General features: G+C 43.6%; 45 protein-coding genes, 2 tRNA genes and 1 pseudogene (2 of these 48 running past the window's edge). 28 read left to right on the plus strand and 20 right to left on the minus strand.

Annotated features, from left to right (window positions below; genetic code table 11):
- From ACTQ9S_RS10440 to rsmH, 3 genes are all read right to left on the minus strand, one after another.
- On the minus strand, nucleotides 1-82 hold the beginning of the coding sequence (locus ACTQ9S_RS10440; RefSeq protein ID WP_440454899.1) for a peptidoglycan D,D-transpeptidase FtsI family protein. The gene continues 2,018 nt to the left of window position 1, outside the view; only the first 82 of its 2,100 coding nucleotides appear in the window; its start codon is at nucleotides 80-82; its stop codon lies beyond the left edge, outside the window.
- Nucleotides 79-561 (minus strand): cell division protein FtsL, encoded by a 483-nt coding sequence (ftsL, locus tag ACTQ9S_RS10445; RefSeq protein WP_068038479.1) that lies wholly within the window; start codon nucleotides 559-561, stop codon nucleotides 79-81. The genes ACTQ9S_RS10440 and ftsL overlap by 4 nt, the downstream gene beginning before the upstream one ends.
- Nucleotides 562-810: 249 nt before the next feature.
- Nucleotides 811-1,992, minus strand: a complete 1,182-nt coding sequence (gene rsmH, locus ACTQ9S_RS10450; RefSeq protein WP_227514081.1) for a 16S rRNA (cytosine(1402)-N(4))-methyltransferase RsmH — start codon at nucleotides 1,990-1,992, stop codon at nucleotides 811-813.
- Nucleotides 1,993-2,282: 290 nt separating this feature from the next.
- Between rsmH and gltX the strand changes: the two genes are divergently transcribed.
- The 7 genes from gltX to ACTQ9S_RS10485 all read left to right on the plus strand — a co-directional run bounded on the left by gltX (nucleotide 2,283) and on the right by ACTQ9S_RS10485 (nucleotide 8,952).
- Entirely contained in the window at nucleotides 2,283-3,821 is a 1,539-nt protein-coding gene (gltX, locus tag ACTQ9S_RS10455) for a glutamate--tRNA ligase (protein ID WP_440454900.1), read from the plus strand.
- 124 nt (nucleotides 3,822-3,945) lie between these two features.
- Nucleotides 3,946-4,305, plus strand: coding sequence for a hypothetical protein (locus tag ACTQ9S_RS10460; RefSeq protein WP_350657307.1), 360 nt, complete (start codon nucleotides 3,946-3,948; stop codon nucleotides 4,303-4,305).
- Between the two features lie 122 nt (nucleotides 4,306-4,427).
- Nucleotides 4,428-4,503, plus strand: a tRNA-Ala gene (locus tag ACTQ9S_RS10465).
- A 157-nt stretch (nucleotides 4,504-4,660) separates the two neighbouring features.
- Nucleotides 4,661-4,736, plus strand: a tRNA-Glu gene (locus tag ACTQ9S_RS10470).
- A gap of 452 nt (nucleotides 4,737-5,188) precedes the next feature.
- A complete protein-coding gene (locus ACTQ9S_RS10475; protein ID WP_440454901.1) occupies nucleotides 5,189-6,247 on the plus strand; it encodes a hypothetical protein in 1,059 nt (352 codons plus the stop codon).
- Between the two features lie 565 nt (nucleotides 6,248-6,812).
- Nucleotides 6,813-8,210: a solute carrier family 23 protein gene (locus tag ACTQ9S_RS10480; protein ID WP_440454902.1), complete on the plus strand. Its 1,398-nt coding sequence runs from the start codon at nucleotides 6,813-6,815 to the stop codon at nucleotides 8,208-8,210.
- 88 nt (nucleotides 8,211-8,298) lie between these two features.
- Nucleotides 8,299-8,952 carry a LysE family translocator gene (locus ACTQ9S_RS10485; RefSeq protein WP_440454903.1) on the plus strand — a complete coding sequence of 218 codons (654 nt, stop codon included), beginning with the start codon at nucleotides 8,299-8,301 and terminating at the stop codon, nucleotides 8,950-8,952.
- A gap of 154 nt (nucleotides 8,953-9,106) precedes the next feature.
- Here the strand turns inward: ACTQ9S_RS10485 and acnA are convergent, their stop codons facing one another.
- Together acnA and ACTQ9S_RS10495 are read right to left on the minus strand one after the other, a co-directional pair.
- Nucleotides 9,107-11,914, minus strand: coding sequence for an aconitate hydratase AcnA (gene acnA, locus ACTQ9S_RS10490; protein ID WP_440454904.1), 2,808 nt, complete (start codon nucleotides 11,912-11,914; stop codon nucleotides 9,107-9,109).
- A gap of 287 nt (nucleotides 11,915-12,201) precedes the next feature.
- Nucleotides 12,202-13,254, minus strand: a complete 1,053-nt coding sequence (locus tag ACTQ9S_RS10495) for a DUF3025 domain-containing protein (RefSeq protein WP_440454905.1) — start codon at nucleotides 13,252-13,254, stop codon at nucleotides 12,202-12,204.
- A 114-nt stretch (nucleotides 13,255-13,368) separates the two neighbouring features.
- On the opposite strand from ACTQ9S_RS10495, the gene ACTQ9S_RS10500 reads away from it, so the two are divergent.
- Nucleotides 13,369-14,085 carry a metal-dependent hydrolase gene (locus ACTQ9S_RS10500; RefSeq protein WP_068038506.1) on the plus strand — a complete coding sequence of 239 codons (717 nt, stop codon included), beginning with the start codon at nucleotides 13,369-13,371 and terminating at the stop codon, nucleotides 14,083-14,085.
- A 51-nt stretch (nucleotides 14,086-14,136) separates the two neighbouring features.
- Nucleotides 14,137-14,722 (plus strand): annotated as a pseudogene (locus tag ACTQ9S_RS10505) (YchJ family protein).
- 23 nt (nucleotides 14,723-14,745) lie between these two features.
- Here ACTQ9S_RS10505 and ACTQ9S_RS10510 read toward each other — a convergent pair.
- The 3 genes from ACTQ9S_RS10510 to ACTQ9S_RS10520 are packed head-to-tail and all read right to left on the minus strand — an operon-like array spanning nucleotide 14,746 to nucleotide 17,244.
- Nucleotides 14,746-15,669, minus strand: coding sequence for a class II glutamine amidotransferase (locus ACTQ9S_RS10510; protein ID WP_068329782.1), 924 nt, complete (start codon nucleotides 15,667-15,669; stop codon nucleotides 14,746-14,748).
- Nucleotides 15,670-16,035: a hypothetical protein gene (locus ACTQ9S_RS10515; protein ID WP_228138873.1), complete on the minus strand. Its 366-nt coding sequence runs from the start codon at nucleotides 16,033-16,035 to the stop codon at nucleotides 15,670-15,672.
- A 48-nt stretch (nucleotides 16,036-16,083) separates the two neighbouring features.
- The gene (locus tag ACTQ9S_RS10520) at nucleotides 16,084-17,244 is read right to left on the minus strand and encodes a homoserine kinase (RefSeq protein WP_440454906.1); all 1,161 of its coding nucleotides are present in this window, start codon (nucleotides 17,242-17,244) and stop codon (nucleotides 16,084-16,086) included.
- Nucleotides 17,245-17,434: 190 nt separating this feature from the next.
- On the opposite strand from ACTQ9S_RS10520, the gene hisF reads away from it, so the two are divergent.
- From hisF to ACTQ9S_RS10560, 8 genes are all read left to right on the plus strand, one after another.
- Nucleotides 17,435-18,217: an imidazole glycerol phosphate synthase subunit HisF gene (hisF, locus tag ACTQ9S_RS10525; protein WP_440454907.1), complete on the plus strand. Its 783-nt coding sequence runs from the start codon at nucleotides 17,435-17,437 to the stop codon at nucleotides 18,215-18,217.
- Between the two features lie 204 nt (nucleotides 18,218-18,421).
- Nucleotides 18,422-18,943, plus strand: coding sequence for a 6,7-dimethyl-8-ribityllumazine synthase (ribH, locus tag ACTQ9S_RS10530; protein WP_010200525.1), 522 nt, complete (start codon nucleotides 18,422-18,424; stop codon nucleotides 18,941-18,943).
- 263 nt (nucleotides 18,944-19,206) lie between these two features.
- Complete coding sequence (gene nusB / locus ACTQ9S_RS10535; RefSeq protein ID WP_440454908.1) at nucleotides 19,207-20,358, plus strand: transcription antitermination factor NusB; 1,152 nt, start codon at nucleotides 19,207-19,209, stop codon at nucleotides 20,356-20,358.
- Between the two features lie 2 nt (nucleotides 20,359-20,360).
- The gene (thiL, locus tag ACTQ9S_RS10540) at nucleotides 20,361-21,416 is read left to right on the plus strand and encodes a thiamine-phosphate kinase (RefSeq protein WP_440454909.1); all 1,056 of its coding nucleotides are present in this window, start codon (nucleotides 20,361-20,363) and stop codon (nucleotides 21,414-21,416) included.
- Nucleotides 21,417-21,419: 3 nt separating this feature from the next.
- Complete coding sequence (locus ACTQ9S_RS10545; RefSeq protein ID WP_350657291.1) at nucleotides 21,420-22,001, plus strand: phosphatidylglycerophosphatase A family protein; 582 nt, start codon at nucleotides 21,420-21,422, stop codon at nucleotides 21,999-22,001.
- Between the two features lie 156 nt (nucleotides 22,002-22,157).
- Nucleotides 22,158-23,540: a bifunctional UDP-N-acetylglucosamine diphosphorylase/glucosamine-1-phosphate N-acetyltransferase GlmU gene (glmU, locus tag ACTQ9S_RS10550; RefSeq protein ID WP_440454910.1), complete on the plus strand. Its 1,383-nt coding sequence runs from the start codon at nucleotides 22,158-22,160 to the stop codon at nucleotides 23,538-23,540.
- 185 nt (nucleotides 23,541-23,725) lie between these two features.
- Nucleotides 23,726-25,570, plus strand: a complete 1,845-nt coding sequence (gene glmS, locus ACTQ9S_RS10555; protein WP_068038533.1) for a glutamine--fructose-6-phosphate transaminase (isomerizing) — start codon at nucleotides 23,726-23,728, stop codon at nucleotides 25,568-25,570.
- Between the two features lie 421 nt (nucleotides 25,571-25,991).
- Nucleotides 25,992-26,948: a GlxA family transcriptional regulator gene (locus ACTQ9S_RS10560; RefSeq protein WP_068038541.1), complete on the plus strand. Its 957-nt coding sequence runs from the start codon at nucleotides 25,992-25,994 to the stop codon at nucleotides 26,946-26,948.
- 41 nt (nucleotides 26,949-26,989) lie between these two features.
- Here the strand turns inward: ACTQ9S_RS10560 and caiE are convergent, their stop codons facing one another.
- From caiE to ACTQ9S_RS10575, 3 genes are read right to left on the minus strand one after another with little or no spacing between them, the layout of a single operon-like run.
- The gene (gene caiE, locus ACTQ9S_RS10565; RefSeq protein ID WP_350657287.1) at nucleotides 26,990-27,580 is read right to left on the minus strand and encodes a carnitine operon protein CaiE; all 591 of its coding nucleotides are present in this window, start codon (nucleotides 27,578-27,580) and stop codon (nucleotides 26,990-26,992) included.
- 16 nt (nucleotides 27,581-27,596) lie between these two features.
- Nucleotides 27,597-28,379, minus strand: a complete 783-nt coding sequence (locus tag ACTQ9S_RS10570) for an SDR family oxidoreductase (RefSeq protein WP_068038549.1) — start codon at nucleotides 28,377-28,379, stop codon at nucleotides 27,597-27,599.
- 13 nt (nucleotides 28,380-28,392) lie between these two features.
- The gene (locus tag ACTQ9S_RS10575) at nucleotides 28,393-29,178 is read right to left on the minus strand and encodes an enoyl-CoA hydratase-related protein (protein WP_068038552.1); all 786 of its coding nucleotides are present in this window, start codon (nucleotides 29,176-29,178) and stop codon (nucleotides 28,393-28,395) included.
- Nucleotides 29,179-29,459: 281 nt separating this feature from the next.
- On the opposite strand from ACTQ9S_RS10575, the gene ACTQ9S_RS10580 reads away from it, so the two are divergent.
- The 5 genes from ACTQ9S_RS10580 to ACTQ9S_RS10600 all read left to right on the plus strand — a co-directional run bounded on the left by ACTQ9S_RS10580 (nucleotide 29,460) and on the right by ACTQ9S_RS10600 (nucleotide 36,978).
- On the plus strand, nucleotides 29,460-30,626 hold the full coding sequence (locus tag ACTQ9S_RS10580; RefSeq protein WP_068038555.1) for an acyl-CoA dehydrogenase family protein: 1,167 nt from the start codon (nucleotides 29,460-29,462) through the stop codon (nucleotides 30,624-30,626).
- Nucleotides 30,627-30,688: 62 nt separating this feature from the next.
- Entirely contained in the window at nucleotides 30,689-32,782 is a 2,094-nt protein-coding gene (locus tag ACTQ9S_RS10585; RefSeq protein ID WP_440454911.1) for an acetate--CoA ligase family protein, read from the plus strand.
- A 163-nt stretch (nucleotides 32,783-32,945) separates the two neighbouring features.
- Complete coding sequence (locus ACTQ9S_RS10590; protein ID WP_068038561.1) at nucleotides 32,946-34,574, plus strand: BCCT family transporter; 1,629 nt, start codon at nucleotides 32,946-32,948, stop codon at nucleotides 34,572-34,574.
- An 805-nt stretch (nucleotides 34,575-35,379) separates the two neighbouring features.
- Nucleotides 35,380-36,153, plus strand: coding sequence for a tRNA pseudouridine(65) synthase TruC (truC, locus tag ACTQ9S_RS10595; RefSeq protein ID WP_068329804.1), 774 nt, complete (start codon nucleotides 35,380-35,382; stop codon nucleotides 36,151-36,153).
- Nucleotides 36,154-36,630: 477 nt separating this feature from the next.
- Complete coding sequence (locus ACTQ9S_RS10600) at nucleotides 36,631-36,978, plus strand: hypothetical protein (protein ID WP_068038567.1); 348 nt, start codon at nucleotides 36,631-36,633, stop codon at nucleotides 36,976-36,978.
- Between the two features lie 168 nt (nucleotides 36,979-37,146).
- On the opposite strand, the gene ACTQ9S_RS10605 is transcribed toward ACTQ9S_RS10600, so the two are convergent.
- From ACTQ9S_RS10605 to ACTQ9S_RS10620, 4 genes are all read right to left on the minus strand, one after another.
- Complete coding sequence (locus tag ACTQ9S_RS10605) at nucleotides 37,147-37,980, minus strand: sulfite exporter TauE/SafE family protein (protein ID WP_440454912.1); 834 nt, start codon at nucleotides 37,978-37,980, stop codon at nucleotides 37,147-37,149.
- 217 nt (nucleotides 37,981-38,197) lie between these two features.
- Complete coding sequence (locus ACTQ9S_RS10610; protein WP_440454928.1) at nucleotides 38,198-38,713, minus strand: flavin reductase; 516 nt, start codon at nucleotides 38,711-38,713, stop codon at nucleotides 38,198-38,200.
- A 176-nt stretch (nucleotides 38,714-38,889) separates the two neighbouring features.
- Nucleotides 38,890-39,918, minus strand: a complete 1,029-nt coding sequence (locus ACTQ9S_RS10615; protein WP_440454913.1) for a methionine synthase — start codon at nucleotides 39,916-39,918, stop codon at nucleotides 38,890-38,892.
- Nucleotides 39,919-39,979: 61 nt separating this feature from the next.
- Nucleotides 39,980-41,002 carry a DUF1852 domain-containing protein gene (locus ACTQ9S_RS10620; protein ID WP_440454914.1) on the minus strand — a complete coding sequence of 341 codons (1,023 nt, stop codon included), beginning with the start codon at nucleotides 41,000-41,002 and terminating at the stop codon, nucleotides 39,980-39,982.
- Nucleotides 41,003-41,905: 903 nt separating this feature from the next.
- Between ACTQ9S_RS10620 and ACTQ9S_RS10625 the strand changes: the two genes are divergently transcribed.
- Entirely contained in the window at nucleotides 41,906-43,000 is a 1,095-nt protein-coding gene (locus ACTQ9S_RS10625) for a sugar-transfer associated ATP-grasp domain-containing protein (RefSeq protein ID WP_350657279.1), read from the plus strand.
- A 126-nt stretch (nucleotides 43,001-43,126) separates the two neighbouring features.
- On the plus strand, nucleotides 43,127-43,849 hold the full coding sequence (locus ACTQ9S_RS10630; RefSeq protein ID WP_440454915.1) for a hypothetical protein: 723 nt from the start codon (nucleotides 43,127-43,129) through the stop codon (nucleotides 43,847-43,849).
- A gap of 128 nt (nucleotides 43,850-43,977) precedes the next feature.
- Here ACTQ9S_RS10630 and ACTQ9S_RS10635 read toward each other — a convergent pair whose 3' ends face one another.
- Both ACTQ9S_RS10635 and ACTQ9S_RS10640 read right to left on the minus strand, forming a co-directional pair.
- Entirely contained in the window at nucleotides 43,978-47,088 is a 3,111-nt protein-coding gene (locus ACTQ9S_RS10635) for an efflux RND transporter permease subunit (RefSeq protein WP_440454916.1), read from the minus strand.
- Nucleotides 47,085-48,368 (minus strand): efflux RND transporter periplasmic adaptor subunit, encoded by a 1,284-nt coding sequence (locus ACTQ9S_RS10640; RefSeq protein ID WP_440454917.1) that lies wholly within the window; start codon nucleotides 48,366-48,368, stop codon nucleotides 47,085-47,087. Before ACTQ9S_RS10640 ends, ACTQ9S_RS10635 begins: the two co-directional genes overlap by 4 nt.
- A 538-nt stretch (nucleotides 48,369-48,906) precedes the next feature.
- Between ACTQ9S_RS10640 and ACTQ9S_RS10645 the strand changes: the two genes are divergently transcribed.
- A complete protein-coding gene (locus ACTQ9S_RS10645) occupies nucleotides 48,907-49,071 on the plus strand; it encodes a hypothetical protein (RefSeq protein WP_203226480.1) in 165 nt (54 codons plus the stop codon).
- A 216-nt stretch (nucleotides 49,072-49,287) separates the two neighbouring features.
- Here ACTQ9S_RS10645 and recG read toward each other — a convergent pair whose 3' ends face one another.
- On the minus strand, nucleotides 49,288-51,594 hold the full coding sequence (recG, locus tag ACTQ9S_RS10650) for an ATP-dependent DNA helicase RecG (RefSeq protein ID WP_440454918.1): 2,307 nt from the start codon (nucleotides 51,592-51,594) through the stop codon (nucleotides 49,288-49,290).
- 268 nt (nucleotides 51,595-51,862) lie between these two features.
- Between recG and ACTQ9S_RS10655 the strand changes: the two genes are divergently transcribed.
- Nucleotides 51,863-52,915, plus strand: coding sequence for a patatin-like phospholipase family protein (locus tag ACTQ9S_RS10655; protein WP_440454919.1), 1,053 nt, complete (start codon nucleotides 51,863-51,865; stop codon nucleotides 52,913-52,915).
- A 107-nt stretch (nucleotides 52,916-53,022) separates the two neighbouring features.
- Here ACTQ9S_RS10655 and ACTQ9S_RS10660 read toward each other — a convergent pair whose 3' ends face one another.
- The gene (locus tag ACTQ9S_RS10660; protein WP_440454920.1) at nucleotides 53,023-53,613 is read right to left on the minus strand and encodes a hypothetical protein; all 591 of its coding nucleotides are present in this window, start codon (nucleotides 53,611-53,613) and stop codon (nucleotides 53,023-53,025) included.
- Nucleotides 53,614-53,956: 343 nt separating this feature from the next.
- Here ACTQ9S_RS10660 and argA point away from each other — a divergent pair, with 343 nt between their 5' ends.
- Nucleotides 53,957-55,279 carry an amino-acid N-acetyltransferase gene (gene argA, locus ACTQ9S_RS10665; RefSeq protein WP_068038605.1) on the plus strand — a complete coding sequence of 441 codons (1,323 nt, stop codon included), beginning with the start codon at nucleotides 53,957-53,959 and terminating at the stop codon, nucleotides 55,277-55,279.
- A gap of 120 nt (nucleotides 55,280-55,399) precedes the next feature.
- Here argA and ACTQ9S_RS10670 read toward each other — a convergent pair whose 3' ends face one another.
- Nucleotides 55,400-56,131 (minus strand): FKBP-type peptidyl-prolyl cis-trans isomerase, encoded by a 732-nt coding sequence (locus ACTQ9S_RS10670; RefSeq protein ID WP_068038609.1) that lies wholly within the window; start codon nucleotides 56,129-56,131, stop codon nucleotides 55,400-55,402.
- Between the two features lie 416 nt (nucleotides 56,132-56,547).
- Between ACTQ9S_RS10670 and ACTQ9S_RS10675 the strand changes: the two genes are divergently transcribed.
- A protein-coding gene (locus ACTQ9S_RS10675; RefSeq protein ID WP_068329840.1) for a mechanosensitive ion channel crosses the window boundary here: on the plus strand, nucleotides 56,548-57,671 show its 5' portion. It continues 589 nt past the right edge of the window; 1,124 of the gene's 1,713 nt are visible here — the first part of the coding sequence; it begins with the start codon at nucleotides 56,548-56,550; its stop codon lies beyond the right edge, outside the window.

Below are 57,671 nucleotides of genomic sequence, written 5' to 3' on the forward strand. Positions count from 1 at the left end.
TGATAACCTTGCCGCTAGCTGACTTTTTGCTGGTGTTTTTCGCTGAGCTTTTGCCCGTATCTGTTGGTTTTTTATCACTCATTGTCCTGCCTCCACTACTGGAACATCAGGAGACAAATCCGTAGAAGCTCGTGGTCCGTTGGCGTACGAATCATCCTCATCTGAGTCATTAGTCACCACTGGTACCAATGCGTTAGCAACCCCTGGCTGGATAATCAGTTTATCTTTAAGCGTTGGTGAATACATACCTAGCTCGGCGACAGCTCGGCTGGCAATTTGCGGAGTCGCACTAAAGGTTTGCTGCTCGATTAATAGGCGTTGGTGTTCAACTTGTAGCTTACGCTCTTGTTTTTTCATATCTTGCAAGGTTCTATAATCCTGATGATATTGCTGAACGTCTTCGGCTGTTTTGATACCGCTCCACACGATAGCACCTGCTAATAGCAATAATACGACCACATAAATACTGACGACATTAAAGCGACGCGCGAATAATTCGCCGACATCGGTAGTATTAGACATAGCGGCGCGGCGGTTTGCAGGTTTGTCAGATATTGCCATGACGATCTCAAAAAGTGAACTTAAAATGTAAAAGCGCTAATTGTCTTAGAATTACAAACAATTCATCAGCACCATCAATAAAATATAAAACCAAACACACTCATTAATTGGCTAAAAAACAACCAAATAAAAAGTTAACTGCTGAGCCTAGCAGATAATATTTACAGCTCTTTAACAGCAGCGTATTTATTAAGACATTTAGTCACATTTGATATAAAGAACAGCGACTAGATGCCTGTCATATATACTTTACTGTTCTACAGCATATATATAATCGGTATCGGTACGAGTCGCCATCCGTAACCATGCACTGCGCGAGCGTGGATTATGACTTACTTCCTCTTTGCTTGGACCGACACGTTTAGGTTTACTAAAATAGCGCGGACGATTGGGCGGCATCGGCAACTTTTCATCTTCCGGATACTGTCCTTTACTATGACGCTGCAAAAACTGCTTAATACGGCGATCTTCTAATGAGTGAAAACTGATGACTGCCAACTGTCCGCCTGATTTTAAAATCGGGATACTTTGTTCTAAAAAGTCATCAACATCGCCAAGCTCATTATTGATAAAAATACGCATGGCCTGAAAACTTTGCGTCGCAGGATGCTTACCGCGTTGCCAATTGGGATGAGCAACTTTAATGACTTCTGCTAGCTCAAGCGTCGACTTGTAGCTGTCCATCTGCTTGATAGCACGGGCGATACGGCGACTGTGGCGCTCTTCGCCAAATTCATAAAGCACGTTAGCTAAGGTTTCATCATCGACCTGTTCAAGCCATTCAGCCACTGACTGCCCGCGGCTAGTATCCATTCGCATATCGACAGCGCCATCACGCATAAAGCTAAAACCACGACTGCCATCATCAATCTGTGGTGATGAGATGCCTAAATCTGCCATAAGACCGTCGACTTGAGTGATACCCATTGCAGCTAGACTGTCCGTCAAGGTAGCAAAGCTATCATGAATCACATGCACGCGGCTATCTGCGCCTGCCAGCTCTTGGGCAACGCTAATAGCGGTTGGATCTTTATCAAAAACAATCAGCTGTGCATCATCAGCAAGCTGACTTAATAATAGCCGGCTATGCCCACCGCGCCCAAAGGTTGCGTCAACATAGATGCCACTCGCCTGTAAGCCAGCTTCACCTTCTGCTCTATTAGGTAGTGATTTGACACCCAATACCGCTGCGACCGCCTCTTGCAATAGCACTGCATCATGTACAAAGTCCAATTCGTCAGACGTAATATCGCCTTGACTAGGCTGTTGATCAATAGTTTGATCCACTTGCTCAGTGGCATCTTGAGCAGAAATATTTTCCATAGAAGACGGGCTCACCACTGACTCAATATCAGCGGTAGAAGAAGGGTTGGCTTTAGAATCTGGTTTAGATTTTGGCTTAGTTTTTGACTTAGGTTTTGATAGTGACACAAACAACTCAATAGATGACGACCAATAAGGCCATTAATTAGATGAAAATAAACAAGTTACGACTTACCTAGCGTTATTATCGCAAGGATATATCTGTAGTCAAGCACTAGAAGGCCTTTTCATTAAAAATATCACATCTCTCTGTTATACTAGCGCTATATTTTACGCTATTTTTCTAGTTTAACGTCTATTGTTTCATTCGTATTTTTCATGTAAATCTTTCATTTACATTTATCATTGCTATTTTTTGCTGCCATTTTCATTAATAACTATATTCTGAGACCTCTATCATGCAAACGTCGACTCAAACCACTACTGCTCCTCGCGGAAAACGCCCTGTTCGTACCCGTATTGCCCCATCGCCTACTGGTTTTCCTCACGTAGGGACCGCTTATATCGCGCTATTTAACTTAGCCTTTGCTAAAGCTCATGGCGGCGAATTTATTTTACGTATCGAAGACACTGATCAAACCCGCTCAACTGAACAATCTGAACAAATGATTTTGGACGCACTGCGCTGGGTCGGTCTGGATTGGAGCGAGGGTCCAGACATCGGTGGCCCGCATGCCCCTTATCGTCAAAGTGAGCGTAGTGACATTTATAAAGAACATGCTGAGAAGCTATTAGATAGCAACAATGCGTTTCGCTGTTTTTGTACTAGCGAAGAGCTAGATGTCATGCGCGCTCAGCAAATGGCCAATGGCGAGACTCCACGCTATGATGGACGCTGTGCTCATTTGGCCCCTGAGAAAACTAGTACGTTGGTCAATGAGGGCAAACCGCATGTGATTCGTATGCGCGTACCGACCGAAGGCGTCTGCCACGTTGAGGATATGCTACGCGGTACTGTTGAGATTCCTTGGACGCAAGTAGACATGCAGGTATTACTAAAAACCGACGGCATGCCGACTTACCATCTTGCCAACGTCGTCGATGACCATTTGATGGACATCAGTCACGTTATGCGCGGTGAAGAGTGGCTAAACTCTGCGCCTAAGCATCAACTACTTTATGAGTATTTTGGTTGGGAGATGCCGGTACTTTGCCACATGCCGCTACTGCGTAACCCAGATAAATCAAAACTGTCGAAACGTAAAAACCCAACTTCTATTACTTACTACCGTGATGCAGGGGTGCTACCTGAAGCGCTGCTTAACTATCTAGGTCGTATGGGCTACTCGATGCCTAATGACGCTGAGAAATTCACTTTAGATGAAATGATTGCTAGTTTTGATATTCAGCGCGTCTCACTTGGCGGCCCTATCTTTGATATCGAAAAGCTTAACTGGCTAAATGCAGAATGGCTACGTGCCTTAACGCCTGAACAGCTCAAAAATAAAATCCTCGACTGGGCAAGTAACAGCGATAAATTAACCGCTATCGCCGCCGCTATTCAGCCTCGTATTGAATTATTGTCTGATGCGGTTAATTGGAGTGGCTTTTATTTCCAAAACCTACCTGATATTAATGCTGAGAGCTTTACGCATAAATCATTGACGCCTGAGCAAATTGTAGAAATGCTACAACTGGCTCTTTGGCAGTTAGAGACCTTACCAACTTGGTCGGAAGAAAATATCTACGCCACGCTCAAAGGTCTTGCTGCCCATCTTGATATTAAGATGCGTGACTTTATGGCACCGTTCTTTATCGCTATCGCTGGCAGCACCTCATCGACGCCAGTCATGAACTCTATGGCGATTATCGGCGCTGACATGACGCTGACACGTTTGCGTCATGCGGTTGATGTACTTGGTGGCTTGGGTAAAAAGAAACTGAAAAAGCTTGAGAAACAAGCGGCAGAGTTACCAGACTTTTTGGCTGCTGAATAGTTTTTCACTTGTTAGTTGATAATATTATTAATTAGTAATACAGCTAGTTAATTTACAAGAGGGGTCAGGCTAATACTGACCCCTCTTTACATTGATATCAGCATTACGTTAATTGGAAATAAATATGGCCGCCAAAACCATCACAATAGAAAGCAAAGATTATGTCTTTAACACGCTAAAAGAAGCGCAGAAATACTATGATGCGATCGTAAAAGAGCTTTATGATGCAAAACTTACCCTTACGACAGGGCAAGACTTTGAAGACCTAAAGTGGATATATACAACTTACTGTGATTATAATAAGTCAGCGCGATTAACCGAGTCTGAGATTATAGGCTTTAAAGGCATAAGCACTGTCCGAGAAAAAGGCGGTCAATATATCCCAACTGAATGTTGCGCCATCGTTTTCTCTGATGGCAGTGAAGAAGAGTTTTTTACCGACAAAGCCCTAAAAGAGATAGCTATCAAGCAAAACCCACGTTAATTTGAACTCATAACGCTAATAAAACAGCTTTAAACGTATTTTTTAGCATATTTATGAACTATTTTTAAAATAGCTGTTGACAACACTGCCACTCTTACCTAAAATACGCACACTCTTAGCGAGGGGCTATAGCTCAGTTGGTAGAGCACTTGCATGGCATGCAAGGGGTCAACGGTTCGACTCCGTTTAGCTCCACCATACTATTTATAGCAAAGCTCAGTACTACTGAATTTTATAATAAATACTCGCTAGTAGGACGATATCAGCACCTAGGCAATGCTTGCTCTATTATTAATAGATAAGCTATCTGATATTGTGAAGTACCGTTGTAACCATTGGTTATAACACTCTATGCGTCCCCATCGTCTAGAGGCCTAGGACACCGCCCTTTCACGGCGGTAACGGGGGTTCGAATCCCCCTGGGGACGCCACTATTCGGCGTCACTTATCAGCACTTTTGCTTAGCACCTTTTAAGCATAAGATTAGACTAATAAGCGTACCACTAAAAATCCCAGTCATAATTTATTATGACTGGGATTTTTTTATGTCTGTCTTTTATCCAATAGCTTTAACTGCCTCTCTAAAAACCTCTCATTTTATATATTCGTTTTTCCGAAAGTAATAAATTTCAACTTTACAATCAATAAGTTAACCGTATTAACGACAAATCCACACAAGTTTACGCTCAACTGATTTGGTGACACAGATTAACATCTCTATACACAATGTTAGTGTTTTTCTACCTAACTGTATTATGAATATAACTACCTTTTTAATATGATTGCGTTGTACTTATCAGAGGATATTTATAAACCTCTGTATAAGAATTGATGACAGCAATATGCAAACTAGCATTTAAATAACATGTGATAAGGAATTGTTATGTTACCTACCTATACGCCCCAACGTCGCCCATCATGGCGCGGTGTGCTAGCAGGTCTCGTGATGGGACTGATTGTTGTTATGGCAATGATTGCCATCGCCTTAGTTTTAAGCTCATTTATCCCTTTTGATCTAAAAGGCACCAGTATCGCAGCTGGTATCTATGCTGCTATCACTGCATTAGTCAGTGCCTATGTAGCAGGTTTTTTTGCGATTAAATACTCAGCCCCTGAAGCCTTATTCGGCGACGGTACAGATGTCGATCCAAAAGACGCTACTCTAACGGGTATGCTTACTGCCGCTTTAATTGTATTACTAACCACGTTTTTCACTCTTAGTAGTGCCACTGGCATCCTAGCCTCAGCTGGTAATGCAGTTGGTAGTACGGTTAGTACAGTAGCAAAAACAGCAGGCGGTGTAGCAGCAGCTGGCACATCAGCAGCAAGTACGGCAGCAATTGCCGCCCCAGAAGGTACAGTCCAACAAGTTCAACAAAAAGCGCAAGAAGTTTATCAAACGGTATCTGGCAACATCAGTAAAGAAGATATCAGTGCTCTAGTCGCCAAGAATACTCAAAACTTAAACGATCAGCAAATCCAAGCAACAACCAATGTATTGGATGAGTTGGTAAACGAAACTAAAACTGAAGTTGCTGATATGGACTTCACGAGTATCGATACATGGCGTCATATTGATGAGTATGCTAAACAACGTATGGCATCTATCGAACAAACGCTACAAGGCCCTGAACTTATCAATCGCTTACAGCAAGAAGGTTTGACCAAAGCGCAGGCTACTGAAGTACGTTCAGAAGTAGTACAGTCATTCAACGAGTATAAAATGAAAACTGAGCAATACATCGCACAGGCGCAACAAACGGTAGATCAAAATTTACAACAAGCTGAAGACGTTGCGCGTAAAGCAGCATTGTACAGTGGTCTATTTTGGTTAATCAGTACTATTTTAACTTTCCTTGCAAGTATCGTTGGTGCCAAAAGTGCAGCATCGAATCATCGTTTAACTAAGCCTATCGTAACTTGGGGTGACAACGTTAAATAAGATGTTAAACAGAATAAGTGAGTTATGAGATATTTATTACTGACAAATATTATTAATATATCTTACTAATAGATGTGAGTTATAGGATATGAGTTATAAACAGGAAGCCCAGCCACAATCTATTGTGACTGGGCTTTTTTCCTTACAAGCATAATTGCTTTAATTATTTTAACCACGTATCATATTTTTCGAAAAACACCCAAAAGCAGTTTGACTATTAATTTCGCTTAATTATTTTTGATAAATCTATAACCAACCTTCAAATAAGAATTTTTTTCAAAAGGTTTAGCCAAACAGTACTTATAGTCAGTCCAATATGAAAAAGATACAGCGGGACTGGGGTGAATTTTTTGTAGCCTCTGTCGGCGTAGGCACAGCAAGCCAGAAAAATTTATACCAGTTTTGCGTTATTAAATAACGTATCCATTTTATTTAGTATCGACTATATAATTGGTCAATACTATTCAATGGGATTATTTACCCTTTATTATTTTAAGAGAAAAATTCTAACCAATTTAAATTAAAGCTAGCTCCATAAAATACTTACTTAAAAGGATTTAAGACGATGGCTATCGTTCGTAAGCACGGTGAAGAACAGCCTTATTGGCCTGCCGGTCCCTTCAAAATACGCCTACCCTTTGTACATTACCGTTGGGAAATCCCTGAGATGATTCAGGGTTTGTTCATGTTCGTGGTCAGCCTTGGCATGATTCCCTTGTTAGAGCAATATCTGGGCATGCCATATGATGCGGCACTGGCATTTTGTGTGGTCGCAGGGCTAATGTATCTATTGCCATCATTGCTTGGTGTGCCATTGGTACCGGGCTGGATTACGCCTGCTATCCCGGTCGTCCTTTTATATCTGCAAGCTTTTGAGCCTGGACCTCAAGCTGTACAAGCGATGTTTGTACTCCAGTTAGAGGTGTTTTTAATCTTCATTGTGTTAGGTCTTACCGGATTTGGTAATCGCTTAGTAAGCTTTATTCCTAACTCCTTAAAAGCCGGTATCATCATTGGCGCTGGTATTGCGGCCTTGATGGGTGAAATTAAAGTAGGTGGCCGTGTTGAAGCGACGCCAGTCTCCCTCATTATTGGTGCGATTATCTCCGCTTACGTGCTGTTTTCAGTTTCTTTTAAAGATAAGATTCAGAGCAATCGCTATGCAAAAATGCTAGCTAACCTGGGTATGATCTCAGGTATGTTGGTTGCTATGGTCGTTGGTTGGGCTATCGGTGAATATCCTCTGCCCGATATTGAATGGGGCATTACCCAGCCGAACTTTGGCCTGATGACCGACTATCTTATATTTAACGTCGGTATGCCTGATATTAGTGTCTTCTTATTGGCCTTCCCTACCGCAATGATTGCTTATGTCATCGCCTTTGGTGATATCTTGGTGGGCAAAGCGCTGAGCGAGCGTGTGGACAGTATCCGCCCTGACGAAAAAATCGAGACCAATATTACTCGTATCCACGTGGTCACAGGTATCCGTAATGGTGTACATGCTCTATTTGCACCATGGCCAGGACTTGCTGGACCTATCTGGACTGCTGCTCATGCTACGCTTGCGGAGCGCTATGCGCTAGGTCGGAAGGCGATGGACTCCATCTATAGTGGCGGCGGTACATTCTGGTGGACAGGACTGGTGGCGATATTTATGCTGCCATTGGTCACGTTGTTTAAGCCTGTGTTGCCCATCGCGTTGTCACTAACGCTATTATTGACCGCCTACATTTGTATTATGGTCGGTATTGAACAGCTCAAAAACTCTGCTGAGCGCGGTGTTGCTGGTATCGTAGCAGTGACTCTGGCCATGCCTGCAGCGCAATCGACGATTTACGCGATTGTGATTGGTATAGTGCTCTATATTTTGATTGAAAGACCGAGTGCCAGACAGCGCAAAGAGATGAAAGAAGATTCTCTTTCAGCTAATAACGTTGACTCTGTTGATAAAGATTATTAATAAAATGCTTTGATTAAGCGGGTATCAGCGGAGCATTATTTTCCGCTAATACCCGCTTTTTTTATGATATTTAAAAGGCAGGTTGGCGATGTTTGGTATTGAGAACTATCTGGGGTTTATCTTAGCAGCTATTTTACTGAACCTGACCCCAGGCACGGATAGCATGTACATTATCACGCGTAGTGTCTCACAAGGAAGACAAGCTGGTTTTTATTCTGTGTTGGGTATTACTTCTGGTATTTTAGTGCATACTTTGTTTGCAGCGCTAGGATTGTCATTATTATTGGCTCAATCTCCAATCGCATTTACGATAGTCAAATATGTTGGTGCAATCTACTTGTGTTATCTAGGCTTTAAAATGATAACCAGTAAACCTGAAGCTTCAGTAGCAAACGAATTAAACGAAGATAAAACACTCGCAAACTCCAAATCTCTAGATTATGGGCAAATATATAAACAAGGTGTATTAACCAATGTTTTTAATCCAAAAGTGGCCTTATTCTTCTTAGCGTTCTTTCCCCATTTTGTCGACTCTAATTACGCTCATGGCATGTTGTCCTTTTTAATTTTAGGACTTACTTTTGCTGTAACCGGTCTAATATGGTGCACATGTTTGGCACTATTGGCGTCACAGTTTAGTAAAAGCTTGAGAGAAAACCCAACAACCGAATCCATTTTAAATAAAATAAGTGGTGTGGTATTTATTGGCTTGGGGGTTAAGCTTTTGACTGAGAAGGGTTGAGTAAAAGAGTTTAAGTCATTAAATTGGGTGATGCTTTGCTAACTCACCCTACAGACCATGCGTCTTATTTTAAAAATAACAGCCCTAAAAAATTATCAAAAAAAAGCCCAACCATAACGATTGGGCTTTCTCTTATTCTAACTCTAATCAACCATTACGCAGCGTCTTTGCTGTCAGTAGCGAGCTGGCGTAGGACATAGTGCAATACACCGCCATGACGCACGTATTCACGCTCTTTTGGCGTCTGCAGACCGACATTCACTTCAAACACTTCTTCTGAACCATCGGCACGAGTAGCAGTGACTTTGGCGGTTTTGCTCTCGCCATTGTCCAGCCCTGTAATACTAATCACTTCTGAACCATCAAGCTTGTAAGTGTCAGCATTCTCGCCATCTTTAAAGGTCAATGGCAATACGCCCATGCCCACTAAGTTTGAACGGTGAATACGCTCGAACGAGGTCGTCAGTACTGCTTTTACACCAAGTAGAATAGTACCTTTCGCTGCCCAGTCACGGCTAGAGCCAGAACCGTACTCTGCACCGCCAAGTACTACTAGCGGACGCTTATCTTCTTTATACTTCATGGCTGCATCATAGATGGCCATTTCTTTGCCGTCTTGTAGCGTAGCTTTGTCGTCTTTGAAGTAATAAGTATAACCACCCTCTTTACCATCCATCATTGAGTTTTTGATACGGATGTTGGCAAAGGTACCACGAGTCATGACCGCGTCATTACCACGGCGCGAGCCATAGCTGTTAAAGTCAGCTTCCATTACACCGCGCTCTTGCAAGTACTTACCTGCTGGTGAGTCGGCATCGATGTTACCGGCTGGTGAGATATGGTCAGTAGTGATTGAATCACCGAATAAACCTAGGATACGCGCACCTTCGATATCTAGGATACCTTCTGGCTCCATGGTCATATCATCAAAGAACGGTGGGTTCTTAATGTAAGTAGATTCTTCACTCCATGGATACAGCTGGCTATCTGCTGAGCTAATAGCATTCCATGCTGCACTACCGTCAAATACTTCACCGTAGTTTTTGCGGAACATTTCAGCATCGATATTATTGGCAATCAGCTCGTTGATCTCTTCCGAGGTCGGCCAGATATCTTTTAAGAAGACATCATTACCCTCTAGGTCTTGACCTAGTGGATGCGTGGTCAAGTCAATATCGACCGTACCTGCTAGTGCATAAGCAACAACCAGTGGCGGTGAAGCCAAGTAGCTCGCTTTCACATGTGAGTGGATACGACCCTCAAAGTTACGGTTACCTGATAGTACGGCTGCGGCAACCAAATCACTTTCTTCGATAGCCTCTTCAATCGCATCTAACAGTGGACCTGAGTTACCGATACAAGTAGTACAACCATAACCGACCAGATAGAAACCTACTTTCTCAAGTTCATCCATTAGCTGAGACTTTTCAAGATAATCGGTCACAACTTTTGAGCCTGGTGCAAGAGAAGTTTTAACCCATGGTTTAGCGGTCAGCCCTTTAGCCGCTGCTTTTTTAGCGACTAAGCCTGCGCCAATCATAACGGCAGGGTTTGAAGTGTTGGTACAAGAGGTAATGGCCGCAATCACGACAGAACCATCACGTAACTTATACTCTTTATCTTCGATTCTGATAGTACAAGAGGTGCTACCATCCGCGCAGAACGGATTCGGTTTGGCTGCTAACTTTTTAGCCTGCTCTTGCTTACCGCCTTCTTCGTCAAAACGCACCTTGGCTTCGACATCGACTTTACGACCCTTAGTCATCTCTTTTAAGGTCTCGCCAAATTTTTCGTGCATATCAGATAGATTGATACGCTGCTGCGGTAGGTTAGGACCAGCTAGTGCAGGTTGGACAGTACTGAGATCTAACTGCAAGTTACTTGAATAAGTCGCCGCTTTAGTATCGGCATCATGCCACATGCCTTGCGCCTTGGCGTATTTTTCAACCAATTCAATTTGTGCTTCGTCACGACCTGATAGACGTAAATAATCAATCGCCATTTGGTCAATTGGGAAAATACCACAAGTCGCACCATATTCTGGAGACATATTGGCAATAGTTGCTCGGTCAGCAAGTGGCATTTGGTGTAAGCCTTCACCGTAGAATTCAACGAACTTGCCAACTACGCCATGCTTACGCAACATCTCAACCACACGTAATACTAAGTCAGTTGCCGTAACGCCTTCAGTGAGTTTGCCCGTCAGCTCAAAACCAACGACTTGTGGAATCAGCATCGATGATGGTTGACCAAGCATCGCCGCTTCCGCTTCAATACCGCCAACACCCCAACCAAGTACACCAATACCATTAATCATGGTGGTGTGACTGTCAGTACCAAATACCGTATCAGGATAAGCCGTCAGTTCACCGTCGACATCAGCAGCCATCACGACACGCGCTAGATACTCTAAGTTAACCTGATGCACGATACCTGTTGCTGGTGGTACAACGACGAAGTTTTCAAAAGCATTACGTCCCCAATGCAAGAACTCATAACGCTCATTGTTACGCTTAAATTCAATTTTTTCGTTCAAATCAAGCGAGTCTTCGCGACCATACACATCGACTTGCACCGAGTGGTCAACGACCAGTTCACTAGGAATGAACGGATTGATTTGCTCAGCTTTACCGCCAAGCTTGACCACCGCATCACGCATCGCTGCTAAATCGACGACCGATGGTACACCAGTGAAATCCTGCAGCACCACACGCGCTGGCATAAAGGCGATTTCTTTTGAGGCCTCTGCTGCTGCATCCCAGTTGGCAACCGCTTCGATATGGTTTTTGCCGACAGACTGCCCGCCATCTTCGTTACGTAATAGGTTTTCTAGTACTACCTTCATACAAAATGGTAGCTTGCTAATATTTTCATAAGTTTTGGTCAGCTCTGGCAAGCTGTAGTAGGCGTGCTCCTTGCCATCGACCGAAATGGTGTCTTTTACATTAAAGATATCACTCATGGTAGCTTCCTTATCGTTGTTATAGATCCTGAGCATAAACTATTATAAATTTATGCTTATGACTGGTGGCTAGATAGTTTATTTATTGTTTTATCAAAAATTATAATTTTATGAAACAGTCTGAATGAGCTAAAGATATTAAGTATATCTTTAGGGTTAACAATATGTTCCTTTTACCATAACAAATAAACGACGCTTTGTTAACCGCCTAGACGTTATCAAATCGTGGCACAATCGTAACCGCAACAGTAGCTTAGCGGTTTATTGGCAAGGTATACCATCGCATGTCATTTTTTACGGCGGCGACCGCTGCGAAACACGTAGCTATCATCGTAAAAGCCAAGATTGGCATTCTCTGACCAAAAGTGTGGTACGCCCAAAATAGGCAAGGGTGCAAGTTGACGTGGTATAACCTTATCTTGTGATAATAAGTTATCCATATGTTCGGCAACTGCATTATCCAAATATTGCATACGCTCAGATAGTGCCAAGGCGAAGAAATCTTGCGCTACATTTATCACGATACTATGGGCACATAGAGGTTTGCGCGGTTGTATCAGCTGCTCAAGCAAGGCGTGTCCAAAAATATAGACCGCTGCTTGAGAATTGATATTAATTTGTTTAGGGTCATCCCATTTCGAACGCGTACTTACCAAACTCCCCTGCCAGTCAAAATCAATGAGCGCCTCGCCAATACTAGGGTCAGCTGTGACTAGCACTGCGCCATTTTCATCAAATACCGTAATGGTATCGCGGACGCGCCCTCGACTAGCTCTAATACCTTGCTGCTCGATTTCAAGCATATGATAATAATTGAGCAAGGCTTTAGTCTTGGGAAAAGTTAACCAAATACTGCCGTTAAATAAATCATGCAAGTTGTCACGCGTCGGAATATTGCCAGTCGTGGCGATAAAACTCTCGTAAGCCTCGCCCTCCGGTAATGCATTTTGCGAGACAAATTTTATAGTTTGGGCTTCATTGTTATGCGCAGGTTTGGTTTGCGGCAATGGCTGTTGTAAACCATCAGCCTGTTGCTGCAACGCTGTATTTAACACTTTTGCGATAATATCAGGCATATTTTCGATTATATCTGTATTAAAAGATTTAATATCAGAAGGTTTTGCATTAAAGTGCTCAGCATTTAGGTCATTTAAGCCACTTAGCTGAGTGATAGTTTTACTGATGTAGTTCAACCGGTTCAAATGACATAGCCATGGTGCTTGCCAGTTAATTTCTGCAAAGCTGTCATCGAGCCTGCTGTCGCATACAGCTGGGTTATTAGTAGAAGCATCAGAAGAAGCAGTTGGATAAGGTTTGACAGGTAAATCAGTGGCGGTCATGTTCACTATCTCTATTAGACGACTGGCATGTCTATGATATCATGGAGCGCTTTTTTACTGCTAGACGAGCGGCTCGAAATGAACGTTTCGCGCGCTATTTATTGATGAGTTTTTATGGCAAATTTTAACACCCACTTAAATGTTGCATTCATGGTCAGTGGTACGCTCAGTTTGACAGTTTACAAAGCGGGACTGATTGATGACTCAGGGTTTTTGATGTGCGTGGCGCTTGGCACCATTGGTGGGCTGCTACCTGATTTAGATTCTGATAACTCGACACCGATTAAGCTTGGGTTCAATATCACCTCCTTTATCTTTGCCTTTGGACTGGTGATGCATTGGCGCAGTGAGCTGAGTTTGCTGGCATTGATAGCATTATGGCTAGCGGGCTATGGTTTTATGCGTTACGTGGTGTTCACTATTTTTACTAATATGACTGTGCATCGTGGTGTCATCCACTCCGTACCTTATATGGCTATATTGGGGCTTGGAATGACCTATGTCAGCTACGATGTTTTAAACTTACCGTTAACGGTTAGCTGGTTTTACGGCTTGTTTTTATTCGGCGGTGCGATGGTACATTTGGCTTTGGATGAGTTATATAGCGTTAATTTATCAAATATGAAAATGAAGCGCTCATCGGGCACGGCGATGAAATTTTATCAGCATAAAGATAAATGGTGGTATCTGCTACTGTACGTCATCCTTGCGCTCTTGGTATATTTTGCACCACCGTTTGATGCATTTTGGCAGCAGCTACGTGACCCAGCACCTTGGGCACAGCTAAAAGTTGGCATCTTGCCAGAAATGTTGGAAAACTGGCTGAATTAAAATTCATAGAACCGCTAAAAATGTAAATAACAACTTGAGTAAATAATGTCAATTTCCGCACAGACCTGCCCTTGCAAAATTAATCCGTCATCAGATGACATCAGCGCGCCCCTACCTTATAAGGATTGCTGTCAGCCTTATCACGATGGCATATGTAATAAAGAAGCTAATGAAGAAAATGATAATGCAGACGATATAAAAGCGGACACTGCTGAGCGATTAATGCGCACGCGTTATAGTGCCTTTGTATTGGTCAAGCCAGAATATATCGTCAAAACCACGCTATCTATCCGCGCAGCAAAACTTGTTAGATATCAAGGCGATTGAGTCTTGGGCAAAAGAGACAGATTGGGCAGGTTTAGAAATCGTAGCACACACGCCAAAACTCAGTAAACGGCATGCGCAAGTTGAATTTAAGGCTTACTTCCATACAACAGATAGTGCGGCTGATAGTGTAGAAGAAATGATACAAGCGCATCATGAACTGTCTGCCTTTGTAAAGGTAAAAGACAAAGCGAATAATGATGCGCACTGGTACTTTTTAGATCCTACGGTCGCAATGACTGTCAGCCAAAAGCAGCCATGTATTTGTGGTTCAGGTGAGAAGTTTAAACGGTGTTGTGGAATGTATATCTAATCAACATTAAATATTCGCCAGCACTAAACACTCGCCCCAACCGACCGTGCAATCGCAATCCCTTCATCAATCGTCAAAAACTTACGCTGACTTGGGCTGTCTTTATAAATGACGTCACCATCTTGGAATATTAGACATTCATTGACCGCTAACTGTTGCCATTTTTCATTTTCAGTCAGTGGCACAGTCACTAGAATCGTCACTTTATCAGTGTCTGTGGTCACATCACCAAAATTAATCGCCAAATCATCATCTGCCAATTTCGCCTCACCAAACGGTGCTTTACGCGTAAGATAAAACAACAAGCTACCAGCATAAGCCATTTGCCATCGACCGTTTGATATAAGGCAGTTAAACAGACCGTTAGCTGATAAATAACGACATTGGGTGGTCAAAAAGTTAAACAGCGTTTGATCATCAGGACGGGTTTTAAAGCTGCTTTTAAGACGATTGACCAAATAACAAAACGCCATTTCAGAATCGGTTGAACCGACTGGCTGGCAATGTGAGGCATTGCCATTATCTTGCAGACGCTGACAGCGTTTAATAAACTCGCTATTCATCTGTCCGTTATGAGCAAATACCCACTGCTCACCCCAGACTTCACGGACGAATGGATGCGTATTCGCTAGGCAATTCTGTCCTTGGGTAGCTTTACGAATATGAGCTATGACGTTCATGGCTTTGATTGGATAATTATTAACCAAGTCTGCAACTGGCGATAAGTGGCTTGGGCGATTGTCATGGAACAAGCGCAGTCCGGTTGAAGCATTGGCCGCGCCATCACCATTAAAGTTGCCGTTATTAAAACAGTCACTACGCTCAAAGAATGCAATACCAAAGCCATCCTCATGACTGTCTGTCATGCCGCCGCGACGACGAAACCCTGCAAAGCTAAAACCGATATCGGTTGGAGTATTACAGTTCATTCCTAAAAGCTGACACATTTATAAGTTACCGCCGTTATCAGTTTGATTGTCTAAGCTATCTGGATTGTCTTGACTATTTTGAGTGCCTTGAGAGTCTTGATCAACCTGAGTATCTGATATGATACCAAGGTCTGTGTCGCTCATATTGTCTAGCAGCACTTCACCACTAGTATCTGTATCAATATTACTTAAGATATCCTGTGCTTGCGCCAAATCCTCATCTTGCACCCAAAGTACGATACCAGAGTTCATACCCGGGATAGCGCTTAGCGGCTGCAAGGACACGGTAATGCCGTTATTACGTAGCAGGTTGGCGTGCAGCTCACCTTGCATATTGGTATCGTAGCGCGCTAGTTTGTGCCAGTTGTCGACTTGATTGGTCATGAGATCACCTTTGAGGTTTTGGTACATGAATAATTGAACAAAAATGGCTTATGCTAATGCATCTAACTTGTATTCTTTGATTTCAAACTCGCTGTCAGACTTTAGATTTTCACGTGCTTGCTCAGCTTGCTTAATATTGCTAAAAATGCCAGCTATTTGATTGTCTTTACTGGCATTTAAACTAGTATTTAACAGTACAAAAACGATGTTTTGCGCTTTTTCTACATGCGACCAATGATAAGCGGCAAGACGTTTCATTAGGTCAGGATTTTTGACCATGATGTTATCGCCAGTCCGCCCTTCGGTGCGATTGTAGTGAATGACGTTGAGACGTAATAGCCAAAAAATAACAGCCGCTTTTGCCAGCATAACAGGTAAAGCACGTTTTTCATCGTTATTAAGCGGACGTTTTGACTCGTAGCCTTGTAAAAAGGCAGTCATTTTACTACGGTCAAAGTGAACTCGCTCGCCTTGCTCTGCATCGCCCCAAGTGGTACAAAAGTCATTGATAGTAATAGCGATATCCATCACATAGTGCTCGACGCTGACTTCGGTAAAGTCTAACAGACCAGTCAGACGCTCTTCACCCTTCTGTAGATTCCATAGTGTATTGTCCGCAAACATATCTAAATGACATAGTCCTTTTGGCAAGCTGGCAAGCGGTAATGTGCTATATGACTGCCAAATATCGCTCATTAGCTTGGCTTCGTCACCGGGCATAAACTGCATTTCACGATCGCGTACATCGCTCCATGGATATAAAGGTACGCCGTATTCTTGCGCAGGTTGCAGCGCTTGCAGGGTCTCATGCAGCATCGCCAAAGCGCCACCAATCTCATGACACATGGCTTGCGTGGTTTGCTGTGGATGCGCGCCAGCCAGACAAGGCACCAAGGTAATCGCTTTATTATCATACTGAATGACATAGCATTTTTCTTCGCTATCAACCAATGATAACGGCGCAGCGACCGGTAATTTACCATCTAATTGATTTAAAATGACCGCCATTTTTTCGATGTCTTCTGGTGGACGCTCTTCAAATAAAGTAAATACGTAAGAGTGCGCGCCATCTACATCATCAGTTGTCTGAATAAACCAGTTAGAGTTTTTGATACCTTGGGTAATCGGAATGGCACGCACGAAAGATACGCCAAAACTTTGGCAAAAGGCGGCAAACTGATCATTGGTTAACTGGGTATAGACGGACATGACATCTCACTTTTGGCAATGGAATAATAAGTTAAATAGGGCGAATGTGGACGGTAATGACAGTAATTGTACCGCGCATGAGCAAACTATAATGAAAAGCGTAATAATCTTACGAAAACCTGCCTGATATGGCAGTGATTTTGCTAGACTAGCGCTTACAGAATGAATTGATTATAAGGTGAAAGACCCTATGTTAGCAAAGCGTATCATTCCTTGTTTGGACGTTGATAATGGACGCGTGGTCAAAGGCGTGCAGTTTGTCGATATTAAAGACGCAGGCGACCCAGTTGAAGTAGCAAAGCGCTACAACGAACAAGGCGCTGATGAGATTACCTTTTTGGACATTACGGCTACTAACGATGAGCGCGATACTACTTATCATACCGTTGAGCGTATGGCAGAAACGGTATTTGTGCCATTAACCGTCGGTGGCGGCGTGCGTAAAATTACCGATATTCGTAACTTGCTCAATGCTGGCGCGGATAAAGTCGCGATTAATTCGGCAGCAGTGTTTACGCCTGAATTCGTCGGTGAGGCATCGCAGAAGTTTGGCAATCAATGTATCGTCGTGGCGATCGATGCCAAACGCGTCGCTGACATTGAAGTTGATGGCATCATCATGCCGCGTTGGGAAATTTTTACCCATGGTGGTCGCAAGCCAACCGGTATTGATGCGGTTGCTTGGGCGAGCAAAATGGCTGAGCTGGGTGCTGGCGAACTACTAGTCACGTCAATGGACGGTGATGGCACCAAAAAAGGTTATGATTTAGCCTTGATGCAACAGATTACTAGCCGAGTTAATGTACCCGTTATCGCCTCAGGCGGTGTCGGTAATTTACAACATTTAGCAGAAGGTATATTACAAGGCGGCGTAGATGCGGTACTCGCCGCCAGTATTTTTCACTTTGGTGAGTATACGGTTCAAGAAGCCAAAGAATACATGGCAGCACAAGGTATACAGATGCGCCTGTAATACGTTTGTAAAATGCAAATGCATCTGCAAAAAATGTTATCATAGTGCTAACCACTTATTTTCGTTCATTTAACTACTAGTTCATTTAATAATTAACTAGATAGTCGAACATATAGTCGACCAAGCTATTTGAACCAATAATTATATTTAGCTACTAACTTACTCCTATATTTTAATTAAACTTTATTAAGCAAAGGATTTTTTATGTCGAATTTACAACAGCAACGCAATGACGTGACCCATATCGATGGCAACCTACACCAAAATGAAGATGCCCGCATTGGTATCGTCGTTGGTCGTTTTAATGGATTCGTCGTGGAGTCATTAGTTGATGGTGCAATTGATGCCCTACTCCGTCATGGCGTATTGGGTAGCAATATTACCGTTATCCGTGTACCTGGTGCATTTGAATTACCATTGGTTGCCCAGCGCGCTGCTGAGTCAGATCGCTTTGACGCTATCATTGCTTTAGGCGCGATTATTCGTGGTAGCACGCCGCATTTTGACTTTGTGGCTAGCGAGTCTGCAAAAGGCTTAAGCAGTGTTGCTATTGATTATAATATTCCAGTTGCCAATGGGGTATTGACGACCGATAGCATTGAGCAAGCTATTGAACGCTCTGGCACGAAAGCTGGTAATAAAGGCTCTGAAGCGGCGATGGTTGTGCTAGAGATGATTGCGGTTCTATCACAGTTAGATATTGACGATGATAGTGATGACGCTTAAGCTTTATTAACTCAGACTTTATTAAAAAGTGACCGTTTTTAAAGATATGATTAAATGATTAGCGTTGTTTAATCCCATTGTTTGATTGGTGCTGTTACTTAATGATAGCAGCACCTAAATAGTATTAGCCTGCTAAAAATTGGCTATTTTTTGAATTTTCGCCGTATTTCTATACTATTTTCAAAAAATAAAGTAGCAAATTTAATAATGCTCATTTATTTTTTGGATAGGTATCATCTCAAAAATTTAGGTACAGACCCCCTATGACTGACCAACTCAAGCGCGCTATTAGCGCTGCGAAAACCGCACAAACCGATGCTGAAAAGGCTGAAGCTACCAGTATAGCGAGCAGCAGTGCGGGTGATCAAAACTTCGATATGAGTGAGTCTTCTTATAAGACCAGTCACACCGCTGTCCGTAAGGCACGGCGCTTTGCTATGCAAGGTCTATACGAATGGCTCGTTACAGATCGTCGCTTCGATATAGATGGTAAGCTTGGCTGGAAGGCCAATGCGCCGCATGATATCGCTGCACGTACGCGCGCAACCAATGCTATGCATACGGTACATATTGGCTATTATCATGAAATGATGCGTGATATCCCAGAACAGATTGAAGCGCTAGATGCGCTTATTAGTCAGCATCTCGATCGTGAAATCGATAAGCTCGATACCGTTGAGCATGCCATCTTACTTATCGGTGCTTATGAGCTACAGAATCGCCTAGAGATTCCTTATAAAGTAGTGCTTGATGAAGCAATGAAGCTAAATAATCACTTTGGTGCGACTGATGCCCATAAATTAATTAACGCCGTACTAGATAAAATGGCAGTTGAGCTACGCGACGTTGAAGTGCAAGCAGATATCAAAGCCAATCTACGCACCTCACAAAAAACGGCTGCTAAACCTGCAGTAAAAACTGATACGAATACAGATAATAATGCCGATACACATGGCATTGAAGAAAAACCAACTGTTTCAAATAAGCCACGTATCAGTGCTAACAATGCCACTATCAAACGCACTAGCGTTAGTAAAGCCAGTGCAAACATTAGTGACTTTAAGGCGAGTAAAAAAGACGATGCTGAAAACACGGTTGAAAAAGAGAGCATTAAACCAGCTGTGACTGATAACGTGAATGACGCTGCTGCTAGTACCGAAAGTGTCGTCAATGAAAAACCTGTAGAAGAAGACGTAGTTGCTAATTATGACAGCAACGAAAGCAACGAAAGCAACGAAAGCAACGAAAGCAACGAAAGCAACGAAAGCAACGAAAGCAACGAAAGCAACGAAAGCAACGACAATACTGCAGCAGATATTGGTCTAAGCGATTCTAATATGGTTAGTGTTGATGCAAAAGATACTGTACTAGATAGCACTGAACTAGACGATGCTGATGCAAAAAGCCAAGACTAACCATGAATGAATTTGAGCTGATTGAGCGTATATTCTCACAAATGCAAGCAGCACATCCTTTGCCTTATGATGTCGAAAAGGGCATTGGCGATGATGCTGCAGTAATGTCATTGCCGTCAGAAGCGCGCTTAGTTAGCTGCATCGATACCTTAGTTCAAGGTCGACATTTTAGTGCCGATTGGGATCAAGTTAACGAGCTGGCATTTGCCATTGGTTATAAAGCAGTGGCAGTCAATGTCTCAGATATCGCTGCTATGGGCGCGACACCGCATAGCATTCTACTAGCATTGGCATTACCAGAACGATTAGCCAATCAGCAATGGCTTACTGAATTTGCCAAAGGCTTATTTCATGCTTGTCAATTATTCGGTGTCACCCTTATTGGTGGTGATACCACGCGCAGCGATAATTTAATACTTAGTGTCAGCGCGCAAGGACTACTAGCCGCAGACACGCCAGCAGTCTACCGCTCAGGCGCGCAAGTTGGCGATAAAGTCTATGTATCAGGGTCACTTGGCGATGCCGCCTATGCCTTAAAGTATCCTGACAACGCTCAAGGCGTGGAGCTGGCGCATCGTCTGCACATGCCGACCCCGCGTATTGCATTAGGTGCAGCATTAGCCAAAATTGGCGCCACCGCGATGATAGATATCTCTGATGGTCTTTATCAAGATCTTGGACATATTTGTCAGCAGAGCAGCGTTAGTATGCGGATTAATCTAGAGCAGCTACCTACTAGCAAACCGTTAGCAAGCGTTGATTTATCTGAGCGCTTATTATGTCAGCTGGCTGGTGGTGATGATTACGAATTGGCCTTTACCCTACCTGCTCATATTGAGCCCCCTGTTAATAATAGCGGCAACACTCCAGTCACCTGTATTGGCGAGGTTATAGCAATGGTAGATAAGATAGACGCTGGCACAGATGCATCAACCAATCTATCTCCAAAAAAGTCACGTCCAGAAATTTTCTATCAAAACCAGCCAGTAACACCGACTCATCCCGCACCATTCTCTACATGGCCCAATCTTACTGGTTACCAACATTTTGCAGGTTAATCCATGACCGATCATGACCTATCTAAGCCTGATATCAGCAAAGCCAATGACTGCCCACCTCTACCAGCAAATGCTAGCATGCTTGATCGTGTGGTTTATTGGCTTGGTATTGGTTTAGGTAGTGGTCTGCCCCGCCGTGCCCCTGGTACTTGGGGAACGGTTGGTGGATTAATCGTCGCCATACCGCTATTAAGCTTAGGGTTTGTCCCATTTTTGATTATTACCATTTTATCCTGCATTATAGGTATTTGGATATGCGGTCGCACATCTGAGCTGATGCAAGGTCATGATGATCCGCATATTGTTTGGGATGAATGGGCAGGTATTTGGATTACCTTATTACCTTTCTCTTATATGGGTCTCACGGCAGCAAACTTTTGGCAAGATATATCGCAAAGTTTATCTATCATCGCCCTTATCGTCGCATTTGTGCTTTTCCGTTTTTTTGATATTATTAAACCTCCACCGATTGGTTGGGCAGATAAGAAGGTCGCAGGCGGTCTTGGTATTATGCTTGATGACATCATCGCTGGTATTATGGCCGCTGTCGTATGGATATTTGTTATGCTCGGCATGTTAGCGTAGATAGTTGCTGTTTAGAATAATAATGTTACAGACTACCTCATCATACTAAACTCAACGATAACAAAGCTCCATAATATTCACTTAAATGAATATGTAATTTCCCGACATTTGCGTTATAATATCCTTATATTTTGTTACACCTACTATAGAGTAATTATGACAAATTCCCTTTCTGTAATTATCCTTGCTGCCGGAAAAGGCACGCGCATGCAGTCTGCAAAGCCAAAAGTCTTACAGACATTGGCAGGCAAACCTTTACTTGGTCATGTTCTAGATACTTGCGATGAATTAACCGTAGCCAAGACTATCGTCGTATATGGCTTTGGTGGCGATCAAGTACAAACTGCGATGGATGATAAGTATGCGCACCTACCAATTACGTGGGTCGCACAGACTGAACAGTTAGGAACTGGCCATGCCGTTAAAGTTGCTTTAGAGCAACTACCAAAAGACGGTCAAAGCCTTATTTTATATGGTGATGTACCATTAGTAAGCTGCCAGACCTTGGCGACATTACAAGCGGCCAATACTGCCGGTATGTCTATGCTGACATTAACCGTAGATAACCCATTTGGGCTTGGTCGTATCAAGCGTGATGCATCAGGAAACATCGAAGCTATTGTCGAGCAAAAAGATGCTAGTACAGATGAACAGAGCATTCAAGAAATCAATAGTGGAATTTACTGCGTTGATAACGCATTGTTGCATAAATATTTGCCTGAACTGTCAAACGACAATGCACAACAAGAATATTATCTGACTGATATTGTCAAAATGGCAGTCGCTGATGGCGTTACGATTGCTGCCATTGAGCCTGAGCATACGTTTGAGATTGAAGGCGTCAATAACCGTCAACAGCTTGCCAGCTTAGAGCGCACATGGCAGAACAAGCTAGTAGCTGACTTGCAAGAAGCTGGTGTACAGTTTGCCGACCCTACTCGTGTCGACATCCGTGGCACATTGACAGCAGGTCAGGACGTATTCGTCGATGTTGGTGTGGTATTCGAGGGTGATTGTACATTAGGTGACAATGTCTATATCGAAGCCGGCTGTATCATCAAAAACGCGCAAATTGGTAATGCTTGCCATCTTAAACCTTATTGCGTCATTGATCGTGCTGAAGTCGGTGCTGGCGTTGACATTGGGCCTTTTGCAAACTTGCGTCCTGAAACAGTATTGTCCGATAACAGTAAAGTGGGTAATTTCGTAGAAATCAAAAAATCAACGATTGGTCATGGCAGTAAAATTAATCATCTCAGCTATGTTGGTGATGCAACCGTAGGCGCTGACGTTAATGTCGGTGCTGGTGTTATTACTTGTAATTACGATGGCGTCAATAAATCGCAAACCATCATTAAAGATAATGCTTTTATAGGCTCGAATGCTAGTTTAGTGGCACCAGTAACGATCGGTGATACCGCTACTATTGCTGCTGGTTCTGTGATTACCAATGATGTTGATAGTAATGCTCTAGGCTTAGGCCGTGCTCGTCAGGTTCAAAAGGCTGACTTCCAACGTCCGACTAAAAAGTCAAAATAGTTAAGCTACTGACAGCGATGTTTGGGCAAACTTAGGCAGCGCGGCAATTTTTGTGGTGCTGCTTACTAATTTTAGGGCGTATTGATAAACCAACATCTAAATCAATATTGTCACCCTTATTACTTATTAATTTAATTTAATTTAATTTACCTAATATCATCATACATCTAAATTAAGGAATAGCTATGTGCGGAATTGTAGGCGCAGTTGCTGAGCGTAATATCGCTAATATTTTACTCGAAGGTCTCAAACGTCTAGAATATAGAGGTTATGATTCCGCTGGTCTGACTGTCATTCGTAACGGTGAATTACATCGCGAACGTCAAGTCGGCAAAGTATTGGCATTAGTCAATGCGGTCGCTGATGATCCAGCAAATTTTGACGGTCATATCGGTATTGCACATACGCGCTGGGCGACTCATGGTGAGCCTGCTCAACGTAATGCTCACCCGCATGTCTCAGGTAAAATCGCGGTAGTCCACAACGGTATCGTCGAAAACTATGCTGAGCTAAAAGAAGACTTGATCGCCAAAGGCTATGTGTTTACTTCTCAAACAGATACTGAAGTAGTCGCCCATCTAGTTAATGATATCTATCAAGAGACGTCTGACTTACTAGAAGCCGTTCGCGCTGTTATTCCACTATTACATGGCGCATTCGCTCTTGGTATTGTTCATGTCGATAGCCCAGAAGAGCTGATTGCAGTACGTTTGGGTTCTCCATTAGTGATTGGCGTGGGTATCGGTGAGAACTTTATTGCTTCGGATCAGTTAGCGTTATTGCCAGTCACCAACCGCTTTATGTATCTAGAAGAAGGCGATATTGCTAACATTACTCGTGATCGTATTCGTGTTTATGCGGACGGCGTAGAAGTCAGTCGCAAAATTCATGAGATAGATGCCAAGCAGCATAATGCAGATAAAGGCGAATTTAAGCATTATATGCTTAAAGAAATCTATGAGCAGCCAGACGCAGTTGCCCGTACGGTTGAGATGGCGGTAGATAACGGTGAAACAACTAAGCTACGTGATGACTTTTTACAGCGTCATGAAACAAAGCTCGCTGGTATTCAACACATCCAAGTACTCGCTTGTGGTACCAGCTATCACGCGGGTATGGTTGCAAAATATTGGTTTGAGAATTTAACACGTCTGCCATGCTCGGTCGAAATTGCTAGTGAGTTCCGCTATCGTAATCCTGTCGTCGTTGATAACTCGCTAGTTGTTTGTATCTCACAATCTGGCGAAACCGCTGATACCTTATCGGCGCTACGCGAGATCCAAAAGCATAGTCCAACAGGTTTAGTGAGCTTAGCACTATGTAACGTGCCAACGTCATCGCTAGTACGTGAAACTGATATTTTCTTGCCGACGCTTGCAGGGCCTGAAATTGGTGTTGCTTCTACCAAAGCCTTCACTACCCAGCTCGTAGCACTAGTACTACTATTATTGAAGATTGGGGTCGTACAAAATCGTATCGATAATGAGCGTTTATCATCGCTGCTAGAAAACTTGCATAAGCTACCTGGTCAGCTTCATGCCAGCTTAAAGCTTGATGCGCCTATTAAAATAATGAGTGAAAGCTTTGAAGAGAAAAAGAGCTGTTTGTTCTTGGGTCGTGGTTTGCAGTTCCCAATTGCCTTGGAAGGGGCGCTTAAGCTGAAAGAAATCTCTTATATCCATGCAGAAGGTTACGCAGCAGGCGAGCTTAAGCACGGTCCATTGGCATTGGTAGATAAAGACATGCCAATCGTCGTACTTGCACCGAAAGACAGTATGTTTGATAAGCTCAAAGCCAATATGCAAGAGGTACATGCGCGCCATGGTGAACTGTTTGTATTCGCCAGTGAAGCCAGCCAAATGGTTGCAGAAGATCGCTTGCACGTGGTCTATGTACCGGATGTCTGCGAAATACTAGCACCGATCGTTTATAGTGTCCCTGTACAGCTGTTGTCGTATCATGTAGCTGTTATGCGTGGCACCGACGTCGATCAGCCACGTAACTTGGCAAAATCGGTTACTGTTGAGTAGGTTTATCGTTCACTAAAAAGCATATGTACGCGAGTAATAAAGTATCATACTAAGTAATAAAGATTCATACTGAATCCTCCGCCATCTTATATAAATTAGATGGCGGAGGATTTTTTTGTGAATAACAAGAGTAGAAAGAACCCGATGTAACTTGAAGATTATTTTTGCTATTCTCCCACTATCCGCTGTGCTGATAGCTGGCTGTGCCACAAACTCCGTTTCGACTATACCCTCTGAACAAAGAGCTGTGCTCATTTCTGAATTCCAATCATCACTGCTTTCTGGCAAGCAAGCTAGATGAGAAATAACTGAATGGATTTAGCCTAAAAAACTGAATTCGGGGGCAAATAAATTTATCTGATGTAAATACTTACATGTTCCGTTGTCTGTTATAGTATTCAGTAAAACTTGGCTTATCACTATGATCCTAAATCCTGATAACGATGGCGCCTTTACCATTTCCTTTCTGCTTTTACCTGAATATGCAATGGTAGCCCTGATGTCTGCCATTGAGCCAATGCGAGTAGCCAACCGCCTTGCCGGCCGCGAGATTTTTCGCTGGCAACTGCTTTCCGAGGACGGCCCACCGGTGGCAGCGAGCAACCTACTGGCATTGCAACAAACGGTTGCTATCCGGGATGCCGCAACCCCCCTTAATCTTTTTGTCTGCTCCAGCTTTAATCCGAAAGATTATATCCGGGACGACACCGTGGCCTGGCTCAGAAAACTCCACCGCGTGGGTTCTTTAATCGGTGCCATAGACACCGGCTGCTACCTTCTGGCTGCAGCCGGGCTTCTGAAAAAGCACAGAATAGCCCTGCACTGGGAAGCAGCACCTTCCTTTCAGGAAGATCATCCCGAACTGGAACTCACCAACGAGCTGTTTGAAGTGGAGCACAATCTGATCACCTGTGCCGGCGGAACCTCTGCCATCGATATGATGCTTTATATCATTCAGACAGAGCTCGGCCATGCTCTCGCAATCAAGGTTTGTGAACAGTTTATAAAAAGTGGTATCCGTCAGAAATCGGACAAGCAACGCATCGACTTATCCGCACGGCTCAAAATATACCATCCACGCCTTCTGCGCGTGTTGGAGAAGATGGAAGCAAATCTGGAGTCGCCCTTGTCCACCAAAGAGCTGGCAAAATACGCCCACATTTCCGTTCGGCAGATGGAACGCCTGTTTCGCAGTTTTCTGAACGATTCACCTTCTGGCTATTACATGAAGTTGCGGCTAGAACGATCTCGACAGTTGCTGAAAGAGTCCAGCTTGAGCATTTCTGAAATCAGAATCATCTGCGGATTCAATTCAGCTCCCCATTTCACCCGAAGCTACCGCAAACAGTTCGCTCGCAGCCCGAGTGAAGACCGTTGACATGCATCAAAAAATCTTGAATATATCGCTTTGATTCTGTCTCATACTTTGGGTTGTACGACGGTCACTCCTTTGAGTCTAGGGCGATCCGCTTCCATCTCCAGCAGTGGCGAAACCACGTTCATGCTCGCGGCTGAGCGCCAGACCAGCGCCTGATATTCTTTTGTATTGAGGCCTTTCCAATGCAAGTCCTGTTCGCTAACCTCACGAATTACTTTGGCAGGCGAACCTACCAACAACTGGCGGGGTGCCCCTTTAAAGCCGGCCTTAACAAAACTGCCGGCGGCAACTATGCTGTCCTCACCAATAATGGCACCGTCCATCACTACCGCATTCATACCCACTAGCGCATTACGCTTTACTATGCAGCCATGAAGAATTGCGCCGTGCCCAATATGGCCGTTAGCCTCAACAACGGTGTCGGTGTCGCAATATCCATGCATCACACAACTGTCCTGAAGATTGGAACCATCCTCTAAGATTAAGCGGCCATAGTCTCCACGCAGAGATGCTAGCGGGGCAATGTAAACATTAGGGCCAACAATCACATCACCGATTAGCACTGCTGTGGGGTGAACATAAGCACTGGGATGCACCACCGGAATCAAACCTTCAAACTCATAACAGGGCATAGAATTCATCCTTTGATTAGCGTTGCGGAGACGCGCCTGTCAAGTGTTCACCACCATCCAGGGCGAGACATGTGCCGGTGATAAAACTAGCAGCAGGTGATGCCAAATAAGCTACTGATTGAGCAACTTCTTCGGGTAAGCCCATGCGCTTTATCAGTAGCTTATTGATGCCATCCTGCAGCGCAACTGGGTCATACTGATCCAATGCTTCAGTCTTAATAGTGCCCGGTGCCACGGCATTCACTCGAATACCAAGATTTGACCACTCCCAAGCTAAAGTTCGGGTTAAGTTGACGACACCTTCTCTGGCAGCACCCGCGTGCGCCATACCGGGCAGCCCGTTGGCCTGGCACAAAACAATATTAATGATACATCCGGGTAGCTTACGGTTCATACAGTGCCGGGCAAAAGCCTGACACATAAGAAAAGTGCCGGTGAGGTTAAGGTCAACAACCGACCGAAAGCCATTGGCAGAGAGCTCTAGGGCAGGCGCAGCAAATTGTCCACCAGCGTTATTAACCAATACATCAATACCAATTCCCTGTAGCTCCAGCTGTTCTATTAGACCTGCCACAGAGTCGCTATCGCGGATATTGACTGCCAGTTCGATCGCATCGACACCAGCCTCACGCAGGCTCTGTCCCGCTTCAATCAATCGCTCCTGGTCTCGAGCCGCAATCACCACCCGAGCCCCCAAAGTGCCGAAATTACGAGCTATTGCCAAGCCAATGCCGCTCCCGCCACCGGTTATCAAAACCGTTTTACCGGCAAACAAATCAGTTCTAAATATATTTTCCATAACCTATCTCCTTTTAACACCCTTTCCAGATTGGGGGGCGGCCTTCCGCAAAAGCATTGCTGCCTTCTTCGGCATCCTGTGATTGAAGCATGCGTTTGTAAGCCGGCAGCGATCCACTACGCTGAAGTTCAAACGCTTGCTGCACGGAAATTGATTCTCCGGCGGAGACTAGTTCCATGATTGCCTGTTGAGCTAAGGGAGCACTTGCAGCGACTCGTCCGGCCAGCGCCAGTGCCGTCGCTATCAATTCGTCCGGGGCAACAACAGCGTTCACTAATCCCCACCGCAGAGCCTCCTCTGCACTCAGGCGACTACCCGTTAGTAGCATCTCCATAGCAACTGCTCGAGGCAACCGCTTGGGCAGACGAAACACGCCACCTGAATCGGGAACAATACCAATCTGAGCTTCGGGTAGGAAGAACTGAGCATGGTCAGCTGCCACGATTAAATCGCAGGCCAAAACCAGTTCAAAACCACCACCAACTGCCATGCCGTTAACGGCGGCAATAACAGGCTTGGTCAGACTGAAAAGTTCGGTCAGCCCGGCAAAACCACCAGGGCCGTGGTGAGCATCTACCGCTTCCCCCGCGGCGGCGCCTTTAAGATCCCAGCCCGCTGAAAAGAAGCGTTGGCCGGCTCCAGTAATAATCGCAACCTGAAGAGAAGGGTTCTGCTCAAATTCAGCCAAGGCCTCGTAAAGCTCAAAACTTGTGGCGCAGTCTATCGCATTAGCTTTGGGGCGATTCAAGGTGATTAATAACGCTGAGCCCCTGTGTTCGGTATGTACAGACACTGACATGTTGTTCAATCCCTCTGTTGTTTTTGTATTGGTTGTTCCATTGCCACCACCTTAGCGCAAAGCCCGATATACCCATTGCACAAAATCGTCATAAAAATGCACCAAAACGACAGAACAGATTTTACGCCACAAAACGACACCGTTCATTGTCGTATTTCACGATAAATACGTCGTTTTTGGTCAACCACACCCTTGCACTCCTGCGTAGAGTAAATAATAGTTTAGGCCCGTAAACAAACGGCACATCATCATCAACACTAACATTCCCTGGAGACTTTACAATGGATTTTAATCTTTCCAAAGAGCATCTTGAACTGCAGGCAAAAGCCAAAGAATTTACCGAAACCGTTCTCTTCCCCCATGAAATGGAGTGTGAAGAAAATGACGGCATCAGCCGTGAAACTCACCAAAAGATTATCGATGCCACATTGGCGTGGGGCTTTAACGCACCAAACCATAGCAAGGAAGATGGCGGCCAAGGCTTTAGTATCTTTGAACAGACCATTCTCAACGAGCAACTAGGCAAAGCCACTGGCGCCATCTGGGACGCGCTTTGGTATCCCTCTTATCCCATGCGCTTCGCTACTCAGGCGCAAAAAGAAGAATATTTAATCCCGACTTGTCAGGGCAAACGTCGCGACGCCTATGCCATTACTGAAGCCGATGCAGGCTCTGACCCGACTCAGTGCATGACACGTGCAGACAAGGTCGAGGGTGGCTGGAAAATCAACGGTGAGAAGTGGTTCGTAACCATCGGAGACATTGCCGATTATATTCTGGTACACGCTCACGTAGATGGTGATTCAACCAAACCCACCGTATTTTTTGTTGAAAAGAACTTGCCTGGTGTAGAGCTCAAACGTACACCGCTTTATACCCACCATTTTGCGTTCAAGCACCCTGAGTACATCTTCAACGACGTGATTGTTGGAGAAGACAAAATTCTGGGCGAAATCGGCCAAGGCTACGATATGACCAAGGATTGGTTTGTTGAAGCGCGCCTAGGAATAGCAGCCCGTTGCGTTGGTGGCGCCATTCGAGCCGCTGAAGAAGCAAACAAGTTTGCCGCCGAACGCATCCAATTCGGCCAGCCAATTAATAACTTTCAAGCGATCGAATTCATGCTGGCTGATATGGGCGTCGAAATCATGGCCGCCAAGTCTATGCTCTACCGACTGAGCTGGGAAATCGACCAGACCAGCGACCGCAAGCTTAATCACGCCAGAGCGGCAGCATTGAAGCTGTATTGTTCCGAAATGGTGGGCCGAGTTTGCGACAAGGCTGTACAAATTCTGGGTGGTCGCGGTTATATGCGTGAACAAGCAGTTGAGCGTTTGTGGCGTGACACCCGAGTCGACCGAATCTGGGAAGGCACTTCAGAAATCCAACGTGTCATTATCAGCGGCCAAATTAAGAAGCGTGGCCTCGATATTTACACTGGTTGGTAAGTCCCCTAGGGCTCGCACGAGCGCGCCCTAACTCTTTTTTTGGGCTTATAAGGTTTCTAATCATGACAAAACATGAAAATCTTCAACGACTGCTTTCACCGCGCAGTATTGTATTTATTGGCGGTTCCAACTTGGCACTTCCTATCCAAAACACTCGAGACATCGGCTTTGATGGCGAAATATGGGTGGTTAATCCCAAGTACGATGAAATCGCTGATATACCCTGTTTCGCCAGCATTGATGATTTACCTGGCACTCCTGACGCGGCGTTCGTATCCATCAATGCTAAGCTGACGGTTCAAGCCGTCGCCGACCTGAATAAAAGTGGGTGCGGCGGCGTGGTTTGTTACGCCGCTGGCTTTGCTGAGGTAGGCAACAATGGCGATGAACTGCAAGACTCACTGATAGAAGCGGCCGGAGATATGGCATTAGTAGGCCCCAATTGCTATGGCTTGCTAAATTTTACCAACGGCGTCGCGTTATGGCCGGACCGCCTTTGTGGTGAGCGTACCGATAAAGGCGTCGCTATCATCAGCCAAAGTGGTAACGTAGCGCTGAATCTGACCATGCACGGCCGCTCACTTTCAATCACCCATGTAATCAGCGTTGGCAATCAGGCAGTATTAGGCGCAGGCGACTATATCGAGCCACTGCTCGAAGACGATCGTGTAACCGCCATCGGTTTTTATATCGAGGGGTTAAAAGATATTGAAACGTTCAGCCGTGCGGCCTTGAAGGCTTTAGAGAAAGGCGTTCCTCTGGTAGTGCTCAAGGCAGGCACTTCGGAGATCGGCACCCAGCTGACCATGAGTCATACCAGCTCCTTAGCGGGCTCTGATGATATGTATCAGGCAATGTTTGATAGGCTGGGCATCCTTCGTGTGCACTCTTTGTCTGAGCTGCTTGAAACCCTGAAGATTGCCTCTCTGTGCGAACTTCCCAAAGGGGATCGTATCGGCGTGCTGACCTGCTCCGGCGGTGATAGCGCCATGCTAGCCGATAGTCTGGATCATTATAAGCTTCAGCTACCAAGCTTATCCAAGGTACAGGAACAAAAACTAGGTGAATGGTTGCCCGATTTTGCCAGTCTTTCCAACCCCTTAGACTACAACACCTCGATTTGGGGCAACCTTGAAGCCTGTACCGAGGTATTTGGCATTATGATGGAGGGCGACTGTGACGCTACCGTATTAGCGTTAGACTTCCCCAAACAGGGCATTGGTGACGATCACGAATGGCAAGTGGCGGTTGATTCTTTAATTGCCGCTCACGCCAACCACCCCAAGACCTGCGCCGTGATCTCTAACCTCAGCGAACTAATGCCGGAGAACGCCCGCCAGCGGTTAGCGAAAGCTGGTATTGCACCATTGCAAAGCCTGAAAGACGGTGTTGCAGCGTTGGCACGGCTTGTGCGTTATGGCGAGCGCCGCCGTCAAGTGGCCGCAATGGATGACCCTGAGCAATTACTTCTGCGCGGGCCTTTATTGGTGGAAGGCGAGAGCAAGATGCTAGATGAGTGGGCCTCTAAGCAACTGGTTGGCCGCTATGGCCTGCAACTACCCGGCGGTCGCTGTGTAAACAAAGCAGATGTGGTAGAAGCAGCGGACGAAGTTGGCTACCCTGTGGTGATGAAAGGGGTCAGCGACAGGCTGGCTCACAAGACCGAGGCTGGGGCCGTCATGCTCAATCTTAAAGATGGCAGCGCCGTGGCCAGCGCTGTTGAGGTAATGGCGGGCCGCCTAGCCGAACAGGGGCTCGCCGATGCCCGCTTTCTGATCGAACCTATGATTTCAGACTTTGTTGGCGAGCTGATCATTGGCCTCAAACGAGATGAACAGTTCGGACTGGCACTGATTGTTGGTACGGGCGGCATTCTGGTCAACCTGCTCAACGACAGTGCAATTATGCTGCTGCCAATTACCCGCGAAGCCGCTAGTACGGCTGTTCTATCACTCAAAGGCAGCGCGTTGCTGCGGGGTTTTCGAGGCCACCCGGAAGGCGACTTGGAAGCCGTAGTAGATGCCATTATGGCCGTAGCTGATTTTGCTATGGATCACTGGAACAGTGTTACCGAACTGGATATCAACCCCTTGATGGTCAGGCCTAAAGGTAAAGGTGCAGTCGCTGCCGATGCCTTGGTTCGATTACAACAGTAGCTTCTTTCTACCGGTTCACACACACTTTTATTGAAACGATTTTTTAAACATTAGAAAAATATAAGGCACCAATAATTGACAGTGCTAGTAATAATTACCTCAAGCAATAACAAATAAAACTTGAGGTACCCCTCCCTAAAGGACTACGTGCGAGGTAAAGGTAATGAATACCGTTCAAAAAAACAATAAATTAACGATCGACCCGGGAATTTTCTGGTCTTCGATAATTGCTATTTTAGCTGCAAGCATTCCTCTTGCTTTATATCCGGAGGCGGGAAAAGCCGCTGTTGATGGACTTTTAAGTTCGTTCACCGGCACCTTCGGTTGGCTTTACTTGCTAACCGGAATCGGCAGTTTCTTTTTTATGGTCTGGCTTGCATACGGCCCTCTGGGGCGGATCAAAATGGGCGCACCCGACGAGCAGCCGGAGTTCAGGACCGTTCCTTGGATTGCCATGCTGTTCTGTGCAGGAATCGGCATCTCAATCTGCAACTGGGCCTTTGTAGAACCGCTCTACCTCTTCTCAGGCCCGCCTTTGGGTATCGAAGGCGGCACCACTGAGGCAGCCGAATGGGCAGCCATGTATCCGATGTTCCATTGGGGCGTAGTGCCTTGGGCGCTGTATCTGATGCCTGCCCTGCCTATGGCGTATGTTCTGTACGTACGCAAGGTCAATGTATTGCGCCTCAGCGAAGCCTGCCGCGGTATACTCGGAAAAGCGGTGGACGGCCCTATCGGTAAGCTGATCGACGTCATTGTGATCTTTTCGATAGTCGGTGGTGTGGGAACCTCTCTGGGACTTTCCGTGCCTTTGGTGTCCGCCCTCTTTCAGGAGATGTTCGGACTGGCAGATTCGTTTGGATTGCAGATGGGGATCCTGACCGCCTGGACCGCGATGATAGCCTGGAGTGTTTATAACGGTCTGAACAAGGGAATTCAGACGCTATCAAATATCAATGCGGCGCTAGGTTTTCTGCTGCTGTTTTTTGTCTTGATTGTGGGGCCAACGATCTTTCTGTTGAACCTTTGGACTAACAGTGTAGGATTGTTCTTAGATAATTTTTTCCGCATTAACTTCTGGACTGATCCAGTGGCAAAGGGTGGCTTCCCCGAGAGCTGGACCATCTTCTACTGGGCTTGGTGGATCGCTTACGCGCCTATGATGGGGTTGTTTGTAGCACGTATCTCGCGCGGTCGTACCATTAAGAACATAATCGTTAATGGCGTAGTCTGGGGTACCCTCGGCTGCTGGGCCTTCTTTGCAATCTGGGGCGGTTATGCTATTGACCTGCAGCTTAGTGGAGCAGTCGATCTGCAGACGATTCTGAGCAGCGATGGCATACCGGCAACAGTCGTAGCGATCTTGAAAACCTTGCCAGTAGCATGGTTGGTAATCCCGTTATTCACACTGCTATGCTTTGTATTTCTGGCCACAACTGTAGATTCTTCCGCCTACATGCTGGCATCGATCTGCACCAAGGAACTCACCGGTTATGAAGAGCCCGCCAGATGGAATCGTATCTTGTGGACCCTTATGCTTGCCTTGGTTGGTGTAGGGCTCCTATCCGTTGGCGGCCTCAAAGCGGTTCAGACCTCCACTATCCTGGTAGCGCTACCGATGATACCAGTACTCATTATCATGTCTGCATCCTTGGTTCGCTGGGCCTACCGTGACTTTGGGGCCGAACTCTCTCCATACGCCATCGCCCGCTGCCAGGTTCAGGGAAAGACTGTAGTAGTACAACAGTACGACGATGGCAAGAAAGTGACGCTCGACGACGGCAAAGAATAGGTGTTCAATTCTAATTCGGATGACTTCGCCAACGCCGAGCTAGAACTGAAGCCTTAAACTCAATGCAACAAGACTGACAGTTCAGCCCGCTTTTTAAATTCTTCCCGAGTTCAGAGGGCCCTAAGCGGATCATTCTTCACAAGTACGCTCTCGGTAATATTGGAATTGGAGATAGCTCGATTAATCTAAAAAATAGATCCTGCATCTTGATACCCAACGTATCAAATATAGCGCCGCATTTAAAATAGAAGCCGTCAATAATATTGGAACATCAGTATGATAGCTAATTACTAAATATTAAGCTCAATAAGTAAGATTAACTAAACTAGAATGATAGTTAATTATTATTAGCCATTTACAGCTTCTATATTTATCAAGGATTTAGAACATTTCTAGTATGATAGATAATTACCTATCATACTGAATCCTCCGCCACCTTACATAAACTAGATGGCGGAGGATTTTTTTTGAATAAAAAAAATGGAAAATCTCAATAATTTGGGGATACTTCAATATAACCATTATATTAAGCTGGCAAGCACATTGAAAAAGATTAAAATACTAACGTCTAAATCCATTTACCATAACGTCTCTTATGGAAATAAGAAGCTGTCTTTGAGAGTGTATTTACGATCGTCAAACTTACTTACATATGGTTGATTCTAATCACTACTCATTGGTGTACCGCGTATTTTCTCTGAATCACAGTCCAAATTTATTATGGCACTACAGATGCGATAAAAAGGATATGTATAAAAGATAGTAGATATATAATGACAGTATTTAAAGTAATAGTATCTAAAGTATGGGCACTGAAAACATGGATATCGAAAGCGATACCGCTAACCAAATAGAAATTATCTATGAAGATGAGTTTCTGGTGGCGATTAATAAAGAAGCTGGTCTATTAGTGCATCGTAGTTGGCTGGATAAAGGCGAGACGCGCTTTGCCTTGCAACTCACCCGTGATGCGGTAGGTTGCCATGTATTTCCGGTGCATAGATTAGACAAGCCTACCTCAGGCGTGTTGTTGTTTGCCAAGAGCTCAGCTGTGGCGCGCAGTCTTACCGAGGCTTTTACTGAACACAAAGTTACCAAGCAATATCTAGCCGTGGTGCGCGGCTTTATGCCAGAGCAGGGCACCGTTGATTATGCGTTGAGCTTTAAGCCCGATGCCATCGCTGATAAGTTTGCCAACTTGGACAAACCCGCTCAAGAGGCGGTGACCCATTGGCGACGTTTGGCACAAGTTGAGCTGCCATTTGCTGTGTCAAAAAAGCATGACACTAGCCGCTATAGTCTAATGCGCTTAACACCCGAGACCGGGCGCAAGCATCAGCTGCGTCGGCACATGAGACATTTATTCCATCACATAGTGGGTGATACCAGCCACGGCGACGGACGGCACAATCGATTTTTTCGTAGTCAATATGGTTGCACGCGCATGCTACTGCATGCCCAGAGTTTAGCGCTTAGTCATCCTGTTACTGGTGAGCCCTTGTTGCTAAAAGCAGAATTGGATGAGCAATGGATGAACATTTTAAAAGAATTTTCTTGGGTAGAGAGTGCTGAGGTTTAAGCAGTGTTAGGTTTAGGGTTGATCTTGGAGAGTTATATCAAAGCAGTCGAAATACTGGATTTACAGTGGTTAGCAAGTTTTAAAATAAGAAAGACTGCAAATACTGGCGCTATTGTTGAGGGTTTGAGTCCCTAGTGAGGACTTGAAAGCTTGGTTGTACGCTACGTAATTCAATGCATTGACCTACTGAAATAGCGATAGTGTACTTTGTGGTGTACATGCATCGAGATTTTTAAATATCAATTGAGAAGTTTGCGTGCCTTTGATAATAGTTATTTGGTCGCGCCGACATTTGCACTAAAGAATTAATATGTCGCTTTCAATGTATGGCGCTTCTGTCATGGAATGCATGAAATACAGCCAGCTTTTAGCTTGCTACAAACATTGTCCAATAGGTAAATTGATTACTCACTCAAAGAGTTAGCTAAGAAACATCATAGCTGTCTCTTTGAGTTTATTTTAAACAAGGAAATTAAGATGCAAGTAAAAATAGGTTTGTTATTAGCTGCTGTGTTGGCGTCAGGGTCAAGCTTTGCTGCTGATTCCTATAAGGTTTCTACTTCTGTATTTAAAGATGGTGAGTTAATTGCTTCACCTGTGATGCTTGTAAATGCTGAGGAGATGGCATCAATCGCTGTTGACACTGAGTTTCAGTATAACCTGATAGTAAAGCCATATAATGAGCATACTGCTAAAGTCATTACGGCTCTTAAAGTTGGTGACGAGCTTACTGAACAAGAAACGACCGTCGCTTATGATAAGGAAGCTACAGTTGATAATGGTAAAGACAAACTTACTCTACTAGTTCGTAAGATTGCTAGTTAAGGTATACCCCAAGGGAACCAGTCTGATATGCCTGTAGGTACATTTATAGACTACTCAAAGTAGACCGTTGTCATGGAACTACTTATATTAGACTAGGCACGATTTTCGGTACTAAGCAATACAATTCCGTTCGTGAACTTTGCATCTTGAATACATCGATATAAATGCTCAAACCAGCCCCTTGTAAAGGAAGTAAAATCCCACGACGGTTAACAATACCGAAAAGCATTTCTTCAAAATTTCTGGCGATAGTATATGAGCAACTTTTGCACCTAGCTTAGCGGTGAAAAAACTCATAATGCTAATACCTAAAAAAGCATAAATATGGACAAAGCCAATAGTATTAGGGACATCGACTTGCTGTTGCATTCCAAAGAACATAAACCCTAACGCACCCGCAATGGCAATCGGCAGTCCACACGCAGCTGATGTACCGACTGCTTTTTGCATGACCACACCGTAGCGCGTGAGATAAGGCACCGTTAAGCTGCCGCCGCCGATACCGAAAATGGCCGAAGCAACGCCAATAACTCCGCCTGCCGCTAATTGCTTGGGTTTTGAAGGCAGTTCTATATTAGTATGGTTGGCATTATTGACATCATTAGCCTGACTAGCGACCTGTTTTTTGCCACCAAAAAACATCTTATAAGCGACCCAAAGCAAAAACACACCCACAATGAGCTGAAGATATAGCCCAGATATTTGTCCTGCTATTCCCGCGCCCAAAAAGCAACCAATCGCTAAGCCTGGTGCTAAATTCTTAAAAATAGGCCACATGACGGCGCCCTTTTTATTATGTGCCATTAACGAGCTGATAGAAGTGACAATGATGGTCGCCAATGAAGTGCCTAAGGCCAAATGCATGATGTTGTCAGGACTGTAGCCCATTTGCGTAAAGACAATAAATAATAACGGTACGATGATCGTGCCACCGCCCACGCCAAACAGCCCCGCAGCAAATCCTGCTAGAGCACCTATTATTAAGAAAATGATTAATTCCACAGGATAGTTACTTCTCGGTTAAATGATAGTTTTATAGTCGATGCTAAATAACATGGATACGTTATCTTACAACGTGAAACTAGAATGAATTTTTTGTAGCCTCTGTCGGCGTAGGCACAGCAAGCTAGAAAAATTTGTACCAGTTTCACTGTATCTTCTTTATATTGAGCTGACTATAGTTAGATGACAATTAAATAATCAATGTCAGAAAGTCAGCTTAAACAATTTCTACTTGACCTACTTGATGGTAAGCGCGGTTGAAATACACCAAGCTTTCACTAGCTCCGCTCTGTTGGTCGCTGTCTTGATAACCATTTTTGATGGCAACGACTCGGCACATAAATACACTATGCGTACCCACTTCTTGAATGTCTTCAATTTCGCAATCAAAACTGATCAACGCATCTTCTAAAACAGGGGCACCTGTGGCTAACTCAGTCCAAGAACCATATTCAAATCGTTCTTCTGAGCATAATTTAGAAGCGAAGGCATTGGATATGGATTCATGCTGTGCGCCTAACACATTGACACTTAATGTTTTGTTTTCAAGAAAATGTGCATGTGACCGAGCTGCCTGATTCATACAAACTAGCAAGGTTGGCGGGCTATCAGTGACGCTACATACCGCAGATGCGGTAAAGCCATGAGTGCCAGACGCCCCTCTTGTGGTGACAACATTGACCGCAGTCGTTAATAGAGACATGGCATCTCTAAAATCGTTGGCTTCAATCATATCTTTAATCATTGCTGTAATCCTGAGAAACGTTAAAAAATTGTGCTTCAATTTTAGTTTCGCAAGGGAAATTCTTTAAATGTAATTTCCTCAACGACTGAACTTCAATAAGCATCATTCAATTTAAAAACTCAGCCTAGAAGAATTAAATTTTGCATAAGCTGAGTTAATAAACTCTAAGCCGTCAGTTCTTGACGCACGATTGCAGTGCCTGCACTTAACGCCTTTAGTTTGCCTTGTGCCACTTGGCGCGACAAAGGTGCCATGCCGCAGTTGGTCGAAGGATAAAGCTTATCCGCATCGACAAATTGCAAGGCTTTGCGTAGTGTATCGGCTACCTGCTCAGGTGTCTCAATGGTATTGGTTGCCACATCAATGGCACCAATCATCACTTTTTTACCACGAATCAATTCAATCAAATCCATCGGTACATGTGAGTTTTGGCATTCAAGTGAGACAATATCGATATTAGATTGTTGCAGTTTAGGAAAGGCTTGCTCATATTGACGCCATTCTGAACCCAGTGTCTTTTTCCAATCATTATTAGCTTTGATGCCGTAGCCATAGCAAATATGTACTGCCGTTTCACACTTTAGACCTTCTATTGCACGCTCTAATGTGGCAATACCCCAGTCGTTGACGTCATCAAAGAACACGTTAAAGGCTGGCTCATCGAATTGGATTATATCCACCCCAGTTGCCTCCAACTCTTTGGCTTCTTGATTGAGGATTTTAGCAAATTCCCAAGCCAATTTTTCACGGCTTTTATAATGACCATCATATAGCGTATCAATCATCGTCATAGGACCGGGCAGCGCCCATTTGATTGGCTGGTCGGTTTGCTGACGTAAAAATTTAGCATCGTCCACAAATACTGGTTTTTGACGGCTGACAGCACCAACGACTGACGGCACACTGGCCTCATAACGATCACGAATTTTAACGGTTTTACGATTCTCAAAATCTACGCCATCTAAATGTTCAATAAAGGTGGTCACAAAATGCTGACGGGTCTGCTCGCCATCACTGACAATATCTATCCCAGCATGTTTTTGTTCTTGCAATGTCAAACGTAGCGCATCTTGTTTGGCTTCAAGCAGTTGCTCCCCTTCTAATGCCCAAGGTGACCAGATTTTCTCAGGTTCTGCCAACCAAGAAGGTTTCGGTAAGCTGCCCGCGGTTGAGGTCGGTAATAATAATTCCATATTGGTTACTCTTTTATATTTTAGTCTTTTAGTTTTTTATATGTCGGTTGATAAAGGTCTATTAAGCCGCGTGTTTTTTTACCGCTTCTTTTTGCACAGTTTCACTTGTCACAACATAGTTTGCCGCCCACTCATCAAGAATAGCCTGATACGGTTTAATGAACTCATCTTCCGTAAATTTGCCTTGCGTCACCGCCATTTGGCTGCGCTCTTCGCGGTCATAGACAATTTGAGTCAGTGAATAATCTTGGTACTTCAAACTTGGCTGATATACGTGACCCGCGGTTGAGTTGGCATTATAAATTTCAGGGCGGTAAATCTTTTGGAAGGTCTCCATCGTACTGATAGCACTGATTAACTCAAGGTCGGTGTAATCACTCAGCAAGTCACCGGCGAAGTAAAATGCTAAAGGCGCAACACTACCTGCAGGCATGAAGTAGCGCACCGTTAAGCCCATTTTATGGAAATAGTCATCGGTTAAGGAGTACTCATCTTGCTTGTATTCAACCCCTAATACAGGATGCTGATTGCCAGTACGCTGATAGACTTTACTGCTTGACACACTCAGACAAATCACAGGTTGTTTGTTAAAGTTGGCTTTGTAGGCCTCTGAGTTCAATAAGTGTTGAAACAGTTTGCCGTGCAAATCGCCAAAATCGGCTGCTGGTGGCGATTTTGGGTTTTTCTCAAAATGTTCTGGCAATACGATGCTAAAGTCATAATCGCGCACATAAGATGAGAAGCTGTTGCCAATCATACCGTCAATACGCTTGTTTTCTTTATGATCGATAATTGTTGTTTTTAACGTCTCAATGACTGGAAATGTATGGCCATTGCCTTCGATATCTAAGTCTGCAGAGATGATATCAACTTCAACGGAATAACGGTCAGCGGTTGGGTTATCCCAATGCGCGAGATCATTAAAACGGTTATTTATCATAGTCAGCGTTTTGCGTAAGTTCTCTTGACGTCTCTCGCCACGCGCCAAATTCGCAAAGTTAGTCGTCAGACGTGTGCTGTCTGCAGGCTGATAGTTTTCATCAAAACGAATGCTCGAGATGGAATATGTAAACTGTTTACTCATGATAATCCGCTACCCTAATCTACTCTCATTATTTGAGATAAAGCCAAATTTCTGTATGAGATGAATCATACCTAAACCATTACATGAATAAAAACGATACTATTTAAACATAAGATGAATAAAATTCATGTTTATAGGATTATAGTATGAGATGAGATTGGATAACAGAGATTTTAACAACTTACTTGCTGGAAAATCAGACCTGTAAAAGCATGAGCGATGCTAACGAAAGCCTAGAGAAAAACTTGGTAGATATTTTTGCCTTTACTAATTTGAAATAGGTCAGTGCTAACAAAGTATACGCCTCTACACTAAGCTCGTTTGAACGCTCTGATCTAGTACAAAACCACGTCTTGTTACTACCTAGAAAATTAACTCTCCTCCAAGAAAAGCTGACTATTTTGGATATTTCTTATTATATAAAAACGTATATATTCTAATATCCGAATATATATTGCGGTATATTATACTTTATGTTATATCTATAATAACCCTTGCAACAATGGTGTTATTTTTCTTAGTTGACGTATTGCAACAAGTCTCAAATAAAATATTAGAAAGAGATAAGTTACTAACAGTCCATATAAAGCTGTGCCGGAAAAAGAATGGCACGACCAGTTAAAGATAGGCTTTTATATGTTTGAAAATAAACCTAATCATAAAAAGGAAAATAAGACCAAGAAGTCATTGATTTGAATCAGTATTTTTAATTAGGTTATCCCATAATATCTATAGTTTGGTAGACATTCTCTTAATCTATTGTTCTTTGCGAGTGTCTTTAATATTAACAATCACCTGTACTGTTAGCGTTTTTTCATCATAGTTAGCGTCAGTCTTATCTAGCCTGTTCACTAATTTATTAACCGTTACTTTGAGATCTTAATAAAAAACCCAGAGGATTATATGAAACTAAAAAAGATATACAACCGTATTAAATTCATATCCAGAACACCAGCAGACATATCAAAAATAGTGCGAGGACAAAGCTATTATCCTGAAAAAGAAAGGAAATCCAGTCCTACAATTTTTTTAGATAATCTGTTATGGATCATCAAAAATAAAGAGGTGAATTATTTTTATAACTCTAATGGTCTAGATATCAAAAAATGGAGAAGTCCGGAAGAATTTTTACCAGATATGAAATTTAGAAGAGAAAGAGAATCTGGTAACTCATGTAAAAATGAGAAATTCAACTACAATTATATAGCTATGCTAAGAGACAAATACGTATTTGCAAGTTATCTATCATACGTCATCGGAGAGGACAAAGTAGTTCCTACGATAGCTCTGTACAACAATGGAGAGGTTTACCTACTTAGTGAACGTAAATATATTAGCTTAGAAGATTTTTTTCAAGAAGACATTAAAGTATTTTGTAAGATTATTAACGGGGAAGGTTCAGAAGAAGTCTTTATCCTTGAAAAGAAAGAGGATAGTTATTTTTTAAATAATCAAAAAACCACTTTGTCAGAATTAAAGTCAAAAATGAAAGATTCTAAATTTATTTTTCAGAATGTTATTGAGCAACATGAACGTTTAAATAAAATAAATGATTCAAGTGTTAATACTATCAGGATAACAACGGTACGAGGAGTATCAGGGAAAATCAATATTCTTAATTCCTTCTTAAGACTCGGATCAACCAAAGACTCTTTTGTTGATAATGTTAAGACAGGTGGACTAGCGGTTGGTATCGACGATAGTGGATTATTGAGAAAATATGGTTTCTATGATGTACCTTTTGGTACTAAGGTAGAAAAACATCCGATTAGCAATACGGTATTTGAAGGGTATCAACTTCCCTATTGGGATGAGGTTAAGGACTTAGTAGAAAAAGCACATAAACAATTTTACTATGTGCAATCGATAGGTTGGGATGTCGCTATTACACCTAATGGCCCAATCTTGATTGAAGGTAACGACAACTGGGGCTCTATTCCATCACAGATTGTAGAAGGTGGTTTAAAAGAAAAATGGTATGAACTCAAAAATGGCTAGTGCTTGAATATTCTAGTCAATGTTTGCTTTTTGCAATAGATAAAATCATCAAAAATTACTTATGTTAGGTTTTTTCAAACTTATTTAATTAAAACAGTATGGACACTTTTTATTTGGAGCTTCGTCATGGTAGACACAACTATTTCAGATACAAACAGTAAGCAACCGGTCAATATACTATGGACAGGGGGATGGGACTCAACCTTTAGAATGATACAACTTGCAGTTTCAGGGGCAGTGATTCAGCCTTATTATGTTATTGATACTGCTCGTATTTCGTCTCTAACCGAAATTAGACAAATGTATATCATTAAAGATGATCTTTCTCGCAAGTACAAAGACTGTGAAATTAAAGATATTAAACTTATAGAGCTTTCACGAATTGATATCCCTGATAAGTATGTGAAGACCCATAAAAAGCTGCTCAAAGACAGTTATATAGGGAGTCAGTATATATGGTTAGCGGCTTTATCAGAGCAGATTGCAGATTTGGAGCTCAGTATTCATAAAGATGATACGGCTGAGTACTTCGTAAGAAAGCTAGTAAATAAAGAGAAAGGCCCAGAGTCTGATGAATTTACTATTTTTGGTCGTTTAAAATTTCCTATTTTGGATTATACCAAGCCTGAAATGGAGGAAGAAGCCAAAACTACAGGTGATTTGGACATACTTTATAAATCTTGGTTCTGTCATAAGCCAATTAACAACACTCCATGTGGGATATGCAATCCCTGTAAATATACTATAGCCGAAGGAATGGCTAATCGTTTTACGATTCGAGGGAAAATATATAATAAAGCACCACGTCTGTTTTCATTGACACGCAAGGTCGTTCATAGACTTATATAATTGGTTAGCATCATAGGTATCCAAAAAATTGTAGATCTCTAAAAGTAATAGTCAGTATGATAGATAGTTACTTTCTACCAATAAAGAAAAGGCCAAGACTTATTCAGTCTTGGCCTTTTTTGTGCTTACTATAACTTATCAGCAGCTGGACTGTCGTTATCTTTACCGTGCGGAATCAACCATTTAGCAAACCATCCTGACAAGTCATCCATCAAAGTATATACGACTGGAATCACGACCAAACTTAATAGCGTCGAGGTTACTAGACCGCCTAACACAGCAGCAGCCATCGGGCGTCTAAAGGTAGGATCGGCATCACCCCAGCCAAACACGAGTGGCAACATGCCAGCACCCATTGCAATAGTAGTCATAATGATAGGACGGGCGCGCTTGCGACAGGCATCTATAATTGCCTCAAAACGTGCTAGACCTCTATTTTGCGCAATAATGGCATAATCCACTAGTAAGATAGAGTTTTTGGTGGCAATACCCATTAGCATAATAAAACCAATCATCGAAGGCATTGATAGGCTACTACCCGTAATGACCAAGCCCACGAATGCACCGCCTATCGATAGTGGCAATGCCATCAAAATAGTAAAAGGCTGTAAAATCTTACCAAACAGTAGAATTAAGACGCCTAAGATACAGATAATACCTACGGACATGGCAATGACAAAACCGCTAAATAGCTCAGCCATGTTTTCCGCTTGACCCTGTGCGATCATCGTAATAGACGCTGGTAGTTGCTGCATGGTAGGTGTGTTTTTAACTGCTTCTACCAAGTCGCCAAGCTCGCCAGCACCAGGCTGCACCGTAATCGTAATTGAGCGTTCACGATCGAGGCGACTAATTCGCGCAGGCCCTGTACCAAAGTCAAGGTCAGCGACTTCGCCGACTCGTACGCCTTGACCAGCTGGGCGTGTGCTAGGCACATACAACCCTTCTAACTGATTGACGTTTTGTTTGGCCACATCAGGTAAGCGCACCACGATAGGAATCTGCCGCGTATCTAAATTCAGCTTGGACAGACGCTGTTCATAATCTCCCACTGTCGCGATCCGTAAGGTGGTTGCGATATCTTGTGTGGTGACACCTTTATCTGCCATCGCTAGCCGATCAGGGGTCACGGTCAGCTCTTGTTGCGGTAAGCTGCGATCGCTGGTGACAGCGCCTGCAATCGGTAGCGCGCGGATATCCGTCATGATTTGTTGTGCGGTCTGCTCTAGCACTTGCGGATTGGTACTGGTCAATGAGAAGCTATATCCCGTCTCGCCGCCACTCGATAGCCCTACTGTAAAACGAGCACTAGGCACTTCAGTTAATATGGCGCTAATCTGTTGCTCGATCTCTTTTTTAGAGATACGTTCGGCACGTGGGGCAAGGACGATGTCTAAACTGGCAATGTTTTTTGCGCCGCCACTTCCACTGCTAGAGTTTGGCCCCATCGCTTCTTGCGCCTGCCCAACTGAAGAGAAGACATGAGTTACCTCAGGCAAAGCTAGAATGCGTTCACGTGCCAATGCGGTTACCCGCTCGGTATCTTCGAGTTCGACATCCGGCGTCAGCTCAATGCCTACTCGCGTTTGATCAATGTCATTATCAGGAATAAACGAGGTCGGTAGCAGCTGCACTAGGGCTAATGACCCTATAAATAATAATAAGGTGGCGCCCATGGTTAACCAGCGATGATGAAGTGTCCACGATACTATCTTTAAATACCATGTCATCAATGCGCTTTGCTTTTCGACCCGCTGTTTTTCTGGTCGCAAAATATAGGCTGCCATCATCGGCGTAATTAGACGTGCTACCAATAGCGAGGCAAAAATAGCCATCGCTGCTGTCCAGCCAAATTGGCGGAAGAACTGCCCAACTACACCACCCATAAAGGCTGTAGGTAAAAATACTGCAATCAAGGTAAAGGTAGTGGCAATAACCGCAAGCCCAATTTCATCAGCGGCTTCCATTGCCGCTTCATAAGGCGTTTTACCCATCCGTAGATGGCGGATAATGTTTTCGACCTCAACGATAGCATCGTCGACCAACACGCCAATCACCAGCGATAACGCCAATAACGAGATAATATTGAGGCTAAAATCAAACAGATACATGCCCAAAAAGGTAGGAATGACCGATAATGGCAAAGCTACAGCGGCGACGATAGTAGCGCGAATATTGCGTAAAAATAAGAACACTACGACGACTGCTAAAATACCGCCCTCAATCAACATACGTAATGAAGACTTATAATCCTCTTCCACGGGAGTGGCACGGTCGTAGACTTTTTCGACCTCGATATTACTCATCTCAGCACTTAACTGTGCCAGTGCTGCATCCACTCTTTTGGTCACTTCAACTTCACTGGCACCGCGTGAACGAGTGATGTTAAATGCGACCACTGTTTCGCCATCTAGCTTAGCAACAGAGCTAGGGTCAGCCGCACCATCAGTCACTTCAGCCATACGTCCTAACGCTTGCGTGCCTCCAGTAGGGACAGCAATCTGTAAATCGTTAAGCTCGCGCGCGCGCTCTACTGCTCCCAATACCCGAATGGTTTGGGTAGTATTGCCAACTTCAGCTTCTCCGCCTGCGCTGTCTTGCTGAATACCAGCGATCTGCTGAGACAATTGAGGGATGGAGAGTTGCAAGCCACTAAGCACGATAGGGTCAGCGGCGACGGTAATCTCACGTTCAAGACCACCAATACGACTGATAGCGCTTACCCCTTGGATATCAGATAAGCGCTTAGTAATCGTGTCATCCACGAACCATGATAAGTCCTCAACACTCATATTATTACCAGTCACTGAATACGTGACTACTGGAAATCCTGCTGTCGAGACCTTGGTAATAATAGGATCATTAGCGGCTGCGGGTAAGTCTCCACGTACCTCACCGACTGCTGAGCGCACATCATCCATGGCTTCTTGAATATCTTTTTCTAATACAAACTCAGTAGCGATAGTAGCTGCACCAGTTTGTAAGGTAGTACGAATATGCTTAATACCTTCAATACTAGTCAGCCTATTTTCAATCTTTTTAGCGACATCATTTTCGAGCTGTGACGGTGCGGCTCCCGGCAAAGTAACCGTCACTACGACCGCTGGTAAATCAATATCAGGGAACTGCTGCACTTTCATCTGTTGAAAGCCAAACAAACCGCCGAGTGTTAGCAAGACAAATAGTAAAATCGCAACAAGTGGATTTTTAATTGAATAGGTAGATACATTCATATTCATGGTGTTGCCTGCACAGCTTCACTTTCCACAACGCGTACCAAATCACCATCATTTAAAAAGCTACCGCCTTGCTTGACCAAGCTAATATCGTTTGGCAAAGGCTCTGCAAGTACAACACTGTCCCCAATACGATCTCCTAGGGTCACACGCTGCTGTTGAATACGTCCAACCGTTTTGTCATTCTGGGTTTTGATATCAGTCACTAGCATCACATAATCATAGCCATCGTTGCTGACAATAGCGCTATTAGGCACCGTTTGCATGCTCTCGCTACCGAGCAAAAACTCACCAGTTTGATACATACCCGCACGCGCTGCAGAGTTGGTTTCTAAACTCGCATAGATAGTAATCTGACGGTTATTATCCGCTGTCGGAGCGATACGACTGACTTGCCCCATCACTGATTGATCTCTTGGCAAGCTGACTTTGACAGGCGTACCTACGTTTACATCACCGATTAACTTAGGATCGATATCAGCACGCCACTCTAAAATACCCCTTTTAATAATCGTAAATAGGGGCTCGCCACCTGCGACCATGCCGACCTCAGCCATCTTGTCACTGATTACGCCACTCACTGGCGCGACGACTTTGGCATTCTCAAGGGTTAAGCGCTGATTGCTTAAGCGAGCTTTTGATGACTGCAAGGCAGCTTCTGCGCGTATTCTGGAAGTACGGTAACGGTCCGCTTCTTGTTTACTAATGGCATCTATATCAATTAGCGGTAGCACACGTGCCGCATCCGCGCTGGCATTAGCAAGCGTAGCTTCGGCTTCAGCCACATCTGCTTCTGCTTGCAAGACTTGTTGCTCCATAGCATCGGTATCAAATATCGCTAAAACTTGACCGGCTTTGACACGCGTACCTTCTTCGACCAATACACGCTCAATTGCCACGCCATTGACCTTGGCACTGACATTTGCAATATCTTTGGCACTAATTGTACCGTCGGCTGTTAGCGTGTTGCCGACACTATCTTGACTCGGCTGCACTGTTTCAACTGACAAGACGGCTTGGTCATTATCTGCATTGATAGGCCCTATATCACTTTGAGTCCCAGTGGTAACGGTTGACTCATCTGTAGTTGAGTCATTACCACCCCAATATTTTCCTAACAGCACACCAATGACCAGCACTGCTACCAGCACAGGCAATAGCCACACAGGCAGCTTTGACGAAGGTTTATGCTTTAGCGTATCAAGGTTGCGATAAGGAGGCAGCTCAGGCTCAGGTGTAGGATTAGTCACTTGCTTATCATTAGGGTCTTGCAGATCACTCATAATCGGTCTCTATAAATAAGCGCATTGATAGAAAAGAAGCTAAACATTAATCTTTAATGGGGTGATATAGACAGTTTATATTATTGATAGCTTTTTGCATTGTAGTCTATCGTACTAGCAGGTCAACTGTAGTTTATCCCTACTCTGTTAAAAAATAATTATAAATAACAGTCGAAAGACAGAGCAAGCGTTCAGTAATGATGATATAGGTTTGGAAAATTATGCATGAAGAGTAATGAGTTGATATGACTGTCTATATGTGAATATTGGCTAGATATGACGATTAGATTTCGATCTTATTAACCTTTCTCTGTTATCATTTTTTCGATGATAATCGTATCGCTATCGAATATTACACACTACATACGACATACAGTTCTGTCTTGTGTTGTTAGGTTGGTTTGATACTATTAACTCATGACATCATTCACTCAATGACATCATAATAATGGTGGAATTAGTCCATTAACTTTAACTGTATATTGATGTTAAGACGCTGAATACCCAGCACTTTAAATCATAAATCAAGGAGTCTATCATGGCTAATAAAGAAAAAGTAAAAGCGATAAAGCAAGAAATCAAAGAAACCAAGGCAAATATCAAAGACCAGAACAAAAACCTTAAAGATCTTAAAAAGGATCTAAAAAAAGCAAAAAAAGAGAAACCTGAGAAAAAATCTAAGAGTGAGAAAAAATCTAAATAAGCTTTTTTTAGACGCTTGTTAGATATATAAGCTCGTTAAACATAAAAAAGAGGATAGCAATTGCTGTCCTCTTTTTAACGTGTATAGAATAAAGCTTATCGCCATACTTCAGAGTATGAGGTATAGAAATATCAAGCACAATCTAGTCGATTCACTTAAAAAATGAATACCTCGCTACTCACCAAATCATCTTAGGCACTGTTTTAAGCAACTGGTTTAAGCATTGGTATAGCGGCTGGCCTCAGGCATCCAGCGGTGTATTAATTGGCTGACATCGGCTTTACGCGTGGGGTCTGCAATTAAATGCTTGGCCAAACGCTGAGCAATGGCAAATAACTGCTCATCACGAATCAAATCAGCCAGATAATAGCCTACATTACCCGTTTGCCGTTTACCGAGTAACTCACCTGGTCCGCGCAGCTCTAAGTCTTTTTGGGCAATGACAAAACCATCGGTGCTGTCTCGCAGCACGTTGAGACGTTCTGTACCTGTTTCCGACAATGGCTTCTGATATAGCAGCACACAGTAGCTTTTGGTTGAGCCCCGCCCAACGCGTCCACGCAATTGATGTAACTGCGACAGACCCAATCTTTCAGCGTTCTCGATGACCATTAATGATGCATTAGGTACATCAACCCCTACTTCGATGACCGTTGTGGCAATCAATAAATCAAGCTTGCCCGCTTTAAATTCTTGCATGATAGCTTGCTTATCAGCGGACCTCATTTTGCCATGTACCAGGCCGATTCGAATATCCAAACGCTCATGTAAGTCCTCATAAGTGGCTTCGGCAGCTTGCGCATCGAGTACGCTCGACTCTTCCACCAACGAACACACCCAATACGCCTGCCTGCCCGCCTCACAATTAATCGCAATGCGCTCTATCACTTCATCACGGCGATTGCGGTCAATTGTCACCGTAGTAATCGGCGTACGTCCCGGTGGCAACTCATCAATGATAGAAGTATCCATATCACCGTAGACACTCATCGCTAGCGTACGCGGAATCGGGGTTGCAGTCATAATTAGCTGATGCGGAGTACTATTTGCCACGCCTTTATTAGTCAAAGCCATCCGCTGCTCAACGCCAAAACGGTGCTGCTCATCAATAATGACTAAGCCTAATTTAGCGAATTGTACTTGTTCTTGAAATAACGCATGAGTGCCGACGACCACTTGCACAGTGTTCTCGCTCACCGCTTCCAACGCTTCGCGACGCTGTTTCGCCGTTTGCTTCCCAGCCAGCCAGCCGACACCGATACCCAACGGTTCAAACCACTGTTTAAAGTTCAATAAATGCTGTTCTGCTAAAATCTCAGTCGGTGCCATAACGGCTACTTGCCAGCCACTATCAAGTGCGTAGCCCGCCGCTCCTGCTGCAACCAAAGTCTTACCTGCGCCCACATCACCCTGTACCAATCGTAGCATTGGAATAGAAGTCGCCATATCGGCCGTGATATCTTTCATCACTCTTTTTTGCGCGCCTGTTAAATCAAAGGGCAATGCCGCAAATAGCTTATCAGCCAATGGGCTTTGCGTGGCACATTTGGGCGCTTTATGCTGATGTAATTGCTGGCGGCGATACAATAGACTGAGCTGATGCGCGGTCAGTTCTTCAATAATCAGACGCTGACAGGCAGCATGCGTACGCGCGCTTAATTGGGTGAGTAGCTTATATTGCTGCCCAGCATCGGTATAGGTAGGCGGTGTATGCAGTAACACTAGCGCTTCAAATATCGTCAGGTTATACACGTTACTGTTAGTCGCACTAACAGCGACTTTATTGACGCTGTTACTAACATCATTATCAGGCACACTACGCGCCAATGTTGAGAATATATCTTCCGAATAATCTGTCTCTGTTACTAATGTTTTTGTCGGCTCAAAAGGCGCTAATGGCAGATCAGCCACGACTGCAAAATCCTTTGGCGTAAACAGCGTCATCGGTAGCCCTTGACTGCGAACGGTCTGCAATGCCAACTTAATCAAGGTACGCAGCTTGTTCTGATGCAAGCCTTTGACGCTTGGATAGATTGGCTGCAGACCCGTATTGGTAACGTCTGCACCATCAGTAATAATCTGATACTCAGGATGGTGTATTTGTTTACCGTAACGGCTGACTTTTACTTCTCCGAACAACTGTAGTCGTGTACCCAAACTCATGGTCTGCGCAAGACCACTATAGACTTTGAAAAATCGTAAAGAGATTGTGCCAGTATCATCATCTACGATCACAGTCATACCGCTGCGTTTGGTATCGACGTGTACCACGCGCCCAGTAATCAATGCCGCTTGCCCATGACCCACATCAGCTATCGATACCAGTCGACTACGATCTTCATAAGCACGTGGTAGATGCAGGAGTAAATCAAAGATACGAGTAATACCCAATTGCGTTAATTGATCTGCAACTTTTGGTCCAACGCCCGCCAGCGCTGTCACTGGTAGATCCAGCGCTGAAATCAGCTGTTGTGACAATACATTGTCTGATAGGTTGGCTGAGGAATAATGGGATATTGGCATTAAAAACCTTAACGATATTATTTTTAAATCATGTATGGCTGAATATTTTATACTTAATTATTTTTCTTAAAGCTGAATCATTAAACGCTATCCAAACACTATAATAATCAACAAGCTATGAAAATAGTGAACTTAAATCATTATAACTGACAACACTATTGATTATGCTAAGCTATTTGGTAATGATGCGTCTATACACTTAACGGTCAATCAGCAACTCTTTTGCCTATGATCTTTTCCTTTGGAACGTTTTTTACAAGGTCTTTTTATGTCCGTTTATCCTATTCATAATCAAGATTCTCAAGCCTCCTATAAAAAATTAATCCGCCCAAGCCTACTGTCTATTTTAGGCTTAGTTATCAGCGCCTGTACTAATATTGTGCCATCCGCAACTAATGCACAAATTCAGCCAGTACCCATTGCACCAAAAGTTGCTTTGGTTTTAGGCGGCGGCGGTGCCAAAGGTTTCGCTCATGTCGGTGTCATTAAAGCATTAGAGGAGAGCGGTATCACACCAACACTGGTAGTTGGAACCAGCGTCGGTAGCTTGGTTGGTAGCCTATACGCTAGCGGCTACACACCGCAGCAGCTTGAGCAATTAGCATTGACCACACTTGATAGCGAGTTGACCGACTTTGTTTTATCCAACCAGGGATTTATAGAAGGTATTAAGCTCAGAAACTTTATCAATGCGAAAGTTGGTGGCCGCACGATAGAAGATTTCCCAATCAGCTTTGCGGCTATTGCTGCTGAAAAGGACACGCTACAAAAAATAGTCTTTACTACCGGAGATGCAGGGCTTGCCGTACAAGCGTCTTGTAGCGTACCTAATATTTTTATTGCGCCGCGTATCCCTGAAAAAGTCGGCAAAAAATATGTCGATGGTGGTGTGGTAAGCTTAGTTCCTGTCGATAGCGCCCGCGATTTAGGTGCTGATATTATCATCGCTGTCGATGTGACAGTGCCTACATCGAGTAAAAAGAATATGACTAGCAATTTACTACCTGCTATTACCTCATTAAGTAGCTTTTGGGGATTACTTGAAAACAATCTAACCTCTAATATAGCTTCTAATAATATATCCTCTAATACCATAGCTTCTAACCCTACTTATTCGGGCACTAATCATCGCTCATCGATGCGCAATGAACGTGGGCGTGCTGATATCGTAATTACTCCTGATGTCGGTCATATTAGCTCATTAGATACCAGTCAACGTAGCGCACTTATTACTGCTGGCACGCAAGCCACTACCCCGCAGATAAATGCTATTAAAAAATTAATCAGAGAAAAATCTAATAGCAAATACGTGACTCTTTAACGATATACAAACTCAGCTCTAACATAGCCTAATTTTCGTTATAAAAAAAAGCACCGCAATCATCAATTGCAGTGCTTTTCTATTATTGAGCATACCAAATGTTTGCTTTATTTAACTTTTGCGCGATATTTAACCATCACTGTATCATTAAGACCAACTCCTTCGATATCCCAGCGTACCGCTTTATAGTACTGTAAAGGAATCTCTTGAAGTTGATTATCGACCCTGCCACGTAACGGCATGCGTGCAAAGGTCTCGCCATCAGCACTACCATACGGGAATTCAGGCGACACAACACGTAGCAACTCTACTTGCTCAGGGATAGTCAGAGTGACCGTCATTTTACGTACACGGTCAGTATTAGTATTGGTAAAAAACCCTTGATACTCTACAACATTGCCTGACTGCAAGCGTGTGTTGGCATCCACAGGTACCAAAGTCTCTTGTCCATTTGCATCAACGCCAATAAGAGAGGCAGTAATCTTGGTATTAACCGCTTGCACGTTTGATTTGCCGCTATTAGCGTTTGCAGCTGTCTGTACAGCAGCAGATCCGTCAAGTGCAGGCTCTGGAGTTGGCAACATAGCTGACGCTTGTGTTACTACCATCGCGCCGATAAGCGTACCGGCGACGACTTGGAATAAGCGATGACCGCTCCAAGCAGTGAATGGACTAGCCAAATGGTTTATTTTTTTCATGATGTTCATTATTCCTAGTTAATGTATCGGTAAAACAATGCTGATCAAGGGTGTTAGTTTTGAGAATCTAGAACCTCTTTTGCAAAACATATATAACGCACTTGAAGTATAAGTAACGCGAACAATCGATAATGCAGTAGGACTTAGCATAGCAAAAAGCTTTTATGGGTATACTAACCCCGTGTTTAGGTTGTGTATATAGTCAACTAAATAAATTCAGATGGAGATCGTTAAAATAAAAAGATAGCTCATACTGATGTTTTTTGCTATGGTAAATCTTTAATATTCAATAAATCTTTTATATCTCTTATCCTTTACTATACCTACTATTATTGCTCCTATTATGACTACTAGCGCCATGCCCCAGATTAAACCTGAATACGTCCATTGGTTCCGTAACTCTGCGCCTTACATCAACACGCATCGCGGCAAAACTTTCGTGATTATGTTTGGTGGCGAGGCTGTTAATCATCCCAACTTTAGTACCCTTATCCATGACTTTGCTTTGTTGCATAGCTTAGGCATTAAGCTAGTATTAGTACATGGTGCACGCCCGCAGATTGAAAAAAATCTAAAAGAAGTCGGAATCACCTCACCTTTACACCGTGATATTCGTGTCACTCCACGTGCAGCGATGCCCTCCATCTTACAGGCTGTAGGCGCTATTCGTTTACAAATTGAAGCTCAATTGTCCATGGGGCTTGCCAACTCACCTATGTATGGCTCACGCATTGACGCAGTCTCTGGTAATTTTGTGACCGCGCGCCCTTATGGCATTCGTGATGGTGTTGATCATCAGATGACTGGCGAAGTACGATCTATCGATATTGAGGCGATTAAGAACAATCTAATACACGATCATATCGTAATCTTAGGCTCGATGGGCTACTCGGCAACTGGTGAAGTTTTTAACTTACTAAGTGAAGATGTGGCACTTAGTGCGGCAGTAGCGCTTGGTGCGGACAAGCTTATCTTTTTAGGTGAAGAAGCTGACATTAATGATAATGGACGCTTGTTACATGAGATGATTCCAAATGAAGTTGATCGTTTTCTGCGAGAGCGTGATTTAAACAACGAGATAAACTACTTCTTACACTGCGCCAGTAACGCTTGTCGCCAAGGCGTTCATCGTACGCATATTATCTCTTATGCCAAAGATGGCGCTTTATTAGAAGAGCTATTTACGCGTGATGGCTCTGGTACATTAATCAGCCATGACCCATACGAAGAAATTCGTCATGCTAATATTGATGATGTAGTCGGTCTTATCGAGCTACTCACACCGCTAGAAGAGCAAGGTATCTTGGTCAGTCGCTCACGTGAGCGCTTAGAACAAGAGATTGATAACTATAGTGTGATTGAGCGTGATGGCATGATTTTGGGCTGTGCAGCGCTATACCCATTAGATACTGATGCGGCAGAAGTCGCTTGTGTGGCTGTTCATCCTGAATATCGTAATGGTAGCCGCGGTGCCGACCTGCTTGCGTTTTTGGAGCAGCAAGCACGCAGCCATGGCTTGCATAAGTTGTTTGTATTGACAACGCGTACCGCGCACTGGTTTGTAGAGCAAGGTTTTGCAGAAGTTGATGCTAGTGTCTTACCGGCAGCTAGACAAGAAAAATACCATAACGGTCGTAATTCTAAAGTTTTCCAAAAAACACTTTAGAAGCTATAAGTCATACTATGTTATAAAAAACATGCTCCCTCAAAAAAGCCCTCATATTAGTATGAGGGCTTTTTTATTCTATGATATTAAATGCTTAATGCACATTACTTTACTTTGATACTATTTTACTTTTAATAGCTCAACTGTGAAGATTAATGTGCTGTTAGGTTCGATACCTGAATTACCAGCTTCACCATAAGCGATATCTGATGGGATATAGAACTCATATTTGCCACCCTCTTTCATCAACTGTAGACCTTCAGTCCAACCAGCAATTACTTGATTCAATGGAAATTCAATTGGCTCACCGCGCTCGTAAGAACTATCAAACACAGTACCATCAATAAGTTTGCCTTCATAGTTTACTTCGACTACGTCAGTTGCTTTTGGTGATTTGCCAGTACCCGCTGTCAGTACTTTATATTGTAGACCAGAAGCTGTCTTTTTCACGCCCTCTTTCTTTGCATTTTCTGCCAAGAATGCTGCGCCTTTAGTCTTATTCTCTTCGGCTTTGGTTTGCATGTCTGCTACAAACTTCTCTTCTTGTTCCTTTTGATAAGCCATTAGCACTGCTTCCATTTGTTCTTGGGTTAATGCTGACTCTTTGCCTTCATAACCATCGCGGAAGCCTAGCTCAAAGGTATCAAGGTCTAAATCTTGTACGGCTTCTTTGTTACCTTCTGCCATCATAAAGCCTAGGCTATAGCCTACTTTTTCCTTTGCTGGGCTTTGCTCAGTAATAGAAACACTTGGCGTAGCGCTTTCCTGGTTACCATTGTTAGTACTACAGCCTGTAACTAATAGCATTGCACCAGCCAGCGCGCTGACAGATAAAGTGGTAATTTTTTTCATATAGTACTCTCGAGTTGTCGAATCAGTTGTAAAAAAATATTGAGACGTTATTTGCTAGCTATCATAGCAAATCTTAGTTTTGTGAGCCATGTTTCCAATAAAATTATCGTAATAATGTACAGTCTTTGTTAATATTTGCCGTAAAAATAACAACTTATCACACAATTATAGCGTGAGGTTAAGCATTCTATCTTTAACTGCATCATTATATCAGCTAAGCTTAATCAGCTAAGATGGTAAGTAACTTAAAGTAATTCTACTTATCATGAATATTCGCATGGATAGTTTCAATAAAGCTTTCAATTAGTACATAACTTCAAATACAACAATACTATTTTTAAATAATCGTGTATCCGTCAAAACTAAAACTAATTATTGTTTTATGACTTGTTACAGGGTGATTAAAGGAGGACAGGATGAATCCAATGTTTGCATCTTTTAATGGTTATCTTGGTGGGCCTATCGGCTCCATCATTGGTGCTATTTTGATTTTCGTCATCGGTTGGCTCGTTGCACTTGGTATCGCAGCACTAGTACGTAATGTATTGGCTAAGGTCAATTTAAACCAGCGTATGAACTCTTCAACAGGCAAAACCTACGACCTAGAAGGCATTATATCTAAGGTCGTTTTTTGGTTTATCTTTATAATTGCTATTTCAGGCGCGCTTAGTCAGCTAAACTTAAACTCTATCTCAGCACCGTTTGCAAATATGGTTAACCAAGTACTCGCATTTATTCCTAATCTTATTGGCGCTATTGCTGTTGGTATCATTGGTTGGGTTATTGCTACTGTTGCCCGTACTGCTCTTAACACTGCTTTATCAAAAACCACAATGGACGAACGTTTGAGCGCGCAAGCTGGCGTCAAACCTATGAGCAGCACGATTGCTGACATGGTTTACTGGTTTATTTTATTGGTTGTATTGACTATGGTGCTTGGTCAATTAGAGCTTGACGGTTTATTTGCCCCATTAACTAATATGGTAGATAAAATCTTTGGCTTCATCCCTAATATTCTTATTGCTATCGTAGTCTTTGTGGTAGGTTATATCATCGCTAAAGTTGTACGCGGCATTGTAACTAACCTTGTTTCTACCTTTAATGTACAAGCTCTTGCTACCAAAGCAGGTTTAAGCGAAGAAAACAGCTTACCTAATATCGCTGGTTCTTTAGCGTTCTTAGTAGTTATTATCCCAACGGTTATTGCTGCATTAAACGCGCTAAAAATCGAAGTGATTGCTCGTCCAGCTACTAATATGCTTAACAAAATCATGGAAGCACTGCCTAACATCTTTATGGCCGTAGCAATCCTTGTAGTGACTTATTATGTAGTACGCATGGTAGCGAACATTATTAAAGGTTTGATTGAAAACACTCAAATCAATCAACTACCAGCTAAAGTAGGTCTACAAGAAACAATGGGTGACAAAAAGATTTCTGATCTAGTCGGTTATGCCATTATCTTCTTTGCTATGCTATTTGCCTCTATTGCAGCGGCTGATCTTCTTGGCTTCGAACCTATCTCAGCTATCATCACGAT

This window comes from Psychrobacter sp. ASPA161_9 (assembly GCF_051970275.1).
GTDB lineage: Bacteria > Pseudomonadota > Gammaproteobacteria > Pseudomonadales > Moraxellaceae > Psychrobacter.

Excerpts from the sequence above, each read along its gene's own strand:
- ftsL (WP_068038479.1), bottom strand. The coding sequence starts at position 561 with ATGGCAATATCTGACAAACCTGCAAACCGCCGCGCCGCTATGTCTAAT.
- ACTQ9S_RS10585 (WP_440454911.1), top strand. The coding sequence starts at position 30,689 with ATGACAAAACATGAAAATCTTCAACGACTGCTTTCACCGCGCAGTATT.
- gltX (WP_440454900.1), top strand. The coding sequence starts at position 2,283 with ATGCAAACGTCGACTCAAACCACTACTGCTCCTCGCGGAAAACGCCCT.
- ACTQ9S_RS10475 (WP_440454901.1), top strand. The coding sequence starts at position 5,189 with ATGTTACCTACCTATACGCCCCAACGTCGCCCATCATGGCGCGGTGTG.
- ACTQ9S_RS10635 (WP_440454916.1), bottom strand. The coding sequence starts at position 47,088 with ATGAATATGAATGTATCTACCTATTCAATTAAAAATCCACTTGTTGCG.
- glmU (WP_440454910.1), top strand. The coding sequence starts at position 22,158 with ATGACAAATTCCCTTTCTGTAATTATCCTTGCTGCCGGAAAAGGCACG.
- truC (WP_068329804.1), top strand. The coding sequence starts at position 35,380 with ATGGGCACTGAAAACATGGATATCGAAAGCGATACCGCTAACCAAATA.
- ACTQ9S_RS10560 (WP_068038541.1), top strand. The coding sequence starts at position 25,992 with ATGATCCTAAATCCTGATAACGATGGCGCCTTTACCATTTCCTTTCTG.
- ACTQ9S_RS10615 (WP_440454913.1), bottom strand. The coding sequence starts at position 39,918 with ATGGAATTATTATTACCGACCTCAACCGCGGGCAGCTTACCGAAACCT.
- ACTQ9S_RS10670 (WP_068038609.1), bottom strand. The coding sequence starts at position 56,131 with ATGAAAAAAATTACCACTTTATCTGTCAGCGCGCTGGCTGGTGCAATG.
- ACTQ9S_RS10545 (WP_350657291.1), top strand. The coding sequence starts at position 21,420 with ATGACCGATCATGACCTATCTAAGCCTGATATCAGCAAAGCCAATGAC.
- ACTQ9S_RS10575 (WP_068038552.1), bottom strand. The coding sequence starts at position 29,178 with ATGTCAGTGTCTGTACATACCGAACACAGGGGCTCAGCGTTATTAATC.
- caiE (WP_350657287.1), bottom strand. The coding sequence starts at position 27,580 with ATGCCCTGTTATGAGTTTGAAGGTTTGATTCCGGTGGTGCATCCCAGT.
- ACTQ9S_RS10500 (WP_068038506.1), top strand. The coding sequence starts at position 13,369 with ATGGCAAATTTTAACACCCACTTAAATGTTGCATTCATGGTCAGTGGT.
- glmS (WP_068038533.1), top strand. The coding sequence starts at position 23,726 with ATGTGCGGAATTGTAGGCGCAGTTGCTGAGCGTAATATCGCTAATATT.
- ACTQ9S_RS10660 (WP_440454920.1), bottom strand. The coding sequence starts at position 53,613 with ATGAAAAAAATAAACCATTTGGCTAGTCCATTCACTGCTTGGAGCGGT.
- ACTQ9S_RS10460 (WP_350657307.1), top strand. The coding sequence starts at position 3,946 with ATGGCCGCCAAAACCATCACAATAGAAAGCAAAGATTATGTCTTTAAC.
- ACTQ9S_RS10570 (WP_068038549.1), bottom strand. The coding sequence starts at position 28,379 with ATGGAAAATATATTTAGAACTGATTTGTTTGCCGGTAAAACGGTTTTG.
- ribH (WP_010200525.1), top strand. The coding sequence starts at position 18,422 with ATGTCGAATTTACAACAGCAACGCAATGACGTGACCCATATCGATGGC.
- hisF (WP_440454907.1), top strand. The coding sequence starts at position 17,435 with ATGTTAGCAAAGCGTATCATTCCTTGTTTGGACGTTGATAATGGACGC.
- ACTQ9S_RS10655 (WP_440454919.1), top strand. The coding sequence starts at position 51,863 with ATGTCCGTTTATCCTATTCATAATCAAGATTCTCAAGCCTCCTATAAA.
- ACTQ9S_RS10495 (WP_440454905.1), bottom strand. The coding sequence starts at position 13,254 with ATGACCGCCACTGATTTACCTGTCAAACCTTATCCAACTGCTTCTTCT.
- argA (WP_068038605.1), top strand. The coding sequence starts at position 53,957 with ATGACTACTAGCGCCATGCCCCAGATTAAACCTGAATACGTCCATTGG.
- ACTQ9S_RS10510 (WP_068329782.1), bottom strand. The coding sequence starts at position 15,669 with ATGTGTCAGCTTTTAGGAATGAACTGTAATACTCCAACCGATATCGGT.
- ACTQ9S_RS10485 (WP_440454903.1), top strand. The coding sequence starts at position 8,299 with ATGTTTGGTATTGAGAACTATCTGGGGTTTATCTTAGCAGCTATTTTA.
- ACTQ9S_RS10520 (WP_440454906.1), bottom strand. The coding sequence starts at position 17,244 with ATGTCCGTCTATACCCAGTTAACCAATGATCAGTTTGCCGCCTTTTGC.
- ACTQ9S_RS10590 (WP_068038561.1), top strand. The coding sequence starts at position 32,946 with ATGAATACCGTTCAAAAAAACAATAAATTAACGATCGACCCGGGAATT.
- acnA (WP_440454904.1), bottom strand. The coding sequence starts at position 11,914 with ATGAGTGATATCTTTAATGTAAAAGACACCATTTCGGTCGATGGCAAG.
- nusB (WP_440454908.1), top strand. The coding sequence starts at position 19,207 with ATGACTGACCAACTCAAGCGCGCTATTAGCGCTGCGAAAACCGCACAA.
- ACTQ9S_RS10515 (WP_228138873.1), bottom strand. The coding sequence starts at position 16,035 with ATGACCAATCAAGTCGACAACTGGCACAAACTAGCGCGCTACGATACC.
- ACTQ9S_RS10630 (WP_440454915.1), top strand. The coding sequence starts at position 43,127 with ATGGTAGACACAACTATTTCAGATACAAACAGTAAGCAACCGGTCAAT.
- ACTQ9S_RS10645 (WP_203226480.1), top strand. The coding sequence starts at position 48,907 with ATGGCTAATAAAGAAAAAGTAAAAGCGATAAAGCAAGAAATCAAAGAA.
- thiL (WP_440454909.1), top strand. The coding sequence starts at position 20,361 with ATGAATGAATTTGAGCTGATTGAGCGTATATTCTCACAAATGCAAGCA.
- ACTQ9S_RS10640 (WP_440454917.1), bottom strand. The coding sequence starts at position 48,368 with ATGAGTGATCTGCAAGACCCTAATGATAAGCAAGTGACTAATCCTACA.
- ACTQ9S_RS10480 (WP_440454902.1), top strand. The coding sequence starts at position 6,813 with ATGGCTATCGTTCGTAAGCACGGTGAAGAACAGCCTTATTGGCCTGCC.
- recG (WP_440454918.1), bottom strand. The coding sequence starts at position 51,594 with ATGCCAATATCCCATTATTCCTCAGCCAACCTATCAGACAATGTATTG.
- ACTQ9S_RS10580 (WP_068038555.1), top strand. The coding sequence starts at position 29,460 with ATGGATTTTAATCTTTCCAAAGAGCATCTTGAACTGCAGGCAAAAGCC.
- ACTQ9S_RS10620 (WP_440454914.1), bottom strand. The coding sequence starts at position 41,002 with ATGAGTAAACAGTTTACATATTCCATCTCGAGCATTCGTTTTGATGAA.
- ACTQ9S_RS10610 (WP_440454928.1), bottom strand. The coding sequence starts at position 38,713 with ATGATTGAAGCCAACGATTTTAGAGATGCCATGTCTCTATTAACGACT.
- ACTQ9S_RS10625 (WP_350657279.1), top strand. The coding sequence starts at position 41,906 with ATGAAACTAAAAAAGATATACAACCGTATTAAATTCATATCCAGAACA.
- ACTQ9S_RS10600 (WP_068038567.1), top strand. The coding sequence starts at position 36,631 with ATGCAAGTAAAAATAGGTTTGTTATTAGCTGCTGTGTTGGCGTCAGGG.